Source organism: Kitasatospora sp. NPDC051853, from assembly GCF_044452665.1.
Taxonomy (GTDB): domain Bacteria; phylum Actinomycetota; class Actinomycetes; order Streptomycetales; family Streptomycetaceae; genus Kitasatospora.
The window spans coordinates 227,068-282,808 of record NZ_JBITBY010000005.1 but is presented as its reverse complement, the minus strand read 5'-3'; the positions used below and the strand labels follow the sequence as shown (position 1 = coordinate 282,808).

Annotated in this window: 51 protein-coding genes and 1 pseudogene (1 of these 52 cut by a window edge); 25 read left to right on the top strand and 27 right to left on the bottom strand. The window is 74.3% G+C overall.

The features are described from left to right. Nucleotides 1-195: 195 nt before the first annotated feature. The 3 genes from ACIA8O_RS16605 to ACIA8O_RS16595 form a co-directional block, all read right to left on the bottom strand. Nucleotides 196-1,023: a tyrosinase family protein gene (locus tag ACIA8O_RS16605; RefSeq protein ID WP_396294539.1), complete on the bottom strand. Its 828-nt coding sequence runs from the start codon at nucleotides 1,021-1,023 to the stop codon at nucleotides 196-198. Between the two features lie 48 nt (nucleotides 1,024-1,071). Then, entirely contained in the window at nucleotides 1,072-1,497 is a 426-nt protein-coding gene (locus ACIA8O_RS16600) for a tyrosinase cofactor (RefSeq protein WP_396294538.1), read from the bottom strand. Between the two features lie 390 nt (nucleotides 1,498-1,887). After that, nucleotides 1,888-4,299, bottom strand: coding sequence for an ATP-binding protein (locus tag ACIA8O_RS16595; RefSeq protein ID WP_396294537.1), 2,412 nt, complete (start codon nucleotides 4,297-4,299; stop codon nucleotides 1,888-1,890). A 148-nt stretch (nucleotides 4,300-4,447) separates the two neighbouring features. On the opposite strand from ACIA8O_RS16595, the gene ACIA8O_RS16590 reads away from it, so the two are divergent. The 3 genes from ACIA8O_RS16590 to ACIA8O_RS16580 all read left to right on the top strand — a co-directional run bounded on the left by ACIA8O_RS16590 (nucleotide 4,448) and on the right by ACIA8O_RS16580 (nucleotide 9,087). Continuing rightward, nucleotides 4,448-7,270, top strand: coding sequence for an AAA family ATPase (locus ACIA8O_RS16590; protein ID WP_396294536.1), 2,823 nt, complete (start codon nucleotides 4,448-4,450; stop codon nucleotides 7,268-7,270). A 103-nt stretch (nucleotides 7,271-7,373) separates the two neighbouring features. Next, the gene (locus tag ACIA8O_RS16585; RefSeq protein ID WP_396294535.1) at nucleotides 7,374-8,426 is read left to right on the top strand and encodes a helix-turn-helix domain-containing protein; all 1,053 of its coding nucleotides are present in this window, start codon (nucleotides 7,374-7,376) and stop codon (nucleotides 8,424-8,426) included. 160 nt (nucleotides 8,427-8,586) lie between these two features. Further along, nucleotides 8,587-9,087, top strand: coding sequence for a hypothetical protein (locus ACIA8O_RS16580; RefSeq protein ID WP_396294534.1), 501 nt, complete (start codon nucleotides 8,587-8,589; stop codon nucleotides 9,085-9,087). 63 nt (nucleotides 9,088-9,150) lie between these two features. On the opposite strand, the gene ACIA8O_RS16575 is transcribed toward ACIA8O_RS16580, so the two are convergent. Then, nucleotides 9,151-10,785, bottom strand: a complete 1,635-nt coding sequence (locus ACIA8O_RS16575; RefSeq protein ID WP_396294533.1) for an ABC-F family ATP-binding cassette domain-containing protein — start codon at nucleotides 10,783-10,785, stop codon at nucleotides 9,151-9,153. Between the two features lie 372 nt (nucleotides 10,786-11,157). On the opposite strand from ACIA8O_RS16575, the gene ACIA8O_RS16570 reads away from it, so the two are divergent. Then, nucleotides 11,158-12,786, top strand: a complete 1,629-nt coding sequence (locus ACIA8O_RS16570; protein ID WP_396294532.1) for a DUF6351 family protein — start codon at nucleotides 11,158-11,160, stop codon at nucleotides 12,784-12,786. 220 nt (nucleotides 12,787-13,006) lie between these two features. Beyond that, nucleotides 13,007-13,777, top strand: coding sequence for an alpha/beta hydrolase (locus ACIA8O_RS16565; RefSeq protein ID WP_396294531.1), 771 nt, complete (start codon nucleotides 13,007-13,009; stop codon nucleotides 13,775-13,777). A gap of 109 nt (nucleotides 13,778-13,886) precedes the next feature. Here ACIA8O_RS16565 and ACIA8O_RS16560 read toward each other — a convergent pair whose 3' ends face one another. The 5 genes from ACIA8O_RS16560 to ACIA8O_RS16540 all read right to left on the bottom strand — a co-directional run bounded on the left by ACIA8O_RS16560 (nucleotide 13,887) and on the right by ACIA8O_RS16540 (nucleotide 18,199). Continuing rightward, nucleotides 13,887-14,978 carry an alpha/beta fold hydrolase gene (locus ACIA8O_RS16560; RefSeq protein ID WP_396294530.1) on the bottom strand — a complete coding sequence of 364 codons (1,092 nt, stop codon included), beginning with the start codon at nucleotides 14,976-14,978 and terminating at the stop codon, nucleotides 13,887-13,889. A gap of 72 nt (nucleotides 14,979-15,050) precedes the next feature. Next, the gene (locus ACIA8O_RS16555; protein WP_396294529.1) at nucleotides 15,051-15,476 is read right to left on the bottom strand and encodes an Ohr family peroxiredoxin; all 426 of its coding nucleotides are present in this window, start codon (nucleotides 15,474-15,476) and stop codon (nucleotides 15,051-15,053) included. Nucleotides 15,477-15,513: 37 nt separating this feature from the next. Continuing rightward, complete coding sequence (locus ACIA8O_RS16550; RefSeq protein ID WP_396294528.1) at nucleotides 15,514-16,347, bottom strand: oxidoreductase; 834 nt, start codon at nucleotides 16,345-16,347, stop codon at nucleotides 15,514-15,516. Further along, the gene (locus ACIA8O_RS16545) at nucleotides 16,344-17,273 is read right to left on the bottom strand and encodes an alpha/beta fold hydrolase (protein ID WP_396294527.1); all 930 of its coding nucleotides are present in this window, start codon (nucleotides 17,271-17,273) and stop codon (nucleotides 16,344-16,346) included. The genes ACIA8O_RS16550 and ACIA8O_RS16545 overlap by 4 nt, the downstream gene beginning before the upstream one ends. Before the next feature lie 17 nt (nucleotides 17,274-17,290). Beyond that, nucleotides 17,291-18,199 (bottom strand): alpha/beta fold hydrolase, encoded by a 909-nt coding sequence (locus ACIA8O_RS16540; RefSeq protein ID WP_396294526.1) that lies wholly within the window; start codon nucleotides 18,197-18,199, stop codon nucleotides 17,291-17,293. 238 nt (nucleotides 18,200-18,437) lie between these two features. On the opposite strand from ACIA8O_RS16540, the gene ACIA8O_RS16535 reads away from it, so the two are divergent. From ACIA8O_RS16535 to ACIA8O_RS16515, 5 genes are all read left to right on the top strand, one after another. After that, nucleotides 18,438-18,866 (top strand): hypothetical protein, encoded by a 429-nt coding sequence (locus ACIA8O_RS16535; RefSeq protein WP_396294524.1) that lies wholly within the window; start codon nucleotides 18,438-18,440, stop codon nucleotides 18,864-18,866. 189 nt (nucleotides 18,867-19,055) lie between these two features. Continuing rightward, on the top strand, nucleotides 19,056-20,486 hold the full coding sequence (locus ACIA8O_RS16530; protein ID WP_396294523.1) for an NAD(P)/FAD-dependent oxidoreductase: 1,431 nt from the start codon (nucleotides 19,056-19,058) through the stop codon (nucleotides 20,484-20,486). 5 nt (nucleotides 20,487-20,491) lie between these two features. After that, nucleotides 20,492-20,986: a nuclear transport factor 2 family protein gene (locus ACIA8O_RS16525; RefSeq protein WP_396294522.1), complete on the top strand. Its 495-nt coding sequence runs from the start codon at nucleotides 20,492-20,494 to the stop codon at nucleotides 20,984-20,986. A gap of 207 nt (nucleotides 20,987-21,193) precedes the next feature. Then, nucleotides 21,194-21,589, top strand: coding sequence for an SsgA family sporulation/cell division regulator (locus ACIA8O_RS16520; protein ID WP_396294521.1), 396 nt, complete (start codon nucleotides 21,194-21,196; stop codon nucleotides 21,587-21,589). A gap of 126 nt (nucleotides 21,590-21,715) precedes the next feature. Beyond that, the gene (locus ACIA8O_RS16515) at nucleotides 21,716-22,930 is read left to right on the top strand and encodes a saccharopine dehydrogenase family protein (RefSeq protein WP_396294520.1); all 1,215 of its coding nucleotides are present in this window, start codon (nucleotides 21,716-21,718) and stop codon (nucleotides 22,928-22,930) included. A 75-nt stretch (nucleotides 22,931-23,005) separates the two neighbouring features. On the opposite strand, the gene ACIA8O_RS16510 is transcribed toward ACIA8O_RS16515, so the two are convergent. Further along, on the bottom strand, nucleotides 23,006-23,242 hold the full coding sequence (locus tag ACIA8O_RS16510) for a hypothetical protein (RefSeq protein ID WP_396294519.1): 237 nt from the start codon (nucleotides 23,240-23,242) through the stop codon (nucleotides 23,006-23,008). A gap of 161 nt (nucleotides 23,243-23,403) precedes the next feature. On the opposite strand from ACIA8O_RS16510, the gene ACIA8O_RS16505 reads away from it, so the two are divergent. The 5 genes from ACIA8O_RS16505 to ACIA8O_RS16485 all read left to right on the top strand — a co-directional run bounded on the left by ACIA8O_RS16505 (nucleotide 23,404) and on the right by ACIA8O_RS16485 (nucleotide 27,641). After that, on the top strand, nucleotides 23,404-23,973 hold the full coding sequence (locus ACIA8O_RS16505) for an RNA polymerase sigma factor (protein ID WP_396294518.1): 570 nt from the start codon (nucleotides 23,404-23,406) through the stop codon (nucleotides 23,971-23,973). Then, entirely contained in the window at nucleotides 23,970-24,800 is an 831-nt protein-coding gene (locus ACIA8O_RS16500; RefSeq protein WP_396294517.1) for a zf-HC2 domain-containing protein, read from the top strand. The genes ACIA8O_RS16505 and ACIA8O_RS16500 overlap by 4 nt, the downstream gene beginning before the upstream one ends. A gap of 68 nt (nucleotides 24,801-24,868) precedes the next feature. Next, a complete protein-coding gene (locus tag ACIA8O_RS16495; protein ID WP_396294516.1) occupies nucleotides 24,869-25,678 on the top strand; it encodes an ABC transporter ATP-binding protein in 810 nt (269 codons plus the stop codon). After that, nucleotides 25,675-27,072 carry a hypothetical protein gene (locus tag ACIA8O_RS16490; protein WP_396294515.1) on the top strand — a complete coding sequence of 466 codons (1,398 nt, stop codon included), beginning with the start codon at nucleotides 25,675-25,677 and terminating at the stop codon, nucleotides 27,070-27,072. The genes ACIA8O_RS16495 and ACIA8O_RS16490 overlap by 4 nt, the downstream gene beginning before the upstream one ends. Beyond that, nucleotides 27,069-27,641, top strand: a complete 573-nt coding sequence (locus ACIA8O_RS16485) for a hypothetical protein (RefSeq protein ID WP_396294514.1) — start codon at nucleotides 27,069-27,071, stop codon at nucleotides 27,639-27,641. Before ACIA8O_RS16490 ends, ACIA8O_RS16485 begins: the two co-directional genes overlap by 4 nt. Before the next feature lie 55 nt (nucleotides 27,642-27,696). Here the strand turns inward: ACIA8O_RS16485 and ACIA8O_RS16480 are convergent, their stop codons facing one another. From ACIA8O_RS16480 to ACIA8O_RS16465, 4 genes are all read right to left on the bottom strand, one after another. Next, entirely contained in the window at nucleotides 27,697-28,680 is a 984-nt protein-coding gene (locus tag ACIA8O_RS16480; RefSeq protein ID WP_396294512.1) for a tetratricopeptide repeat protein, read from the bottom strand. 118 nt (nucleotides 28,681-28,798) lie between these two features. Further along, a complete protein-coding gene (locus ACIA8O_RS16475; protein WP_396294511.1) occupies nucleotides 28,799-29,725 on the bottom strand; it encodes a hypothetical protein in 927 nt (308 codons plus the stop codon). Between the two features lie 58 nt (nucleotides 29,726-29,783). Then, the gene (locus tag ACIA8O_RS16470; protein ID WP_396294510.1) at nucleotides 29,784-30,281 is read right to left on the bottom strand and encodes a YfbM family protein; all 498 of its coding nucleotides are present in this window, start codon (nucleotides 30,279-30,281) and stop codon (nucleotides 29,784-29,786) included. 197 nt (nucleotides 30,282-30,478) lie between these two features. Then, nucleotides 30,479-31,189, bottom strand: coding sequence for a hypothetical protein (locus tag ACIA8O_RS16465; RefSeq protein ID WP_396294509.1), 711 nt, complete (start codon nucleotides 31,187-31,189; stop codon nucleotides 30,479-30,481). A 33-nt stretch (nucleotides 31,190-31,222) separates the two neighbouring features. Between ACIA8O_RS16465 and ACIA8O_RS16460 the strand changes: the two genes are divergently transcribed. The 3 genes and pseudogenes from ACIA8O_RS16460 (at nucleotide 31,223) to ACIA8O_RS16450 (ending at nucleotide 33,103) form a co-directional block, all read left to right on the top strand. Further along, nucleotides 31,223-31,750: a hypothetical protein gene (locus ACIA8O_RS16460; RefSeq protein ID WP_396294508.1), complete on the top strand. Its 528-nt coding sequence runs from the start codon at nucleotides 31,223-31,225 to the stop codon at nucleotides 31,748-31,750. Between the two features lie 192 nt (nucleotides 31,751-31,942). Beyond that, a pseudogene (locus ACIA8O_RS16455) lies at nucleotides 31,943-32,065 on the top strand (IS5/IS1182 family transposase); the annotation flags it as partial. Between the two features lie 168 nt (nucleotides 32,066-32,233). Beyond that, nucleotides 32,234-33,103 (top strand): hypothetical protein, encoded by an 870-nt coding sequence (locus tag ACIA8O_RS16450; RefSeq protein ID WP_396294507.1) that lies wholly within the window; start codon nucleotides 32,234-32,236, stop codon nucleotides 33,101-33,103. A 35-nt stretch (nucleotides 33,104-33,138) separates the two neighbouring features. Here ACIA8O_RS16450 and ACIA8O_RS16445 read toward each other — a convergent pair whose 3' ends face one another. Further along, nucleotides 33,139-34,014: an alkaline phosphatase family protein gene (locus ACIA8O_RS16445; RefSeq protein ID WP_396294506.1), complete on the bottom strand. Its 876-nt coding sequence runs from the start codon at nucleotides 34,012-34,014 to the stop codon at nucleotides 33,139-33,141. 48 nt (nucleotides 34,015-34,062) lie between these two features. Then, complete coding sequence (locus tag ACIA8O_RS16440; protein WP_396294505.1) at nucleotides 34,063-36,252, bottom strand: alpha-galactosidase; 2,190 nt, start codon at nucleotides 36,250-36,252, stop codon at nucleotides 34,063-34,065. Between the two features lie 199 nt (nucleotides 36,253-36,451). On the opposite strand from ACIA8O_RS16440, the gene ACIA8O_RS16435 reads away from it, so the two are divergent. From ACIA8O_RS16435 to ACIA8O_RS16425, 3 genes are all read left to right on the top strand, one after another. Continuing rightward, a complete protein-coding gene (locus tag ACIA8O_RS16435; protein ID WP_396294504.1) occupies nucleotides 36,452-37,612 on the top strand; it encodes an ROK family protein in 1,161 nt (386 codons plus the stop codon). 327 nt (nucleotides 37,613-37,939) lie between these two features. Continuing rightward, nucleotides 37,940-39,913: a glycoside hydrolase family 5 protein gene (locus ACIA8O_RS16430; RefSeq protein ID WP_396294503.1), complete on the top strand. Its 1,974-nt coding sequence runs from the start codon at nucleotides 37,940-37,942 to the stop codon at nucleotides 39,911-39,913. Nucleotides 39,914-40,237: 324 nt separating this feature from the next. After that, nucleotides 40,238-40,600: a YrdB family protein gene (locus tag ACIA8O_RS16425; protein ID WP_396294502.1), complete on the top strand. Its 363-nt coding sequence runs from the start codon at nucleotides 40,238-40,240 to the stop codon at nucleotides 40,598-40,600. A gap of 22 nt (nucleotides 40,601-40,622) precedes the next feature. Here ACIA8O_RS16425 and ACIA8O_RS16420 read toward each other — a convergent pair whose 3' ends face one another. Together ACIA8O_RS16420 and ACIA8O_RS16415 are read right to left on the bottom strand one after the other, a co-directional pair. Beyond that, complete coding sequence (locus tag ACIA8O_RS16420; RefSeq protein ID WP_396294501.1) at nucleotides 40,623-41,096, bottom strand: hypothetical protein; 474 nt, start codon at nucleotides 41,094-41,096, stop codon at nucleotides 40,623-40,625. 46 nt (nucleotides 41,097-41,142) lie between these two features. Continuing rightward, complete coding sequence (locus ACIA8O_RS16415; RefSeq protein ID WP_396294500.1) at nucleotides 41,143-42,354, bottom strand: hypothetical protein; 1,212 nt, start codon at nucleotides 42,352-42,354, stop codon at nucleotides 41,143-41,145. 392 nt (nucleotides 42,355-42,746) lie between these two features. Here ACIA8O_RS16415 and rho point away from each other — a divergent pair, with 392 nt between their 5' ends. After that, nucleotides 42,747-44,153, top strand: a complete 1,407-nt coding sequence (gene rho / locus ACIA8O_RS16410; protein WP_396294499.1) for a transcription termination factor Rho — start codon at nucleotides 42,747-42,749, stop codon at nucleotides 44,151-44,153. A gap of 24 nt (nucleotides 44,154-44,177) precedes the next feature. On the opposite strand, the gene ACIA8O_RS16405 is transcribed toward rho, so the two are convergent. From ACIA8O_RS16405 to ACIA8O_RS16380, 6 genes are all read right to left on the bottom strand, one after another. Beyond that, nucleotides 44,178-44,678, bottom strand: coding sequence for a hypothetical protein (locus ACIA8O_RS16405; protein ID WP_396294498.1), 501 nt, complete (start codon nucleotides 44,676-44,678; stop codon nucleotides 44,178-44,180). A gap of 61 nt (nucleotides 44,679-44,739) precedes the next feature. After that, a complete protein-coding gene (locus ACIA8O_RS16400; protein WP_396294497.1) occupies nucleotides 44,740-45,924 on the bottom strand; it encodes a Gfo/Idh/MocA family protein in 1,185 nt (394 codons plus the stop codon). 34 nt (nucleotides 45,925-45,958) lie between these two features. Then, complete coding sequence (locus ACIA8O_RS16395; protein WP_396294496.1) at nucleotides 45,959-48,124, bottom strand: family 20 glycosylhydrolase; 2,166 nt, start codon at nucleotides 48,122-48,124, stop codon at nucleotides 45,959-45,961. A 222-nt stretch (nucleotides 48,125-48,346) separates the two neighbouring features. Beyond that, nucleotides 48,347-48,877 carry a GNAT family N-acetyltransferase gene (locus ACIA8O_RS16390; protein WP_396294495.1) on the bottom strand — a complete coding sequence of 177 codons (531 nt, stop codon included), beginning with the start codon at nucleotides 48,875-48,877 and terminating at the stop codon, nucleotides 48,347-48,349. 76 nt (nucleotides 48,878-48,953) lie between these two features. Then, on the bottom strand, nucleotides 48,954-49,952 hold the full coding sequence (locus tag ACIA8O_RS16385; RefSeq protein WP_396294494.1) for a LacI family DNA-binding transcriptional regulator: 999 nt from the start codon (nucleotides 49,950-49,952) through the stop codon (nucleotides 48,954-48,956). A gap of 102 nt (nucleotides 49,953-50,054) precedes the next feature. Continuing rightward, complete coding sequence (locus ACIA8O_RS16380; protein ID WP_396294493.1) at nucleotides 50,055-50,636, bottom strand: DinB family protein; 582 nt, start codon at nucleotides 50,634-50,636, stop codon at nucleotides 50,055-50,057. Between the two features lie 170 nt (nucleotides 50,637-50,806). Between ACIA8O_RS16380 and ACIA8O_RS16375 the strand changes: the two genes are divergently transcribed. From ACIA8O_RS16375 to ACIA8O_RS16365, 3 genes are read left to right on the top strand one after another with little or no spacing between them, the layout of a single operon-like run. Then, on the top strand, nucleotides 50,807-51,931 hold the full coding sequence (locus tag ACIA8O_RS16375; RefSeq protein ID WP_396294492.1) for a DegT/DnrJ/EryC1/StrS family aminotransferase: 1,125 nt from the start codon (nucleotides 50,807-50,809) through the stop codon (nucleotides 51,929-51,931). 9 nt (nucleotides 51,932-51,940) lie between these two features. Continuing rightward, nucleotides 51,941-52,876, top strand: a complete 936-nt coding sequence (locus tag ACIA8O_RS16370) for an NAD-dependent epimerase/dehydratase family protein (RefSeq protein ID WP_396294491.1) — start codon at nucleotides 51,941-51,943, stop codon at nucleotides 52,874-52,876. 24 nt (nucleotides 52,877-52,900) lie between these two features. After that, a complete protein-coding gene (locus tag ACIA8O_RS16365) occupies nucleotides 52,901-54,001 on the top strand; it encodes a hypothetical protein (RefSeq protein WP_396294489.1) in 1,101 nt (366 codons plus the stop codon). Here the strand turns inward: ACIA8O_RS16365 and ACIA8O_RS16360 are convergent. The 3 genes from ACIA8O_RS16360 to ACIA8O_RS16350 form a co-directional block, all read right to left on the bottom strand. Further along, nucleotides 53,992-54,729 (bottom strand): polysaccharide deacetylase family protein, encoded by a 738-nt coding sequence (locus ACIA8O_RS16360; protein WP_396294488.1) that lies wholly within the window; start codon nucleotides 54,727-54,729, stop codon nucleotides 53,992-53,994. The two genes, ACIA8O_RS16365 and ACIA8O_RS16360, sit on opposite strands and share 10 nt — an antisense overlap. Then, nucleotides 54,729-55,505, bottom strand: a complete 777-nt coding sequence (locus ACIA8O_RS16355) for an SDR family NAD(P)-dependent oxidoreductase (RefSeq protein WP_396294487.1) — start codon at nucleotides 55,503-55,505, stop codon at nucleotides 54,729-54,731. The genes ACIA8O_RS16360 and ACIA8O_RS16355 overlap by 1 nt, the downstream gene beginning before the upstream one ends. Nucleotides 55,506-55,570: 65 nt before the next feature. Next, nucleotides 55,571-55,741, bottom strand: partial view of a hypothetical protein gene (locus tag ACIA8O_RS16350; RefSeq protein WP_396294486.1) — the 3' portion only. It continues 759 nt past the right edge of the window; 171 of the gene's 930 nt are visible here — the last part of the coding sequence; its start codon lies beyond the right edge, outside the window; the stop codon is at nucleotides 55,571-55,573.

Below are 55,741 nucleotides of genomic sequence, written 5' to 3'. Positions count from 1 at the left end.
GGATCGCCGCGGCCGGGACGCGGTCGACGCGTGGCTGAGCAGCCACTGGAAATGGATCTCTACGTGGGCTCTACGGCCCCCTGAATCTGATGGTCAGAGCGGCCCACCCGGTGGCGGAAGTGCCACGGGTGGGCCGCTCCTTCATTCAGCTGCGATTGATATTCATGCAGCTCAGGTGCCCTGGTTGACGTTAGGTCAGAAGCCGGTGTCGTAGGTGTAGAGGGCGGTGTGGTCGAGCATGTCGGCCGGGGTGACGTTGTTCCAGGGCTTCATGGTGTCGTTGAGGTCGACCACGTTGGTGGTGCCCGCGGCGGGGAGGTAGGGGGAGGAGGGGTGGAGCTTCTGCCACTCGGACCAGAGCTTGTCGATGAAGCAGTGGTGGAGCCAGAAGACCGGGTCGTTGGGCGACATGCCGGTGCTCATCATGCCGCCGACCCAGACGTGGACGCGGTTGTGGAGGTTGACGCCGCGCCAGCCCTCGAGGTTGTTGCGGAAGCCGGCCGAGGTGCTGTTCCACGGGGCGGCGTCGTACTCGGCGATGGCGAGGACGCCGGTGGCCTCGGTGCGGGTGGGGAGTTGGGCCACCGAGGTGCCGAGGGAGCGGCGCAGGTAGTTGCGGCTGTCAGGGCGGACGGTGAGGGTCCAGTTGCCGGTGGAGTAGGCGAAGGGGCCGGTGGTGACCTGGCCGTCGCTGCTGCGGCCGTTGCCGCCCATGAAGTCGGCGCCCCAGATGGTGGCGCCGGTGGTGCGGTCGGCGGTCCAGTCCCAGTAGGGGAGGGTGACGCTCGGGTCGATCGCCTGGAGCGCCTGCTCGAACTGGAGCAGGAAGCGGCGGTGCCAGGGCAGGAAGGACGGCGAGCGGTGGCCGACCCGCTCGCCGTTGTCGGTGTCGCTGACGATGAACTGGTTGTGGGTGCTGACGAAGGAGTCGTAGCCGCCGTTGGCCTTGAGTGCGAGCACGGCGTTGACGAAGGCGCGCTTCTCCTGGGCCGTCAGGGTCGCCTGGTTCTTGCGGACTGCCATGAGTCCCCCCTTGTACGAGAGTTGGTGGTGGTGGAGAGGGTGTGCGGGTCAGGCGACGGCGACCGGGACGAGCGTGGCGCCCTGGAGGTCGTTGACGGCGGCGCGGGCGAGCGCGCGGGGCGTCGCGAAGGTCTGGTAGTGGTTGACCACGCTGATCCAGCTGCCGTCGGCGTTGCGCATCATGTGCAGCTCCTCGCCGTCGATGCGCACCTCGTAGCCGGTGCCGCCGCCCTCGCCGCCGGTGGTGCCGTGGTGGTGGCCGCCGGTGTGGGCGACCGGGCGGCCCTGGATGCGGCGGCCGTGGAAGATCTCGTCGAAGGTGTCGGACGCGCCGGGGTCGGCGGCGGTCGCGGAGTCGCCGCCGGGGCCGACCAGGCCGAGCCCGAAGGCGCCGGCGGCGGCGGTCAGCGCGACGGCCGAGCCCTGCAGCATCCGACGGCGGGTCAGTTCCGAGGTGTGGGTGGTTTCGGACATCAGAGTTACCCCCTTGGGCGCACCGGTGGTGTTGGGGCGCCATTCATCAAGCAGTGCAGAAACGTTAATGCGAAGGAATCTCAAGATCACCCTCGCTGTTTCGATGCTTTCAAGCGGAGGTGGCCTGCGGAACTGCCGATCGGCGGGGGTCGATAGGAGGTGGCCTGATCGAGCCACCGGACCCGGGGCCACCCCTCGGGACGGGCCGTAAGATCTTCATGCTCTTCACTGAATGATCATCAGAAGAGGAATGATCTTCACTCTGTGTAGCCGGTGCGCCGAAGATCCTTCTGTGGCGCCCCCGGGGGCGTGACCTGCGGTGAGCTCGCTCACTGCCGAAGGATGGCGCGATGAGGAGCACTCACGATCATGAACCGGTCACGGAACGTGTCATGCCCCGGTCGGTTCGCCCGCAATCCGGTCGGCGGCGGCGCGCATGGCCCCGGCGCGGGGGTTGCCGAGGGCGGTGAGGAGCTCGGCTGCGCGGAGCCAGGAGGCCCGGGCGGCGGCGCTGTCGCCCAGGTCGTGCTGGGCCCGGGCCAGGTGGTCGAGCACCTCGGCCTGGTTGTAGTGGTTGAGGACCTCTCCGTAGAGCCGCAGCGAGACCTCGAAGTGCCGTACCGCCTCCGGGAGTTCACCGAGGCGGTGGAGGGCGTAGCCGATGCTGTCCCAGGTGGCGGCCTCGCTGAAGGTGTTGCCGGTCCGCTGGAGCAGCGGCAGGGCCTCGCGGCAGCTGGCGATGGCCTCGCGGTGCCGGCCGAGGAGGGTCGAGTACCAGCCCACGGCGTTGAGCTCGCGGGCGACGGGGTTGGGGTCGTCCAGGGTCCGGTAGATCGCCAGCGCGGCCCGGGCGTGGTCGAGGGCCTCCGCGTGCCGCTGCTGCCTGCCCCGGACCCAGCCGAGGCTGCGGAGCGCGTTGGCCCGTTCGAACGGGGCGAGTTGGCACAGGTGGCGCTCGATGTGGCCGAGGGCCAGATCGGCCTCCTCGCTCCGTCCCGCCTCGGAGAGGGCCCGGCCCAGGGCGGCCGCGGCCTGGCTGATGGCCACCGGGTCGTCCAGCAGGAGGGCGGCGTCCAGGGCCAGTTGCTGGATCTCGATCTCGTCGGCCCACTGGCCCAGCGCGGAGAAGTAGGGGACGCAGTCCTGGGCGAGGCTGCTCCGGAAGTGCAGCAGCCGGGGGTCGTCGTTCCGGCGCAGCGCGGCCAGGATGGTGCGCTCCTCCTGGCGGAACCAGGCGAGCGCCCCTTCGCGGTCGTCGAACGGCAGCAGGACGACGCCCGGCGCGGGCGTGTGGTCCAGCTCGTGGATGGTGCGGGTCTCCCAGGCCCGGACGGAGGCCCGCGCGTTGTGCCGCAGGTAGTCGAGCAGGCGCAGCTCGGCGGCGTACCGGTCGTCCCCCTCCTGGTGCAGCAGTTCGGCGGCGTGCTCGCGCACCAGGTCGTGCAGGACGAACTGCCCGGCCGCGTCCCGGCCGAGCAGACTGGTCGAGATCAGCGAGCGGAGCAACCGCCGTGCCCGGGAGGGCGGTTCGGCGGAGGCGGAGGCCGCCGCCTCGGTGGAGAACGAGGGGCCGGGCAGCACCGCGAGGTGGCGGAAGAAGCGGGCGGCCTCGGGGTCGAGGGCGCGGTAGGACCAGGAGAAGACCGCCCGGACGTCGGTGTGCGGGTCGTCGGTGGTGAACTCGTCCAGGCGGGTGCGGGCCCGGGTCAGTTCGCCGGCCACCGCCCGCAGGCCGAGGGCCGGCTCGGCGCCGAGGCGGGCCGCCAGGATGGCGACGGCCAGCGGCAGCCGCCCGCAGAGCTCCACCAGTTCGGCGGCGGGGGCGGGTTCGGCGGCCACCCGTCCGGTGCCGATCCGGGCGGCCAGCGCCGCCAGGCCCTCCTCGCCGTTCCACGGGGCCAGGTCGACCAGCACGGCGTCGTCGGTGGCCGCCAGCCCGGTGAGGTGGTGGCGGGAGGTGATGACGGTCAGACAGGTCGCGGACCTCGGGAGGAGGGGGCGGAGCTGCTGCGAGTCGCGGGCGTTGTCCAGCAGCAGGAGCATCCGGCGGCCCGCGATCCGCTCCCGGAAGGCGGCCGAGCGCCGCTCGACCCCCTCGGGGACCTCGGCGGCGGGGACGCCGAGGGCGCCGAGCAGGCCGGACAGGGCCTCGGCGGGGTCGAGGTGGTCGCCGGAGGGGTCGAAGCCGCGCAGGTTGAGGTACAGCAGGCCGTCCGGGAAACGGTCGGCGTGGCGGTGCGCCCAGTGCACGGCCAGGCTGGTCTTGCCCACTCCGGCGAGACCGCTCACCGCCACCAAGGGCGGGTGGCCGTCGGCGGTCAGCGCGGCAGCGGCGAGGCGGGCGAGGGGCTCCGCGCGGCCCCGGAACGACCGGAGGTCGGGCGGGAGTTGACGCGGCACGGGGAGGGGCGTCGGTTCGCCCGCGTCCCTCGCGTCCGCAGCCCCCGTCGCGCCCTCCTCTCCTGCCACGCCCTTCGTTCCCGCAGCCCCCGCCGTTCCTGCGGCTCCCGTTGTTCCCGTCGCACCCGCCGTCCCCGTCGCGGCGGCGGCAGGCGCGGTGGCCCCGGTGCGGGTGGTACGGGCGGTGCGGGCGGCCTCGGTGAGGGTGCGGCGCTCCTGCTCGTCCAGCGGCAGGGCGTCCAGCAGCTCGGCCAGGGTGCTGAGCCGGGGCACGCTGCGCCCGCGCTCCATGTCCCCGATCGCCCGCACGCTGACGCCCGACGCCGCCGCCAGCCCCTCCAACGTGAGCCGGGCCCGTTCGCGCGCCCCCCGCAACAGCCCGCCGAACTCCGTCCGCTCCACCTTCGTACCCCCTCGACCCGCCCCCGCACGGAGATCATCTCACCGACCGGCCCGGGAACTGCCCGCGAACCGCCTGCCGACTGCCTGGTCACCGGGGGGCCGGCCGGGGAGGCTGGGGGCGGCAGAGCCGGGGGAAGGAGTAGCAGCGGTGGAACACCTCACCACGTCCATGGTCGGCCGGGAGGGCGAACGGGCGGTGCTCGCGGCGTTCCTGACGGCTGCTCAGGGCCAGGCCCTGGTCCTCAAGGGGGAGACCGGCGTCGGCAAGAGCGCCCTGCTGGAGCACACCGCGCAGCGGGCGGCCGCCACCGGTCACCGGGTGGTCCGCGCGGTCGGCGTCGAGGCGGAGTCCGAACTGCCCTTCGCCGGCCTGCACCAGCTGCTCCACCCACTGCTCCCGTACGCCGAGGGGCTGGACGCCGCCCACCGGACCGCCTTCGACGTGGTCTTCGGCCGGAGCCGGGAGACGCCGCCGTCCGTGATGACCCTGGGGATCGCGGTGCTGGACCTGGTCGCCGTCGCGGCGGAGCGGGAGCGGCTGCTGCTGGTGCTGGACGACGGGCAGTGGCTGGACGCGGCCAGCACGGAGGTCTGCGGGTTCGTCGGGCGGCGGCTGGCCGGCACCACCGTGAAGCTGCTGGCCGCGCTGCGCCCGGAGAGCTCGGCGGGCTTCGACGCGGCGGCCCTGCCGCTGCTGCCGGTGCCGCCGTTGGACGGTGCCGCCGCGGAGCAGCTGCTCGACGGACGGCACCCGGCGGTGGACCCGCGGGTGCGCCGGCAGGTCCTGGACCAGGCCCGGGGCAATCCGCTCGCCCTGCTCGAACTCCCCGCCTACCTGGGCGGGTTGGCGGAGGGCGAGCTCGGCGCCGGGCAGTCGGCGGTGCCGCTGCCGGACCGGTTCCGGCAGGTGTACGGCGCGCGGATCGCCGGGCTCGGGGCGGCGGTGCGGGCGGAGTTGCTCCGGGGCGCCCTGGACGGCGTCAACGCCGTCGCGGTGCCGGCCGGCGAGGCCTCGGCCGGCGGTGTGGGGCCGGCCGTGCGGTACCGGATGCGGGACGTGGAGGCGGCCGCGGCCGCCGGGCTGCTGGACCAGGACCCGGTGAGCGGGGAGTTCGCCTTCCGGCACCCGCTGGTGCGGTCGACGGTCGTGCGCCTGGCCACCCCGAACGAGCGGCGGGCCGCGCACGCGGAGCTCGCCCGGGTGCACCGCGACGCGGTCGAACGGCGGGCCACCCACCTGGCGGCCGCGGCGGTCGACCCGGACGAGGAGGTCGCCGTCGCGCTGGAGGAGGCGGCGGCCTCGGCCACCCGGCGCGGGGGCGCCGCCGCCGCGGTGACCTGGCTGACCCGGGCGGCCGAGCTCAGCCCGCTGGCGGCGGACCGCACCCGCCGGCTCGGGGACGCGGCCTTCGTGGCCGGGCACGCCGGGCTGCTCGACCAGGCCCAGCGCCTGGTCGGCGCCGACCGGGTGCCGGGAGGGGCCGGGACCACGGCCTCGGCGCTGGCCTTCGCGTACGCGGTCCTCTACGAGGACGGGGACGTGCGTTCGGCCCACCGGCAGTTGGTCGCGGCCGCGGAGCGGGTGGGTGCGGCCAGTGCGGTGGATGCGGCCGGTACGGCGGGTGCGTCGGGTACGGCCGGTTCGTCGGAGGAGCTCGTCCGGGTGGTGAACCTGCTGCTGGGGGTCAGCCAGTACGCCGGCGACGCCGCCTCCTGGCAGCGGACGCACCAACTCGTCGACTCCCTGGGCGACCTGCTGCCCGCCCGTTCGCGGATCTACCAGGACGCGTGGTCCGACGTGGTGCGGCGGGGCACGGGCGTCGCCGAGCGGGTGGCCGTGGCGTACACCGCCTACCCGGACCTCGACCCGTGGGACATCACCCGGCTCGGCGTCGCCGCGTACCACGTCGACCACCTGAGCCACTACCGGACCTACCTGCTGCGCAGCGTCGAACGCGAGCTGCGGACGGGCGCGGTCGGCAACGGGATGACCATGCTCCACCTGATCCTGCTCGACCGGATGGCCTCCGGCGAGTGGGAGGCCGCCGAGCAGACCGGGCAGCAGGTGCTGGAGCTGACGCTGGCCCACGGGAACCTCCTCTTCGCCCAGCAGAGCCGCGCGTACCTGGCCCAACTCGCGGCGCTGCGCGGGGACGTGGAGCGGGCGCGGGAGCTCCAGGCGGTGGTCGACCGCTGGGCCCGGCCGCGGCGGATCGGCTTCCTGACGCAGATCACCGAGGCGGTGGCGACGACGGCGGCGCTGAGCGAGGGGGACTACGAGGCGGCCTACCTGTGCGCGATCGGCATCACCGCGCCGGGCACTTTCGAACCGTGCTCCCACCAGGCCCCGCGCACGCTGCTCGACCTGGTGGAGGCGGCGTTGCACACGGGGCGGGGCCCGCAGGCGCGCGCACACGCCCTGGCCGCCCGGGACGCCGGGCTCCCCCGGATCTCGCCCCGGCTCGCGCTCGCCACCCACGGCGCGCTGGCCATGACGGCGGAGGGCCCGGAGGAGGCCGCCGCCGCGTACCGGCGGGCGGAGGACCACCCGGCCGCCGCCGACTTCCCCTTCGAACTGGCCCGGGTGCGGCTCGCCCACGGCACCCACCTGCGCCGGCACGTCGGCCCGCGGGCCGCCCGCCCCGTGCTGGCGGCCGCCGCCGAGACCCTCGAACGCCTCGGTGCCCGTGCCTGGGCCGAACGCGCCCGGGCCGAACTCCGCACCTGCGGCGCCCCGGCCACGGCCGGCACCGCCCCGACGGCCCCCGACGCCTCGGCCCTCACCTGGCAGGAACGCCGCATCGCCGACCTCGCCGCCACCGGCCTGACCAACAAGGAGATCGGCGAACGCACCCACCTCTCCCCGCGCACCGTCAGCTCCCACCTCTACCGCGTCTTCCCCAAACTCGGCATCACCTCCCGAGCCGCCCTCCGCGACGCCCTCGCCTCCCTCCCGGCGGACCGGTCGTAGGACCGCGACGCCGTCCGACACCCCGTCACATGGACAATTCATTGATGTTCATCGGACAATCGGGCACCGTTCAGCCGGTGATCGTTCGAGGGGGAAGCACGACATGGGACGCCGAGAGGCTCCGCTGGATCCGGAGGGCGGGCCGCTCACCGGATTCGCCTTCGACCTGAGGGAGCTGCGCCGCACCGCCGGCTCGCCCTCCTACCAGGAACTGGCCCGGCTCACCCACTACGCCGCCTCCACCCTGGCCGCCGCCGCAGCCGGGCGGAAGGCGCCGAGCCGGGCGGTGCTGGCCGCGTACGTCGACGCCTGCGGCGGTGACGTCGAGGCCTGGGAACGGCGGCGGCTCGCGCTGGCGGCGGAGGTCCGGACCGACGAGGGGTCAGGTGCCGTCCCGGACGATCCGGTTGCGGGCCCTGGTTCTGACCCCGGGTCCGGGTCCGGGGCCGAGCCCGAAGCCGAAGCCGGGCCGGTCCCGGTAGCAGGCCCGGTCGGCACGGCCCGGCCGGCCGGTGGGCGGCGGGTGTCCGGGCTGCTGCGCCGGCTCGGCTCACTGGGTGCCGCGGCGGTGCTGCTGCTCACCTGCGCCGCTTCGCAGTCACCCGACGCGGACACCACCGACCACCGCCGCTGGCTGCGGCTGGGCACCGACGTGCCCGAGCGCTACCGGGGGCTGATCGTCCGGGCCGGCACGCTCTGCGCCGCCCCGCAGGTCTCGCCGGCCCTGGTCGCGGCGATCCTCAAGGCCGAGAGCGGCTTCGACCCGCACCTGCACGACCCGGCCCGTGACGAGTACGGCATCGCCCGCTGGACGCCCCGGGTGCTCCGCTACTACCTGCCGGAGGACGAGCAGCGCAGGGTGCCGGTGCCGCCGTTCGACGAGCGGACCTCGATCCTGGCGCTCGGCCGGATGCTCTGCACGCTCGCCCCGCAACTGGAGGGGGTGGCCGGCGACCCGGTGATGAACCTGGCGGCCGCGTACCGGACCGCCAGCTGGGTGGTGCAGCAGCAGAACGGGGTGCCCGACCGGCTGCGCCCGTACACCGACGTGGTCCGGGGGCACCTGCTGGCGTACGCGCCGGAGCGCGGCGCCTGCCTGCCGTACGCGGCCGGTGCCAGCTCCTACCCACGGGCGTGCGCGCCGTTCGCGCACTGACCGGAAGGAGGGCTCCGCGGATTGTCCGGTGATTGTCCGTCAATTGTCCGACGGGCCGCTGACCGGCCGAAACGCGGTCCGGCATGCGGTTGTCTGGTGCCCGGCGCCGAGCCGGTCCGGCCCGGCGTCACCGAACCGCGAACGAGGGGGAACCACACCCGTGTCCACGCACCGCATCCGCAAGGGCCTCACGGCCGCCGTCACCGGCCTGGCCGCGCTCGCCGCCGTCCTGGTCTCGGCGCCCGGCGCCGCCGCCTACGACGGCAGCCCCTGCCACAGCCCCACCCAGCGCAGCCTCACCAACCCCTACAACGGCCACACCTCGACCGAGACCGTGAGCTACTGCCCGCTCTGGCGCGGCAACGTCCCGGTGTACGCCACCCGTGACCTGAACAGCGGCATCGTCGGCTACCTGGTCTACGGCGGCTCCTCGAACTGGTTCGTGTTCGAGAAGCAGGGCGCCACCGTCAACCTGGGCGGCGCGGTCAACAACTGGTGGGCCAGCACCCTCGCCGACAACGGCAAGTGGGGCTGGGTCCCGGAGGTCTACTTCTCCGGCGGCGACAACTACGAGGACGACCGCGGCCTCTACATGCCCGGCGACGTGGCCTGCGTCTGGCCGTGCAGCGGCCAGTTCCCCACCGCCCCCTGGCGCGCCTGACACCACCCCGACAGCCGCAGGCCCCCGATCGCCCCACCGACCGGGGGCCTGCGGCTCCGTGGTTCACGCGCCGGGAGGTGCCGCCTCGGTGAGGGCGCCGTCGGCGAGGTGGAGGCGGCGGGTGGTGCCGATGGTGGTGAGGAAGCGCTCGTCGTGGGAGACGACGAGGAGGGCGCCCTGGTAGGAGGTGAGGGCGCTCTCCAGTTGGGCGAGGCTGACGAGGTCGAGGTTGTTGGTGGGTTCGTCGAGGAGCAGGAGGTGAGGGGCGGGGGAGGCGCAGAGGATGCAGGCGAGGGTGGCGCGGAGGCGTTCGCCGCCGGAGAGGGCGTGGACGGGGAGGTGGGCCTTGGGGCCGCGGAAGAGGAAGCGGGCCAGCAGGTTCATCCGCTCGGCGGCCGGGAGTTCGGGGGCGGCCAGGGCGAAGTTCTCCGCGACGGTGAGCCCGGGGTCGAGGAGGTCGAGGCGCTGGGAGAGGTAGGCGATCCGGCCGTCGGCGCGGCGGAGGTGGCCGTGCGAGGGGGCGAGGTCGCCGAGCAGCAGGCGCAGCAGGGTGGTCTTGCCGGCGCCGTTGGGCCCGGTCAGGGCGATCCGCTCGGGGCCGCGGACGGTCAGGTCGATGCCGCCGGGGGCGAAGAACGGGGCTCCGTCGCGGGTGAGTTGGAGGCCCTCGCCGACGAAGAGGTCACGGCCGGCGGGGACCTTGGTGTCGGGTAGTTCGAGGACCAGCCGCTGGTCGTCGCGCAGGGCGCGCTCCGCCTCGTCGAGCCGGGCCCGCGCCTCGCCGACCCGGCCCGCGTGGACCTGGCCGGCCCGGCCGGCCGACTCCTGGGCGCCGCGCTTCATGGTGCCGGCGAAGATCTTCGGCAGCCCGGCGCTCTTGAGGTTGCGCGCGGCGTTGCTCGCCCGCCGGTCGGCGCGTTCCCGGGCTTGCTGCAACTCCCGCTTCTCGCGCTTGAGTTCCTGCTCCGCGTTGCGGACGTTGCGCTCCGCCACCTCCTGCGCGGACCGGACGGCCTGCTCGTAGGAGGTGAAGTCGCCTCCGTACAGCTGGAGTTCGGAGCTGCCGAGTTCGGCGATCCGCTCCATCCGGTCCAGCAGGGCCCGGTCGTGACTGACCAGGAGCAGGCAGCCGGAGAAGCCGTCCAGGGCGTCGTACAGCCGGTGGCGGGCGGCCAGGTCGAGGTTGTTGGTGGGCTCGTCCAGCAGCAACACATCCGGCCGGGCGAGGAGTTGGGCGGCGAGGCCGAGCTGGACGGCCTGGCCGCCGCTGAGCGTCTCCAGCCGCCGGTCCAGGCCGATGCCGCCGAGGCCGAGGCGTTCGAGCTGGGCGGTGCAGCGCTCCTCCACGTCCCAGTCGTCGCCGATGGTGGTGAAGTGCTCCTCCGAGACGTCGCCGGACTCGACGGCGTCGATGGCGCGGATCACCTCGGCGACGCCGAGCACTTCGGCCACCGTCCGGCCGGCCGAGAGCGGCAGGTCCTGGGGGAGGTGGGCGGCGGTGCCGCTGATGGTCACCGTCCCCGCGGTGGGCGTGAGCCGGCCGGCCAGCAGGCGCAGCAGGGTGGACTTGCCGGAGCCGTTGGGCGCCACCAGACCGGTGCGGCCGGCGCCGAGGGAGAAGGAGAGGTCGTGGAAGACGGGGGTGTCGTCGGGCCAGGAGAAGGACAGGTGGGAGCAGACGACGGAGGCGTCGGACATGGGAGGACCCCGGGAGTGGGCAGGGCGGAGCGGACTCCGCCGGAGGGACGGGAGACTGGGGGAAAGAGGTACGACGAACCGGGCCGCTGCGCCGGGTGTCCACCACCCGCCGACGGCCTCAGGACCGGGTCTCACCCGGAGATGTCGTCGTCACCCGCCATGTCTGCCTCTGCTCGTGTTGCCGATGGGTCTGTCGTTCGTTCGCCAGCGTAACAGGACGGTTCGACGGTCCGTCGACTGCTTTTTCCCGGTGTGTCGAAGCAGCCGTCACCCGCCGTCATTTGACGGATCCTCAGCGGGGACGGTGCGCGGGAGCGTCGTCCCCGACCGCTCCGGGGCCTGCGCCGGGGCACCTGACGATGGGAACCCCAGATGAACCGACGACTCGTCGCGGCCCTCGCGGCCGCCGTCCCGCTGGCCGCGGTGGTGTACGCCCCCGGTGCCTCCGCGGCGGCACCGGGGGCGGTACCGGTGGCGGCACCGGCCACCGGCTGTGCGGCCCCGGTGGTGAAGGCCCCGGCCGGGACGGCGGTCGAGCGGACGGACGCCGTCGCCCGCGCCGCCGGGACCTTCGAGGTACCGGCCGTCTTCCCGCTGCCGGGCGCGCAGATCCCCGACGTCCCGGCCTTCTGCGACGTCACGGTGACCCTCACCCACCCCGGCCAGGGCGACCACGCCACCGTCCGGGTCTGGCTGCCGCAGCAGGGGTGGAACGGCAGGCTCCAGACGGTCGGCGGCAGCGCGTACGCCGCCGGGGACTACGGCACGGGCCTGGCCGCCGCGCTCAAGAGCGGCTACGCGGCCGCCACCACCGACGCGGGCGTCTCCAGCTACATCGACGCCGGCTGGGCCCTGACGGCCCGGGGCACGGTCAACCGGCCGCTGCTGGAGAACTTCGCCTCGCGCTCGCAGCACGAGGCGGCCGTGGTGGCGAAGGACGTGATCGCCGGGCACTACGGCCGCGGCGCCTCCTACGCCTACTTCAACGGCTGCTCCACCGGCGGACGGCAGGGCTACGCGGAGGCCCAGAAGTACCCCGAGGACTACGACGGCATCCTCGCCAACGCGCCCGCCGTGCACTGGGACGAGTTCGAGGTGGCCACGCTCTGGCCGCAGGTGGTGATGAACGAGGCCAGGACCTATCCGAGCGCCTGCGAGTTCAAGGCCTTCACCGATGCCGCCGTCCAGGCCTGCGACCGACTCGACGGAGTGAAGGACGGGTTGGTGACCGACCCGGGACGCTGCGACTACGACCCGGGCCGGCTGGTCGGCACCGTGGTGGAGTGCGAGGGCCGGCCGGTGACGGTCACGGCGGCGGACGCGGAGGTGGTGCGGCGGATCTGGGACGGGCCGCGCTCCGCCTCGGGGAAGCGGCTGTGGTCCGGCGTCCCGGTCGGCGCCGACCTGGGCGGCGGGCTGGCCGGCACCCGGGTCGACGAGGCGACGGGCGCACGGGTGGGCGCGCCGTTCCCGGTGCCGGCGGCGTGGGTGAACACGTGGGTCAGGAAGCAGCCGGGGGCCGACGTCTCGACGGTGGGCTCCGCGGAGCTCGCGCGGCTGTTCCGGCAGTCGCAGACCGAGTTCGACCGGGTGATCGGGACGGACGACCCGGACCTGTCCGGCTTCCGGAAGGCCGGGGGCAAGCTGCTCACCTGGCACGGCCTGGCGGACCAGTTCGTCCCGGCGGACGGGACGGTCCGGTACCGGGAGGCGGTCGAGCGGCGGATGGGCGGTGCGAAGCGGACCGACGAGTTCTACCGCCTCTTCCTGGCACCCGGCACCGCGCACTGCGCCCTGAACACGAGCGTCGGCGGCACCGACGCGCTCGGCGCGCTGACGGCCTGGGTCGAGCAGGGCAAGGCCCCGAAGACCCTCCCGGCCGCCCTGACCACCGCCGACGGACGGACCGTCAACCGGGACCTGTGCGCCTACCCGCAGCTCCCGCGCTACCGGGGCCACGGCGATCCGGCGGAGGCGGCGAGCTTCCGCTGCGCCGGCTGACACCGCGTCATACCGGCTGACCCCTTTTCCGGTCCGCACCTCGTTCCGGCCCGCACCTCGCTCCCCGAGGTGCGGGCCGTCGTCGTCAGGGGGTCGTCGGTGGACGATCACTTCAGTCATTCGACTGATCCTGGAGGGGGGTCGGGTACCGGAGGCTGGGACGGTCCCCCGATTCCTTCCTCTTCCTTCCTTTCCTTTCCTTCCTTCCGGAGGTCCCGTTGTGATCCGCACCCCCGTCCTGTTCATCCACGGCGTCTGGCTGCACGCGAGCTCCTGGGAGTGCTGGGCCGAGCACTTCACGGGCCACGGCTACCTAGCCCACGCCCCGGGCTGGCCCGGTGAGCCGGCCACGGCGCGGGAGGCGCGCGAAGTGCGGGGCGGCCCGGGGGGCGTGCCCGACCTGGGGCTGGACGAGCTGACGGGGCACTACGCCGGGATCGCCCGCTCCTTCGAGGTGCCGCCGGTGCTGGTCGGGCACTCGGTCGGCGGGCTGGTGGTGCAGCACCTGCTGGGGGACGGCGTGGGGCGTGCAGCGGTGGCGCTCGCGCCGGCGCCGATCAACGAGGTCGAGCTGCGGGGGCGGGAGTGCGCGCCGGAGGGCGCGGGTGGTGTCGTCGAGCTCTCCGCCCCGCGCTTCCGCGAGCTGATCGGGAACACCGTCGGCCCGGAGGAGGCCGAGCGCCTCCACGAGCGCTACGCCGTCCCGGCGCCCCGCCGCCTGGTCGAGGACGTGCTGCTCCACCGCAGCACCGCGGTGGACACCGCCAACCCCGCCCGCGGCCCGCTGCTGCTGGTCTCGGGGCAGGAGGACCGGCTGGTCCCCGACCGGGTGACGCGCACCGTCTACAAGCAGTACGGCGACTCCACCGCCCCGACCGACCTCAAGCAGTTCGCCGACCGCGGCCACTCGCTCACCATCGACAGCGGCTGGCGCCCCGTCGCCGACCACGTCCTGGGCTGGCTGACGGAGCGTGGCATCCGCCCGCGGTGAGCGCGGGCCGACGCGCCCGATACGTCCGACGTGCCCGACGCGCCGAGGGCCCCACCATCGGATGGTGGGGCCCTCGGCGCGTCGGGTGTGTGCGGTGCGGGGTCCGGGGTCAGAGGCGGGTGGCGTCGACCACGGCCTGGGCGAAGGCGGTCGGGGCCTCCTGGGGGAGGTTGTGGCCGGTGGTGGGGAGGGTGCGGTGGTCGTAGGGGCCGGTGAACATGGCGCGGTAGGAGGCGCCGTCGCCGGGGGCGGTGAAGGGGTCCAGCCCGGGGTCGAGGGTGATGGTCGGGACGGTGATGACGGGCCGTCGGGCGAGGCGGGCCTCGAACTGGTCGTAGCGGTGCTCGCCCTCGGCGATGCCCAGGCGCCAGCGGTAGTTGTGCACGACCACGGCGGCGTAGTCGGGGTTCTCGAACGCGGCGGCGGTGCGGGCGAAGGTGGCGTCGTCGAACTGCCAGGTGGGGGAGACCTGTTGCCAGACGAAGCGGGTCAACTCGCGGCGGCGGTCCGGGTTCTGCATCGCCCGCTCGCCGCGCTCGGTGGCGAAGTAGTACTGGTACCACCAGGTGTGCTCGGCGGCCGCCGCGATCGGGTTCAGCTGGGCGGCCCGGTCGGTGATCAGGTAACCGCTCACCGAGACCAGGGCCTTGACCCGCTCGGGCCAGAGCGCCGCCAGGATGTCGGCGGTCCGGGAACCCCAGTCGAAGCCGGCCAGCACGGCCCGGTCGATCCCGAGGGCGTTCATCAGGGCCAGCACGTCCAGGGCGACGGCGGACTGCTGGCCGTTGCGGAAGGTCCGGGAGGAGAGGAAGCGGGTGGTGCCGTGGCCCCGGAGGTAGGGGACGATCACCCGGTGGCCGAGGTCGGCGAGGAGCGGGGCGACGTCGGCGAAGCTGTGGATGTCGTACGGCCAGCCGTGCAGGCAGAGCACCACCGGGCCGTCGGACGGCCCGAGTTCGGCGTAGCCGACGTCGAGGAGCCCGGCCCGGACGTGCTTGAGGGCGGGGAAGGTGGTGTGGGTGCCCGGGGTGACGGTGGGGACGACGACCGGGGTACGGGCCGTACCGGATGCGGACGCGGACGCGGACGCGGGAGCGGAGGCGGCGTCGGAGGCGAAGGCGGCCGGGAGGCCGGCTCCGGTCAGGGAGGCGGCGGCCGCCCCGGTGCCGAGGGCCTTGGTGAAGGTGCGCCTGGTGAGCATGGGAAGCCTTTCGTGCGGGGCCCGGGCCGGTCTGCGGGAGGCCGGCCCGGGCGACGGTGTGGTGCGTGGGGGTCAGACCGCGACGGCCTTGACGGTGACCGGGATGTTGCCGCGGGTGGCCTTCGAGTACGGGCAGAGCTGGTGCGCGGCGGCGCCCAGCTCCTCGGCCGTGTGCTGCTCCACGCCGCCGAGTTCGAGGTTGAGCACGGCGCTCAGGCCGAAGGCGTCGTCCTCGCCGTGGGTCAGCGTCGCCTCGACCGTGACGCGGGTACTGGTGAGCCGGACCTTGCGGGTGGCGGCGGCCCGGCGCACCGCGCCGAGGAAGCAGGCGCCCCAGCCGGCCGCGAAGAGCTGCTCGGGGTTGGTGGCCCCGCCGGCCCCGCCGAACTCGGCGGGTACGGCGAGCGCGGTGGTGAGCAGGCCGTCGCTGGAGGCGACCTGGCCGCCGTTGCGGCCCTCGCCCGTCACGGTCACCGTGCCGGTGTAGCTGACTGCCATGGTGTTCTCCTTCAAGTGATGGGTCGTGAAAGGGGGTTCAGGAGGGGAAGTCGGCCGAGCGGCTGGCCTCGGCCCAGCGCTCCGTCTCGGCCTCGCGGGCCCGGCCCGCCGCCAGGGCGGCCGTCACGGCGTGGGCGCCCAGCAGGAGCCGGCGCGGCGGGTCCGGGCGGCCGACCACGTCGAGGACCACCCGGGCGGCGCGGTCCGGATCGCCGGGCTGGGTACCGTCGTTGGCGGCCCGGTAGGCGTTCATCGCGCCGACCGTCTCCCGGTAGTCCTCGCCCACGGCGTGCAGCTCCATCGAGGAGCCCTGCCAGTCGGTGCGGAAGGCGCCCGGTTCGACGATGACCACCGCGACGCCGAACGGTGCCACCTCGGCGGCCAGCACCTCGGAGAAGCCCTCCACGGCGAACTTGGCGCTCTGGTAGGCCCCCATCCCGGGCGTCCCGCCCACCCGGCCGCCCAGGGAGGAGAACTGCACGAAGGTGCCCGCGCGTTGGGCGCGCAGCACGGGCAGGGCGGCCCGGGTCACGTTCACCACGCCGAAGAAGTTGGTCTCCACCTGGGCCCGGAAGTCCTCTTCCGCCATCTCCTCGACGGGGGCGCTGTTGGCGTAGCCGGCGTTGTTCACCACCACGTCCAGCCGCCCGAAGGCCTCGACGCCGGCCCGCACCGCCTCGCGGGCGGCGGCCGCGTCCGTGACGTCCAGGGCCACCGCCCTGATCCGCCCGCCGTGACGCTCCACCAGCTCGTCGAGCGCCTCCGGCCGCCGGGCGGTGGCGACCACCTGCCCGCCCGCCGCGAGGACCGCCTCGGTGAGGCTCCGCCCGAAACCCCTGGACGCGCCGGTGACCAACCAGGTGCCGGTCACGGCCTGCCCCCTTCCGCCGGGTCGCGCGGTGCCCGCACGGGCACCGCACGGACGAACGCGCGCACCGCGTCGGCGAACACGGCGGGCTCCTCCAGATGGCCGAAGTGGCCGCTCTCCGGAAGCACCGTCAGCCGCGATCCCGGCACCAGGGCGTGGAGTTCGCGCGCCCACCGCGGCCCGCAGACGACGTCGTACCGGCCGACCACGACCAGGGTCGGCACGGTGAGGAAGGCCAGGGCCTCCCGGTCGTCGATCAGGTCGGGGGCGCCGTGCTCGTCCAGCGGCGAGATGTAGGTGCACCGCACCCGCTCGCGCAGTCCGCCGAACTCCTTCTCGCGGTCCCAGTAGTGGGCGAAGTAGACCGGCAGCAGCGCGCGCAGCGCCGCCGTGATCTCCTCGTCGTCGGTGACCGTGCCGGCCGCGTGCAGACCGGCCAGGGCGGCGGGGAGTTCGGGGTGCGCCGCGTTGCGGGCGACGAACTCCCCGACCCGGGTGGCGGCTTCGGCCTGGTGCTCCGGGCCGGTCACCGGCGCGCTCTCGTACAGCACCAGCCCGTGCAGCCGTTCGGGGTGGTGGAGGGCGAAGTGCTGGGCGACGAAGCCGCCGTGGGAGTGGCCGAGCAGGAACACCCGGTCCAGGGCCAGGCGGTCGAGCAGGGCGGTCAGGCTGCGGGTGATCCGGGCCCGGGTGTAGCCGTCGGGGTGGGAGGGCAGGCGCTGCGAGCCGCCGGTGCCCAGCGGCTCCACGTAGACCACGGTCAGGAACTCCTCCAGGGCCGGTGCCCTGAGGTACTCCCAGTCGGCGCCCGGTCCGCCGGGCACGGCCAGGCAGACCGGGCCGCTGCCGTGGACGTGGTAGCGCTGTGCCAGGCCGTCCACCGTGAGGAGGTGCGGGCCGGGGGAGAGGTGGTCGTGGTTCTCGTTCATTCTCCTTCTCCGGAAGGTCAGTTGGCGGAACGGGTGGTACGGGCGGCCTCCTCGACCACCCGGGCCACGGTGCCCGGGTGGGAGACGGCGACGGAGTGCGAGGCGGCCACCTCGGTGACGCGGGCGTGGGCGCGGCGGGCCATGAACAGCTGGGCGGCGCGCGGGATGTTGAGGTCCTCCGTGGTGACCACGTCCCAACTGGGCTTCTCCTTCCAGGCGGCCACGGTGGCCGCCTCGTTCAGCGCGGCCTCGGCGATCGGCCGCTGGGTGGCGGCCATCAGCGCGGCCTGGCCGGCCGGGACGTCCGCGGCGAACTGGTGGTGGAAGGCGTCGGGGCGGATCGAGAGGTCGGTGGTGGTGCCGCCGCCGGGGAGCGTGTAGGTGACGGAGTCGAGGGCCGACCCGAGGGTGGAGCCGGGGAACTTCCCGGACAGCCCGAGCGCGGTCTCCCCGGCCTCGGGCAGGAACGCGGCCACGTACACCAGCGCCTTGACCTCCGGGTCCCCCGCACCGGCGGCGCTGATCACCGAGCCGCCGTAGGAGTGGCCCACCAGGACCTTCGGCCCGGGGATGTGCCGGATCACGGCACGGACGGAGGCCGCGTCGGAGGCGGGCCCGCGCAGCGGGACGGCCGGGGCCACCACCGGGTAGCCGTCCGCCTGGAGGCGCTTGACGACGCCGGCCCAGCTGGAGGCGTCGGCGAACGCGCCGTGCACCAGCACGATGGTGGGCTTGGCGCCCGCCGTGACCGCGGTGGCGGCGGGGGCTGAGTCGGGGGCGCTCGCGCTGGCGGTGCCGCCGACCACGGCCGTGGCCAGCGCGGCGCTCGCGGTGGCCACCAGTACCGCCTTGGCCGTCTTGGCCGTCTTGGCCGCCTTGGCCGTCGCCGCCGGGCGGTGGGTGCGGGCGTTCTTCTCTGCTGCCATCGGAGTGTTCCTTTCGAGGGGCACCCGGGGTGCCGTGGATCTCGGGATGCCCACACCCTCGCCCCGCCGACGGCGCCCGGAGATCCGTCAGTTGACGGTCGGAGCCGACGCACCGTCATGACGTCGGCCGACGGTCGCGTCCGGCGTCAACTGACGGATGCGGGGGCGGGGGCGGCCGCACCAGGGTGGGAGCCGCCGGGCGGCCGCCCGGCGCACCACCCCGCTCACCGGAGGTCCCGTGACCGTCGTCAGCTTCCACCTCGTCTCCTCGCTCGGCCCCGCCGAAGTCCTGGACGTACTCACCGACTTCAGCCCGGCCAGGGCGGAGGCCTGGCCCTCCATCGACGCGGCGCACTTCGCGGTGCACGGCCTCGGGGAGGGCTGGGCCGAGGTCACCGAGGGCACTGCCGCGGCCTGGGAACGCGCCCGCTACGACTGGCGGCCCGGGGGCGACGAGGTCACCGTCACCACGCTCGACTCCAAGCTCTTCGGCCCGGGCGGGGGCTGGCACTTCCGGCTGACGCCCGAGGGCGGCGGCACCCGGGTCGACGTCCGGCTGACCAGGACGCCCGGCACCCTGAAGGGGAGGCTGCTGGCCTCGCTGCTGCCGGTGGTCGCACCGTCCGCCCTGCGGAAGTCCTTCGCCGGTCCGCTGAAGGCGATCTGACGGTCATTCGGCAGGCGGCCGGGCCGGCCACGGGGCGCGGGTCGGCGCAGGGGGCGGGCGCGTTCCCGGGGAGTGCGCCAACTGGTACGAGGACGCCACCGCTGGTGCTGTCCCCGTGCCCGGCGCGGCGGTAGCGTCGGCTCGACTTCCCGCAGGCGGCGGGCGATCGGCGGGCGATCGGAGGCGGCGGTGGACCCAGTGCGGAGCGGCAGCCGTTCGGGGACGGGGCACGCCGTGGTGCTCGGAGCGGGCATCGGCGGCCTGTGCGCGGCCCGGGCGCTCTCCGGGCACTTCGAGCGCGTCACCCTCGTCGAGCGGGACACCTTCCCGGGAGCCCCCGCCGTCCGGCGCGGCGTCCCGCAGGGCGCGCACGTGCACTCGCTGACGGCCGCCGGGGCGGAGGTGCTGGACGGCTTCTTCCCCGGCTTCGTCGCCGAACTGGTCGACGGGGGCGGCACGTTCGCGGGTGCGCTGGACGAACTCGACATCGTCTTCTTCGGCTCCCGGCTGCGGCAGGTGCCGCTCGGCAGGGTGCTCCAGGTGAGCCGGCCGTTCCTGGAGGACCGGCTGCGCGAGCGGGTCGCCGCCCTGCCCGACGTCAGCCTGCGGCAGGGCTTCGAGGCCGCCGGGCCGATCACCGCCGAGTCGGTCACCGCTGGGCCGGTCACCCCCGACGGTGCCCCGGCGAGCGCTGCCCGGGCGGGTGGCGTCCGGGTGAGCGGCGTACGGCTGGCGCGGGCCGGGACGGCCGGGTCCTTCGAGGACCTCGCGGCCGACCTCGTGGTGGACGCGATGGGGCGGGCCGGACGCGGCGCGGCCTGGCTCAGGTCGCTCGGCTACCCGGCGCCGGCCGAGAAGCGCCTGCACGTCGACGTCGGCTACGCCAGCCGCCGCTTCCGGGTGCCCCCGGGCGGGCTGGGCGCGGCGAAGGGCGTGCTGGTCGGCGCGACCCCGGCCCGCCCGCGCGGCCTGGTCCTCACCCAGCAGGAGGGCGACGCCTGGGTGCTCTCCCTCTACGGGTTCGGCCGGGGCAACCACCCTCCGGAGACGCCGGAGGAGTTCCTCGCCTTCGCCGGGGCCATGCTCCCCGCCGCCACCCGGGAGGCACTCGGGACGGCCGAGGCGATCACCGGGATCTCCTCCTTCAAGTACCCGGACTGCGTCCGCCGGGAGTACCACCGGCTGCGCCGGGTGCCCGAGGGCCTGGTCTCGGTCGGCGACGCGGTGTGCAGCCTCAACCCGATCTACGGGGCTGGCATGACGGTCGCCGCGCTGGAGGCGAGGGCCTTGCAGACCTGCCTGGCCGACGGCCCGGAGGGCCTGCCGCGGCGGTTCTACCGGGAGGCCGCCCGGGCGGTGCGGCTGCCATGGCTCTTCTCGACCATGGCGGACCGGGCCATGCCCCAGGTCCCGGGGACCCACCCCGCCGTGGCCCGTCTGCTGGGAAGGGCCTTCGGGGCGACGATGCGGGCCGCGGCCGCCGATGCCCGGGTCGCCACCAGCGTCTGGAACGCCGTCAGCCTGAGCGGTTCACCGGCCGGGCTCGCGCACCCCCTGGTGACGGCCTCGGTGGTCCGGCACTGGTCACCCGGGACGGCGACCGGCCCAGGGAAGGGATGAAGCCCGTGCAGCAGCAGTTCGACGAGGGTGAGCGGAAGGCGTTCGTGGAGCGCTGGGTGGTGATGTGGAACTCGCCCACGGCACCGAGCGACGCCATGGCCTACTACACCGAGGACGCGGTGATCGAGGACAAGGCCTTCGGCCACTCCTACCGCGGCCACCGGGAGTTGAACGAGTACTTCCGGCGGGCGGGGGACCTCTTCGCCGACATCCACGCCGTCCCGCTGGACGTGCTGGTCGGCCCCGCGCACGCGCTGGCCCACGTGCAGTACACCGCCACCCTCCGGGAGCCGTTCCTCTGCCTCCCGGAGTCCAGCCGGGGCAAGCGCTTCTCCCTCTACGTGATGAGCCTGCTCGAGTTCGCCGAGGACGGGCGGATCGCGCGCGGCGTGGACGCCTACGACCGCACCTCGGTCCTCCAGCAGCTCGGCGCGCTCCCCGCCACCCTCGTGCCGGACACCTCCGGCACCCCGTTCGCCGACACGGCGTCAGCCGGCTGACGGCGCCCGGCGGCCCGCCACCGCTCCTCCTCACGGGGGCGGGCCGCCGTCGGAGGCATGTTCCGCCGATGACGGGGCAGGCGCGCCCCGGCGGCCGGGACGGACGTCGGATGCCAGATGTCGTACATCGGACGTGCCGGATATGCCGGATGTACCGGGCATGCCGGACGTGCCGGGCCCGGTGCGGGGACGAGGGGAGAGCGGTGGATGACGGACTTGATCACGGCGCGGACGGCGATGCGCCACCACATCGGGCGGCGCGCGGACGTGCCGGTGGAGCTGTACTACAGCACGGGCGACCCGTGGGCGGTCCGCTGCTACTTCCCCAAGGAGCCGGTCCCGGTCTTCTGGGCCTTCGGCCGCGACCTGCTGGCCGAGGGTCTGGTCGGCCCGAGCGGCGACGGCGACGTGCACATCAGGCCGGTCGACGGACGGACCACCCTCCTCATGCTCCACGGCCCCGCCGGGGACGGCACGGCCGTGCTGCGGGCCCCGACCAGGGACCTCGCCGCCTTCCTCGCCCGCACCCACCGGGTGGTCCCGCCGGGGACCGAGAGCGGGCTGGTCGACTGGGACCGCTGCGTCGCGCGGCTGCTCCGCTGAGCCGCCGTCCGGTGGGCCCCCGACGGTGGACCGGGTGGCCGCGCGGGCGTGGTCGTTGACAGCGCCACGGCGGGCTCCTAGCGTGGCGCAGTCGATTACCCGCGAGTAGGTAGGCAGGGACCGTTGATGGCCGAACCGCGCCCGTACGACCTCGTCCTGTTCGGCGCCACCGGGTTCACCGGCGGACTCACCGCCGAGTACCTGGCCGCCGCCGCCCCCGAGGGCTGCCGCTGGGCCCTCGCCGGGCGCGACCGGGGCAGGCTCGCGGCCGTCCGCTCCCGGCTGGCCGAGATCGACCCGCGCTGCGCGGACCTGCCGCTGCTGGTCGCCGACGCGGCCGACCGCGAGGCACTGCGCGAAGTCGCCGCCTCCGCCCGGGTGGTGATCTCCACGGTCGGCCCGTACCTGCGCCACGGCGAGCCGCTGGTGGCCGCGTGCGCGGAGAGCGGCACCGACTACGTGGACCTCACCGGCGAGCCCGAGTTCGTCGACCGGATGTACCTGCGCCACCACGAACGGGCGGTGGCCAGCGGCGCCCGCCTGGTGCACGCCTGCGGCTTCGACTCCGTCCCGCACGACCTCGGCGTCCTCTTCACGGTGGACGAACTGCTGCGCCGTGGCGGCCCGTTGGGGCACCTGTCGGTGGAGGGCTACGTCCGGGTCGGCGGCACCGTCTCCGGCGGCACCTTCGCCTCGGCGCTGCTCGCCTTCTCCCGGCCGCGGGCGATGGCCGGTGCGGCGAAGGCGCGGCGCGCGGCGGAGCCCTGGCCGCAGGGGCGGCGGATCCACACCCCGATGGGCGGGGTGCGGCGGTCGGTGCCGGCCCGGGCCTGGGTGGTGCCGATGCCCGCGATCGACCCGCAGGTGGTCGCCCGGTCGGCGGCGGGGCTGGCCGAGTACGGCGAGGAGTTCGGCTACACGCACTACGCGGCGGTGAAGCGCCTGCCGATCGCCCTCGGCGGCATCGCGGCGGTCGCGGGCATCGCGGTCGCCGCCCAACTCCCCTCCCTGCGGCGGCTGCTGGGCAGTCTGCGCAAGCCCGGCGAAGGCCCGAACGAGCAGCAGCGGGCCCGGAACTGGTTCACCGTCCGCTTCGCGGCCCGTACGGACGACGGCCGTGCCGTCCTCGCCGAGGTCTCCGGCGGCGACCCCGGCTACCAGGAGACCGCCAAGATGCTCGCCGAATCCGCCCTCTGCCTCGCCTACGACGAACTCCCGCCCACCTCAGGCCAGTTGACCACGGCGGTCGCCATGGGCCGCCCCCTGATCGACCGCCTGCTCAAGACCGGCATCACCTTCCGCGTCCTCGACGGCTTGCCGTCCGCCGCCCCGGGCCGCTGACGGCCGACGCCGCGCACGAGCCGGGGCCGCGCACGGGCCGGAGCCGACCGGGGCCCCTGCGGCGGCACGGCGGGGTCAGTCGTTGTCGTAGGAGTGGTCCCAGGGGATCGTGCGCGCGGGGGCGTCGTCGGTCGGCGCCGAGCGGGTGGAGCCCGGGTGCCAGCTGGCGGTGTCGCCGGGGCCCAGCTCCAGGACCAGGCCCTCACCGTCCAAGTGCGGTGAGCCGTCCGGCCGTTCGAGCCCGAGGAACTCATGGCCACCGGGGCCGATCCGGTACCAGCCTGCCTGCTCTGCGGTCCATGCGTCGTCCATCTCCGGAGCGTAGGTGCACGCACCGTCCCCGGCCGGGATGCAACGCCGAGGTGTCGGCCAGGTCCACCCGAAGGGGTCAGGGCGCCGTTCGCGGCCGGGGTGGTGTGGCGCAGGTCACCTGATTTCGAGAACCCGGGGGCGGTTCCCGCCGTCTGGCAGGTGTGAGATCACGCAGGAGGGCGCCCGAGGCGCTGGAGACGGTGGACGAGGAACGCCTCGTCCGGCTGGTGGCGCGCGGTGAGCGGGCCGCCTTCGACGAGCTGTACCGGCGGACCGCGCCGTGGCTGGCGGTGCGGCTGCGGCGGCGCTGTGCCGACGAGCAGATCGTCGCCGAGGTGATGCAGGAGACGTACCTCGCGGTGTGGCGCGCGGCCGGGGCGTTCACCGGGAGTGCGGTGGGCGGGTCGGCGGTGGGGTGGCTGTGGACCATCGCCGCGCGGCGGCTGGTGGACGCCTTCCGCCGCCGGGCGCACCACGCCGAGCCGCCGGTGGCGGCCGCGGAGCGGACACCGGCGCCGGGCGCGGAGGAGGAGGCCCTCGCGGGGACGGTCGGCGGTGACGTCGGCGACGCCCTGCGGCGGCTGGCGCCGGAGCTGCGCGAGGTGCTGCAGGCCACGGTGCTCGATGGGCTGACGGTCCGGGAGACGGCGGTGCTGCTCAGACTGCCCGAAGGCACGGTCAAGACCCGTGCCCGCCGGGCCCGGATCGCGATGCGGAAGGCACTGACATGAGGGCGGACCGCAAGGGTGCGCAGGTGGAGCACGCCTCCGAGCAGTTGATCGGCGACTACGCGCGGGGCGGTACGGAGCTGCCCGCCGACACGGTCTGGGCGCTGGAGGCGCACCTCGAAGGGTGTGCGCCGTGCCGGGGCCGGTTGGCGGCGTCGGTGAGCACCGGGGCACCGGAGCTCACCGCGCTGCTGGACACCGTACGGGCCGGTCTGGAACCGGAGTTGGTGACGGCACCGGCCCCCCTCCGCCGGAGGCCGGGCCGGGCCTCGGCCTGGCTCACCCCGGCGATGGCCCCGTGGCTGGCGATGACCTTCGCCGTCACCGCGCTCGCCCTGGTGCTGGACCGGGCCGGGCCGCCGGGCCTGTTCGGCGGGGTGTCGCCGCTGCTGCTGCTCGCGCCCGTGCTACCGCTCGGCGCGGTCGCGGCCTCCTGGTCGAGCGCCCTCGACCCGGCGCACGAGCTCACGGCCACCACCGCCCGGGCCGGACTGCCCCTGCTGCTGCGCCGCACCACGGCGGTGCTGGCCCTCGTCCTGCCGCTGCTCCTGCTGGAGGGGTGGCTGACCGGGGCCATGGCGGCCGCTCAGTGGCTGCTGCCCTCCCTGGCGTTCACCTCCGCCGCCCTGGGCCTGGGCACCTTCGTCGGCGTGACCCGCGCCGCCGCCGCCCTGGCGGGCGGCTGGGCACTCGCCGTGCTGGCGCCCGCCGCGGCCGTCGGCCACCCCCTCCTGGTCCCCGGGACGGACCAACTCCCGCTCTGGGTCGCCCTGCTGGCCCTCGGGGCCGCGGTGATCACCCTGCGCCGGAACGCGTACTCGACGCGGTGAAGACCCACCCGAACCCGAACCCGACCCCAAACCTGACCCCGACTCCGACCTCGAAAGGCACGCAGCACATGAAACCCCCGACGAGCGCGGCCGAGATCGCGCCGAAGACCTACGCCTGGGAGATCCGGGCCACCGGCCTCAGGGTCAGGGCCGGGCGCACGAAGATGGCCGTCGACGGCCTCGACCTCTCCCTCGGCACCGGCGCCCACGGCCTGCTCGGTCCCAACGGCGCCGGCAAGACCACCCTGATCCGAGCCCTCGCCACCGCGCTGCGCCCCGCCGGGGGCGAACTGGAGCTGCTCGGCAGCCCGGTCGGCGGGCGGACCGACCACCGGGCGCTGCGCCGCCGGATCGGCTACCTGCCGCAGGAGTTCGGCTACTACAAGCGCTTCACGGTGCGTGAGTTCGTCGAGTACATGGCCTGGTTGAAGGAGGTGCCGCCCGCCGAGATCCCCGGTGCCGCCCAGCGGGCCGTGGAACGGGTCGGCCTGGCGGACCGCGCCGACCACCGGATGAAGACCCTCTCCGGCGGCATGGTGCGCCGGGCGGGCATCGCCCAGGCGATCGTCAACGACCCGGACGTGCTGCTGCTGGACGAGCCGACGGCCGGGCTGGACCCGGCGCAGCGGCTGCGGTTCCGGGAACTGCTCCAGGAGTTGGGCCGGGAGTCCTGCGTGGTGGTCTCCACCCACTTGGTGGAGGACGTCGCGGCCGCCTGCTCGGACGTGGTGCTCTTCGCGGCCGGCCGCCTGGTGTTCCAGGGCACGCCGGACCAGCTGGCGGCGGCGGGTGGGCCCGACCATCCGGGGGACAGCCCCTTGGAGCGCGGCTACTCGGCCCTGCTCATTAACTCCGAGCAGCGCGGGGGTAGTTGGTGAACGGGCGGATGCTGCGGATCGAGCTGCGGCGGTCGGCCGCACCCTGGCCCGGCCTGCTGGTGCTGGCCGGGAGCCTGGCGGTCTTCTTCCTGATCGACGGGGTGTGGTGGCGGGGCACCGCCGGGTGGACGGCCCAGTGGACCTCGATGGCGATGTGGACCAGGTACCTGCTGGGCTTCTGGTGGCCGTTGGTGGTGGGCCTGGGTGCGCTCCACGGGCTGCGGGACTCCCGCTCCCGGATGACCGAACTGCTGGCCACCACGCCGCGAACTCCCTGGCAACGGGCGGCGGTTCCGGCCGGGGCGGTGGTGCTGTCCCTGGTCGCCTGCTTCGGAGTGCTGGTGCTGGTCGGCGCCGTCCAGGTGGCGGCGGGTGAGAGCCGGTACCCGACCTTCGGATGGGTGCCGATCTCGCTGGTGGCGGCACTGGCACTGGCGGCCGGCGCCGTGTTCGGGATGGGGGTCGCCCGGGCACTGCCCTCCGTGCTCACCCCGCCCGCCGTGACGGTGCTCGCCCTGCTGGCGGTGAACCTACTGCGGCACACCGGCGACCACGAGGTCCCGGAGGGCCTGGTGTCGAACCGGCTCGCCCTGCTCTCCCCGGCGGTCGTGGAGCCGAGGGAGATGCTCCTGACCCTCTCCGGCCCCGTCCACCTCGGCCAGGCGCTCTGGCTGCTCGGCCTGCTCGCCACGGGCTTCGCGCTGCTGGCCGCGGCCTCCCGCCGCGCCCGGCTGCTGGCGCTGGCACCGGTGGTGGCGGGGGCGTCGCTGGCGCTGGCCGTCCTCCCGGCACAGGCGCGGGACAGCTACGTGGTGGACCGGGTCGCGGCGGGTCCGGTCTGTGACGGCCCGGTCTGTGTGACCAGGGCGAACGGCGCCCGGCTGCCCGAGGTGGCCCGGCGCGGCCGGGAGGCGCTGGAGGTGCTGCGCGGGGTGCTCGGGGAACGGGCGCCGAGCGCGGTGACGGAGGACAACCGGCTGCGCGGGCTCGGCGAGCAGCGCGCCCTCTCGGCCGGGGTGGTGCTGGTCGACTTCGACGAGCGGCTGCTCGCCGGCGCCACCGGCCGCGAGCTGACCCGCGCCCTGGTCGGCCAGGGCCTGGCGCCGAACTGCCACGGCTACAACGACCGTGAGGGCGGCGGGACGGAGAACGTGGCCCTGCAGAGCGTCCTCGCCTCCTGGGCCCTCGGGGACACCCGCCTCGTCCCGCTGGAGCGGCCCGGCGCGGACGCCTACACGCGGCAGGTCTGGGACCGGGCGGAGGCGGGGCGGGCGAGGCTCGCGACGCTGCCCCCGGAGCAGCAGCGGGCGCTGGTCGCGGAGGTACGCGCCAACTCCCTCACCTGCGAACCCGGTTCGCCGCTGTCACTGCTGGCGGGGGAGGCGGGCTCGTGAACTGGCTCGCCCTGTACGCCCGTTCCCGTCAGGTGCCGCTCTCGGCCGCGCTGCTCTGCCTCCTCGCGGCGGCGGTGTCGGTGCTGTCGCGCGGGGGCGACGGCCCGCCGAACCTCCCGGTCGCCGCCCTGGTCCTCACCGCGTGCGTGGCAGCCGGCAGCGTCGGACTGGCGGGCCAGGACGCCGAGTTGGACCGCACCGCCGCCATCCGCTGGGCACCCCGCCGGGCGGCACACGTCCTGCTGATCGCCGCCGCCACCGCCGCCGCCCTGCTCACCGCCCGGGCGGCCGGCGCGGACCTCGCCCCGCCCTCCCTGGTGCTCCGCGACAGCGCCGGCCTGGCCGGCCTCGCCGCCCTCGGCGCGGTCCTCGGCGGCGCCGCCTACGCCTGGACCCTCCCCACCGCCTGGCTCGCCGTCACCCTCTGCACACCCGTCGCCCCCGGCACCACGGGCGAGGTCCTGAGCTGGCTGGTGCTCGACCCGGCCCCCACCGCCTCCGCCTGGACGGCCTGGACCCTCTTCACGGCCGGCACCCTCGTGTACGCCACGGCGGGCCCACGACGCTGACCTCACCCGGAGCCGCGACCGGGCCGCAACCGCGTCCGACCGCCGGAACCCGGCCTCAGCCGCTCCGGAAGCGGCGGACCTCGGCGATCAGCCCGGCGGGCAGCGCGGGGCCGGCACAGGCGTGGTCGATGAGGACGTCCCGGTACGGGGTCTTCGGTAGGTCCGGGGCCAGGGCGATGAGTTCGCGCAGGTCGTCGGGTGAACCCGTGGCCCGGGCGCTGTAGGCGGCCCGGGCCGCGCGGAGGGTGACCTCGGCCGGCTCGTGGGCGAGCCCCCGGAGCACGAGGTCGGCCGCGGCGGGGAAGTCGCCCTGCTCGGCGCGGAGATCGGCCAGGTCGAGGTGGAGCGACCAGTTGGTGGGGTCGAGGGTGAGGGCGCGTCCGAACGCCGCCGCGGCGCGCTCCGGGTCTCCGAGTCGGCGCCAGGTACCGGCCCGCACGACCTCCGTCAGCATGGTCCGCTCGACGGAGTCGGCGCGGTCGCACAGGTCGAGCGACGCGTCGGTGAGCCCGCAGGACCGGAGGAAGATCGCCATTCTGGCCATCGCCTCGGCCACCGGCTCACGGGCACAGACGGCGTCGATCGCGCCGAACCACGGACGGAGCTTGTCCCGGGTGCCGGGTGCGTCCAAGGCATGACCGTGGTCCGTCGTCCGCATCACGGCCTCGGCGAGTGCGTCGGCGCTCACCGTGCCCAGGAAGCGCGGGTCGGTGAACCACGGCGCATCCGCCCAGGCGATGGTGGGCTGCGCGCCCGTGACCGAGCCGAGTGACATCACAGCGTTGTCCATGTCCGCCTCGAGGAAGCTGACGTAGGAGTGGGCCAGCACCGTCCGCAGGGAGCCGCCGCCGCGGAGGAGTTCGGCCAGATCCGCACGCCGCTCCTCCCGGAGCTCGGCGAGCGCCGCGTACGCCTCGGGCGCCCCGGGGGCGGCGGCGATGGCGCCGGCCAGGTGGTGCACGGCCGCGGCCAGGTCCCCGCCGCAGTGGGCCAGTACCCGCGCGAGCCCGATTCCGGCCGTGGCCGCTCGATTCGACATGGTCGCAGGATAGTGGCGGGCGCTGTCGGGCACCGTGGCAGGTCAGCCGGCAGGTGTGGGCGCGGGAGTGGGCCCGGTGGGCTGGAGGATTGACGACCGGTCAGGCCGGTCAGGCCGGTCAAGGGGGCCAGGGGCGGCCGGCGGTGGCTCGGGTGGCGAGTTCGGTCCAGCGCGGGGTGCCGCCGGGGAGGGGCCAGGACCAGGTGGGGCGTTCGGCGGTGTCGAGGGTGTGGAGGCGGCGGGCGAGTTCGGCTCCGGCCGGGGTGGCGCCGTCGGGGACGGCGGGGCCGTGGAGGGTGCGGAGGTTGGCGAAGCGGGTGAGGGTGTCCTGGTAGGCGGTGACGGCTTCCTCGGTGCGGGCGGCTCGGTCGTCGGGCGGGGTGGTGCGGTGGAGTTGGAGCAGCGGGGGCTCGACGGACTCGGCGACGGCGGCGGCCAGGCGGGCGTGGCCGTCGAGGACGAGGTGGCTGTCCAGGCCGCTGACCCACCAGAGGAGGACGGGCGGGAGGGTCCCCTCGCGGGCCTGCTTGCGGTAGGCCTTGACCCGGCTGTCGTCGGCGCCGGGCATCGGGCGGAGCGGGACGACCTCCCAGGAGCCCGAGTGGGCGTACCAGTCCAGGTAACCGTCCGGGTGGCCCTCGGCGAGCAGGTCGGACCAGTACTCGCGGTGGGAGAGGACGGCGGGACGCCGGCGCGGGAGCGGGCAGTCGGGGGTGAGCAGCCAGCGGCCGTCGTGCAGCGGGCTCTCCGACGGGTCGGCGAGGTGGTGCGCGAAGCGGTGGGCCCAGCGCGCGGGGTCGCCGGCCACGGCGCGGGCGGTGTCGGCGCGCAGGGGTGGCAGGACGGAGCGGTAGGCGTCGGTGCGCCAGAAGTCGACGCCTTCGAGTCCCTCGACGGCGGCGAACAGGACGGGGCGGGAGGCCTGGGTGAGGAGGATCCGGGAGTCGGCGCTGAAGACGCACAGCCCCGGGGCCGGGCGGTCCCGCACGTCGAGGGACAGCCCGGCCCAGGTGCCGTCGGCGTCGGTGAAGTCGGTGCGCTGCACCCGGTGAGGGTAGTCGACCCTCCGTCAGCTTGCCGTTTGACGTCCCCGTTGTGGGAGGTCAGTCGAGCCAGATCACCATGGCGTGCTCGGCGGAGGCTGCGGCCTGGAAGAACTCGGTCAGAGGTACAAGCAGGTCGCGGGCCCATTCCAGGGAGGTCGGCGAGTCCCAGATCTGGGGATAGACCTCGGCTGCGGTGAGTTCGTTGTGGTCGACGCCGTGGATCAGATCGTCGTAGGTCATCCGGTTCAGGCTGTCGGCGGCCAGCCGCACCCGGTCAACGGTGAGGTACCGCGGCGGCTCGTAGCCCCAGTCGTCGGCCTCGGGGATGAGTTCCTCACCGAAGACGATGTCGACCGGGAAGTCCGACCGCTTGAGCAAGAACCCCAGCAGGTTCCAGGTCTGGTGCGTGGTGAAGTGCCGCGCATCGGCGGGTGCCGTCTCCTCGTCCTCCTGGTCCTGAACGTCGGAGGCGAAGTCCAGGGCCCACTCGGGGTCCTCCAGGGCTCGGGCCAACTCTCCAGGTGTGACGCGCAGGTACTCGCCGTTCATGCTCATGGGCGGCAGCATACGGAGCGGCTCCGACAAGAGTTTCGGCTGGTCAACCTGCCCGGCGTGGCTTGGTGCCGACCTTGTGCTGGGCCGGTCTGCGGTAGGACTCGCCGGTGGCCAGGAACAGGCCCACGTCGTAGTGGGGGCGGGTCCGTTGTCCTGGAAATCCTCGTGTGAGTGACCTGTGCTCGCCGGCGGACCCACTACCGCGGCAGGCAAGCATCCCCGAGCGTCGGCCTTCTCCGCTCGCCCTCGGGGGTGAAGGTCAACGATGCGCGGAACGGTCCGCCGCCGAAACGCACTGCGAGGAGCAACGGTTGCGCATGCTCGGGTGGCCACGGCTCGGCCCCCGGTTCGCTGCCGTTCCACAGGTGGAAGACCACCATCGGCTGCTGCGGATCCGCCGGAAGGTACCCGAGTGTCTTCCCGTACAGAGGGTTGTTCCCTCCGAACAGCACAGAGGGAGAGCCGAACTCCGCCGTCACGTCGGCCCAGGTGCGGTCAACCGCGGCCCATCCCCGGACTCGGCCCGTGAGGGCTTCGTACTCCTCACCAGTGAGAACCCGATCGGGCTTGAGCCAGCCGCGCCGGTGCGCGAACTCCCCGTACACCGAGGCGACTTCGTAGCAGTCGGCCTGCGTGGGGAAGACATCCTGGAAGGCCCCGCTGGGGCCGATGGGGGTCCAGAGCCCCTGCTCTTCCCAACCCTGCTTCAGCTGGTTCCACGCCTCGGGCTGGCGCTCGACGAACAGCACGTGGTCAATCAGGATCCGGAGAGCCACCTCGCCCCCGAACATCCCGGGTCGGCGCAGGGCGAGGTTGAGTTGATCAATGAGGTGATCGTAGATCTCTTCAACAGCGGCAAGCGGAGTAGGAAGCGTCACGCACACAGTCTTCCGCATGATGATCACCACGGATCACCTGCTCCGTGGTGATAGGAACTGGCAGTGACGTTCTACGAGGACATGAGTCCCTATTCGTACTGGAGTCGCGGGGATTCCTTCACCGACAAGACCACGGGCTACCGGTTCCTGACGTTCGAGCCTGCGTACGAGCGCCTGAACGTCGGCTGGCTGTCGGGCGATCAGCCGTGGATCGGTGGTCCTGTTCCGTCAGCGTTCCTGGAGAGCCTCACGGCGGTGCTCGACGTTCAGGCCGTCAACGAGATGATGGGCCTCCACGAGTGCGAGTTCTGCCCATCCCTGGACATGAGCTCCTACGAGCCGCTGCCAGGTCATCAGCGAAGCAGCGTGGGCACCGGCGAGATCCGCATCCCTTTCAAACCGGGAAGCGCCTTCGCCGCGCCAACGCTGATCGGCCACTACGTCATCGACCACGGGTACCGGCCGCCCACGCCGTTCATCGACGCGGTGCTCGCGTTCGATCCGGGTGACGCCTCGTCCGCCAGGTATCCGTGGGTCCACTTCCCATGGGTCCCGGAGGAAGCGGTCCTCTACGACGCCTCGGTGGAGTGACCGGTGCCCGACGGGCTCATGCAGCGGCCGTGACGGCCAGGTCGAGGCGCGACTGCTGTCGGGCGAGCCGACGGGTCATCAGGGTGATCGCGGCCCATTCGTCCCAAGGCGCCGGTTGTGTGCCCCGTCCGCCTCGAGCGCTGGTCCGCGTGCCCGGCCTGGCCGGGTAGTTCGTCATCGTGCCTGAACGTCGCCACCACCTTCGGCATCGACATGCACATCGTCCGCCGCGACCCCATTGCCAGGGGATTCGCTGTTCTCCCATGTCGATGGACGGTCGAGAGAACGCTTGGCCGACTCATGAACCACCGTCAACCTGGCGAATCGGGATTGAGCGACAGGATGGACGCCCTCTGAGCGCAGTGAACTCCCTTTGAAGGAAAGGTGTTTGGGAGGTGTTGGTTCCGGATATCGCAGGGGCATGTCCCTCCGTTCGGAGGGCGGACTCGTGGGGGGTTCGGTATGCGAAGAGGTGTGGCGACCGTGGCGTTGGCGCTCGCGATGGTCACGACCGGGTGCGCGGGGATCGAGGCGAATCCGGTGGTGCAGAAGGTGGCGCAGAGTCCTGTGACGCCGGTCGTGCTGCAGATCGTGAAGGGCGCGTTGGTGAAGCTGGCCACCCAGCAGGGGGCGCAGAACCCGCCGGTGGGGGTGGTCGCGTTGGCCGGGGTGTGGGGCGTGGACCAGCTCGAGAAGAAGGTGGCGGAGATCCGCAAGGCGTCGCAGGGGAAGAAGGAGGAGGAGAGCGCCACCCTGCTGTTGGTCAATCAGGTCATCGACGGGGTGCAGCGGACCAGCGTCTTCAGGATCACCACGAATCGCAAGATCGTCGTTGCGATGAACGGCAAGTTCGTCCAGGAGATCGAGGAGCGGAAGATCACCATCACCGCCGAGCCGGGGACGGACTCGACGATCGTGGTCAGCGACGCCCAGGCGGGCCAGGTGCCGTTTATCACGGGCGCCGTCGCGTTGTCGCCGTCGAATCTGTTCACCAAGGACCACACGCGCGCCGACCTGGACGGAGGCCGGGACGAGGAGGTCGCGGACGGTGACAAGGCGGCGGACCTGCGGGTCGAGGGCGGTAAGTACGGTCTCACGGCCGTCAACGGGGCCAGGGCCGCACGGTGGACCTCCTCGGACGACCCCTCGCTCGCCGGGTGCGGTTCACTGCCCGGGGACTCCTGGGGGACCAGGCTCTACGAGGAGTTCCCGGGGGCCGGTGTGGCCAAGGACGTCTGGTGCGTGCAGACCGGGGACGGACGGTACGGGACGCTCGCCTGGAGCGGGACCGGCGCGATGCACATGCACGTCTGGAACTTCAGGTACGTGCTCTGGAAGAAGCCCGGGGAGTAGCACGACCTGGTGGCGCGGCGGTTCCTGAGGACGTCTCAGACCGCCTCTCGGGCGGGAACGGCGGCGGGGGTGGTGAAGGGCCGTCCGTCGAGGGACCAGTGCGGGTCGATCGGGATGCCCAGGGCGGTGTATGCGTGCGCGGCGACGTCCGCGTGGCGGAGTCCGGACGGGGCCGGGGCGCCGGGCGGGATGCCGGGGCCGCGGGCGGCGATCCAGGCGGTGGTCTCCAGGGCGGAGCGGCCGCCGTGGCCGCCCTCGTCGCGGTGGCCGTGGTCGGTGACGACGATGACGGTCCACTCCTCGGCGGCGTGGCCGGGGCGGCTGCGGAGGGCGTCGAGGAGGCTGCCGAGGTGGCGGTCGGCGGTCTCGATCGAGGCGCGGTACTCGGGGCCGCAGCCGAGGAAGTGCGCGGTCTCGTCCACCGCGCCCAAGTAGACGAAGGCGGCGTCGAGTTCGGCCGTCTCGGCGAGGGTGCGGGCGGCGTCGGCGGCCACCTCGCGGTCGCACTGCTCCCAGGCGGCGGGCGTGTCGGCGCTGGGCCCGATGTAGGTGAGACGGCTGGGGGCGAGGAAGAGCGGGCCGCCGTCGCGGGCCAGGAAGAGCGGGGTCCAGCCGCCGGCGGCCAGGGTGCGCAGGCCGTGGCCGACGGCGAGGCGGGTGGTGAAGTCGGGGAAGACGTCGAGCCGGTTGCCGTCGAGGCGGTTGCCCCAGACGCCGTGCTTGGCCACCGAGACGCCGGTGACGATGGTGGTCCAGCAGGGGCCGGACATGGTCGGGGTGGTGGCGTCGATCTCCACCCGGCCGAGGAAGCCGGCGGAGGCCACCTCGTCGAGGCGGGGGGTGTGCAGGTCGGGCAGCAGGTCGAGGCGGACGCCGTCGATGCCGACGACCAGGAGCTTGCGGGTGTTCATGTGCGGTCTTCCGGGTGGGAGTGTCGAGTTGGCTGAGGGCAGGGGTGTTCAGGAGGGGAGGCGGGTGAGCCGGGTCAGCCGGCTGGCGTGGTCGCCGTCGGGGAGGCGGAGGTCGAGGCCGTGCCGTCGCAGGGTCGAGCCGTGGTGCACCTGGCCGGTGTCCAGGTCACGGTAGCGGGCGTCGGGGGCCAGGGCGGGCAGGGGGAGGGGTGCGGGCCGGTGGCCGAAGCGGGCGTTCGGGCGCCAGGCCAGCAGGGCGTGATCACGGCCGTCCGGCGAGGTGTGGTGGACGGCGGAGAGGCCGCCGGGGCCGGTCAGGCGGTACTGGTGGCCGTGCTGGACCAGGGCGCGGATCTCCTTGTACTGCGTCACCAGCCCGGCGGCCTCGGCCAGTTCGGCGTCGGTCCAGCGGGTGAGGTCGCCGCCGAGGCCGAGGGCGCCGGCCATCGCGACGTGGAAGCGGAAGCGCAGCGGGGTGGTGCGGCCGGTGGTGACGTTCGGGCTGTCGGTGACCCAGGCGGCCATGGCCCGGGCGGGGAGCAGCTGGCTGAAGCCGTGCTGGATGGTGATCCGGTCGACCGGGTCGGTGTTGTCGGAGGTCCAGGCCTGGTCGGTGCGGGCCAGCACGGCGAGGTCGACCCGACCGCCACCACCCGCGCAGGCCTCGATCCGCAGGCCGGGGCGGTCGGCGCGCAGGCGGTCCATGATGCGGTGGACGGCGCGGGTGTGCTCGATCCAGAGCCGGTCGGGGTCGAGGGCGGGGGCGGGACCGGGGGTGCCGACCCGGCCGGCCTCGGTGAAGGGGCGGTTGGCGTCCCACTTGAACCAGTCGACGCCGTGCTCGGTGACCAGCCCGTCCAGGGTGCGGTGGACCCAGGCCTCGACCTCGGGGCGGGAGAGGTCGAGGACGAGCTGGTGGCGGAGTTCGGTGGCCTCGCGGGTGGGGGAGTGGAGCACCCAGTCGGGGTGGGCGCGGTAGAGGTCGCTGTCGGTGTTGACCATCTCCGGCTCGACCCAGAGGCCGAACTCCATGCCGAGGCCGCGGACGTGGTCGGAGAGCGGGCGCAGGCCGTGGGGGAAGGCGGCGGGGCGGGGCGTCCAGTCGCCGAGGCCGGAGCGGTCGTCGGTGCGGGAGCCGAACCAGCCGTCGTCCAGGACGAACAGCTCGGCACCGAGCCGGGCGGCGAGCTCGGCCAGCCGGAACTGGCCCTTCTCCTCGACCTCGAAGCCGGTCGCCTCCCAGGAGTTGTAGAGGACGGGGAGGTCGCGGTCGGGGGTGGGAAGGACGTGGGCGCGGACGTGGGCGTGCCAGGCGCGGCTGGCACCGCCGAAGCCGCCGGTGGAGTGGAGGCCGGCGAAGACGGGGGAGTGCAGGGTCTCACCGGGGCGCAGGGTCCAGCTCAGGCCCTCGTGGCCGAAGCCGCCGGTCCAGGTGGTGCGGCCGACCGGGTCGCGGTGCACGGTGATCCGCCAACTCCCGCTCCAGGCCAGGGCGGTGCTCCAGACCTCGCCGTACTCCTCGGTGGCGGTGCCGTCGTCGAGGGCCAGCCAGGGGGCGGCGTGGTGGCCGGTGAGGCCGCGGCGGCTGGTGAGGACGGTCTCGGCGACGGGGAGGCGGTCGCGTTGGAGCTGGAACTCGCTGTTCCAGCCGCCGACCAGGTGGCTGAGGCGGTAGTCGGCGAGCGGGGGCGCGGTCCAGGAGGCGGAGTCGAGGCGGGTGACGGTGATGGGGCCGGTGGCGGCGGAGGCGGAGGCGGAAGCGGGGGCGGTGTCGGCGGGGGAGGTGTCCACCGGGGCGGGGGTGCCGGTGTGGGTGAGCTCGGTCCAGCGTTCGATGACGTCGCTGCCGGGGCGGACGCGGTAGCAGAGCTCGGCGGCCAGCGGGTAGTGACGGTCGGTCAGGCGCAGGCGGAGCTCGTCGTCGGTGAGGGTGTGGCCGGCGAAGTGCCACTGGGCGCCCTGGACACCGTCGGCGAAGCGGACCTGGAGGCCGGCCGGGCCGAAGCGGGCGCCGGTCTGCGGGGCGAGTTCGTCGGCGGCCGCGTCGGCCTCGAAGCTGCTGTCCGCGGGGGAGACCGGGAGCGGCAGGTCGGCGGAGAAGCCCTCCGCGGGGCCCCAGTAGAGGTGGCGCGGGCTGCCGTCGGTGCCGATCCGGACGGCGTAGCGGGTGGTGGGGGTGGTGAGGACGGCGAGGCCGGCGGCGGGGTCGAAGGAGACGGCGGACGGCGGCGCAGGCACGGTGGTTCTCCCCGAGGGCGGCGGTGGGCGCGGTGCCCCGAGCGTAGGGAGGAGCCGAGAGGGAATCAATACATGAAGAAGTTATTTATTTGCCTGAGTTGATGATGCGTCAACTATCGCAAGCACCGGGGAAGGTAGGGGCGGGGTGGCCTGAAATCAATACTGGACGAAGTTATTTATTCGTCGCTACATTGCTCCCGTGTTCCCCACCCACACCCAGCCGTTGGTCACCGCGCCGGCCGAAACCGCCATCCTCGCCCTGCTGTTGGCCGAAGGGCCGCTCAGCCGGGTCGAGCTGGCCCGTCGCGTCGGGCTGTCGGGAACCGCGATCACCAAGGCGGCCCGGCCCCTGATCGACGACGGCTACCTGCACGAACTCCCCCCGGAGCGCACCGCCCCCGGGGCCGGCCGCCCGGTCAACCCGCTCGCCGTCACCGTCGACCGGGAGTTCTTCCTCGGCGTCAAGGTCAGCGCCGACGCGCTCTACGCCGTGGTCTGCGACCTGCGGGCCGGCGTCCGGGCCACCACCGGCCGCCGCCTCGGCGCGGACCGCAGCCCGGCCGCCGTCTGCGCGCTGATCTGCGACTCCGTCGAGCTGCTGCTCAGCCGCGACCCCGGCCTCCGCAAGCGCATCCGCCACCTCGGCATCGCGGTCTCCGGCGACGTGGACCGACCCGCCGGCCGGGTCCGCTACTCCGTGCTGCCGGGCTGGCAGGACGTCCCGCTCGCCGACCTGGTGGCGGAACGGACCGGCTTCAACGTCATCGTGGAGAACGACGTCAAGGCGATCACCTCCGCCGAGCACTGGTTCGGCGAGGGCATCGGCACCGAGCACTTCGCGCTGGTCACCATCGGCGCGGGCATCGGTTCCGGACTGGTCGTCAACGGCCGCCTGATCGCCGGGGCCTACGGCGTGGCCGGGGAGGTGGGCCACATCAGCATCGACCCGAACGGCCCGCGCTGCCACTGCGGCCAGACCGGCTGCGTGGAGGCGGCCGCCTCCAGCAGCGCGATCCTGGCCCGGGTCCGCCACGCCACCGGCCTCGCGGAGCTGGACTTCGACGGCGCCGTCGACCTCGCGCGCGGCGGCGACCCCGCCGCCCGCGAGGCCTTCGCCCGCGCCGGACGGGCGATCGGCACCGGCATCGCCACCCTGGTCAACCTGTTCGGCCCCGAGCGCGTCGTGGTCACCGGCGAGGGCCTCGACGCCTACGACCTGCTCGGCGCCCACATCAAGGAGGCCTACGCCGCGCACACCTTCAAGGCCGCGGCGAACTGCCCCCTGACCCTGCGTCCGCTCCCCTGGGAGGACTGGGCGCGCGGAGCCGCCGTCCTGGGCATCCAGGCGCTGTTCCCGTAAGCGGAACCACCCGCACCACCTGCACCATCCGCACCACCGGCCCGCCCGCGCGGCGGAGCCGACGCACCGCCACGCCCCTCACCGATGCACCCCGTACCCCCACCCTCAAGGATGCGAGATGAGTGCACACGGAGCGCAGCCCGGCCGACGGGGTCTCCTTCCTGACCTCCCGGACCGTCGACCTGCCCGGCCGCCGGTGGTGATGTTCCCCATCGTGTCCGGTGGTCCCGAGGGCTGAGGCCCTCCCCGTTCTCCCGGGGCCGCGCGTGGGCGGCGGTCCCCGGGGCAGCACCACTCCAACTCACCCCACCCTCCTGGAGATTCGCCATGCGATCCACCAGAACCCTCCGCGGCGCACGCGGCCTGCCGGCCGCGCTCGCCACCGCCTCCCTGCTGCTGGTCACCGTCCCGGGCGCGGCCTCGGCAGCCGTCCCGGCGGCCGCCCCGGCAGCGGCCCCGGCGACGGCCCCCGCCGTGCTGACGGGGCCCCAGCTCGCCGCCTCCTGGACCGGCCCGCTGAGCACCCGGGGCCGGTACGTGGTCGACGCCGGGGGCAACCGCTTCAAGCTCAAGTCGGGCAACTGGGCCGGGGCCCAGGGCACGTACGAGGGCAGCGGCGACGTCAACGACGTGACCAACCACCAGGCCGACCAGAAGTCGGACAACATCCCGCTCGGCCTGGACCGCACCCCGATCAGCCGGATCCTGGCCGACTTCCACGAGCTCGGCATCAACAGCATCCGGCTGCCGTTCGCCAACGCGATGCTCCACGACTCCGTCCCCGTCCCGGACGCGGCGGTCGCCGCCAACCCCGAACTCCGGGGCCGCACACCGCTCCAGGTGTACGACGCGGTGGTCGCCGCGCTCACCGCGGACGGGTTCGCGGTGGTCCTCAACAACCACACCACCAGCTACCGGTTCTGCTGCGGCCTGGACGGCAGCGAGCGCTGGAACAGCGGCCAGTCCACCCAGCAGTGGATCGACGACTGGGTGTTCCTGGTCGACCGGTACAAGAACGACAAGCGGGTGGTCGGCGCCGACCTGCGCAACGAGGTCCGCCGCGACACCTGGGACGACCCCAACTGGGGCTGGGGCAACGACCACGACCTCTACAAGGCGCTGGAGGAGGCGGGCAACCGGATCCTCCAGACGGCCCCGGACATGCTGATCGTGATGGAGGGCATCAACTGGCAGGGCATCCCGCAGGGGATGTTCAGCCACGGCCGCCCGACCCTCACCCCGGTCCGCACCCTCTCCAACACCCTGATCGACTCCGGGAAGCTGGTCTACTCCGCGCACTTCTACGGCTTCACCGGCCCCAACCACACCGGAGCGACCGGCGGTTGGCAGAACGGCGAGACCAACGACCCCCGGTACCGCGACCTCACGCCCGAGCAGCTGGTCCAGGTGGTCAACGACCAGGCGCTGTTCGTCACCACGGCCGGCCAGCACTTCACCGCCCCGGTCTGGATCAGCGAGTTCGGTGCCGGCAGCCGCTCCACCGACCCCAAGGACCGGGCCTGGTGGCGCAACTTCACCGACATCCTGGTCCGCAACGACACCGACTTCGCCCAGTGGCCGCTGGTCGGCTGGACCAGGCCGAACGGCGAGGTCAACGACGACTGGGCGCTGGTCAACTACGACGCCACCGGCCGCCGCACCACCACCGTCAACGACCCCGCCGACTGGCGCGGTGCCGACTGGAACAAGCTGGTCAACGCCCCGGGCCGGACCGGCGCCGTCCCCCAGGTCGACCACTGGAACATGCTCAACCTGGACTTCGGCGACCAGAACCGCTCCCGGACCATGCTCGCCCGCGGCGACTGGAGCAGCGGCAACCGCAAGGGCACCTGCCCCGACGGCCGCCGCCTGACCGGGCTGGGCCGCAGCGACTCCCGGGGCCTGTGCACGGACGCCGGGCAGCCCGGCACCGCGGCCGGGGCCGGGTGGACCGTCGTCACCGACGAACGGTTCGTCAACCACGGTGACTGGGCCTCCGGTTACAACAAGCTCCAGTGCCCCGACAACACCTTCGCCACCGGGTACGCCGTCAACGGCAACGCGATGGCCGCCCTGCTCTGCGCCCCCGCCTCGCGGGCACTGCCGCTCAACGGCCGCAACGTCTGGTTCGACCGCGGCGACAACCGGCCCGCCACCGGCGGTTCCACCGGCAGCGACTGGGCGCCCGGCTACTACAAGGGCCAGTGCGGCGACGGCGAGTACCTGGCCGGGGTCGGCTACACCTGGCGCTGGAGCCACGGCGGGGTGCCCGACGTGCTGCTCTGCCGTCCGCTGAGCTGACGTTCCGGGCAGCGATCCGGCCGAGGATGAACGGGCATGCCTCCGGAGGTCGCCGCAGACGGCTTCCGGGGGCACGCCTGCTGGGATGTGACACAGTCGGGACCCCGTCCTCGGAACCTCCGGCGGGGGAGCGGGGGCGGGGTCTTCGGCGGGCCGGGGGCACCGGCGGGTGTGGTGGCGGCGGGTGGAGTCGCCGGAAAGTGGACCCGGTGTGAAAGTCGGGGACGGCAGGGCGCCGAAGTGCTTCCATGGGCCCGCACACCCGCACACCCGCACACCCGCACACCTGCGCTCCCGCACGCGATCCGATCCGAAGGGCCCCCGATGAAGCTTCCCGTTCCGCTCCGCCTGGTGAACGAGACCCTGGCCTTCCTGCTGGAGCTGGCCGCCCTCGTGCTGCTGGGCTGGTGGGGATGGCACGTGGCGCCGAACGCGGTGGTCGGGGTGCTCGCGGCCGTCCTGCTGCCCGGTGCGGCGGCGGTGCTGTGGGGGCTGTTCGCCGCTCCGAAGGCCCGGATAGCCCTGCCGGTGGCGGGGGTGCTGGCCGTCAAGGCCGTGGTGTTCGGCGCTGCCGCGGCGGCGTACTACGCGGTGGGTTCGGCGCGGTGCGCCACCGCCTTCGCGGTACTGGTGGTCGCCAACACGGCGCTCGCCACCCTGGACCGCCGGGCGCGGGTGGCCTCCTGACGCCGGGTCGGCCGCCGCTCCGTCAGGAGAGGTGCTCGCGGGCCTCGGTGAGGGCCGCCTCGAATCCGGCCGCCACCTCGACGGGGTCGGTGCCCTGGGCCTCGACCTCGAAGCGGCCGCCGGGCTGCCGCTCCACCCGGTAGCGGCAGGGCTGGGTGGTGTAGGCGCCCGGCTCGAACTCCCAGCGCAGGGCCTGCGTGGTCCGCTCGCCCTTGAGCGAACCGTCCGGCTCGACGGTGGCCCGGCGGGAGTGGACCGTCCGGCAGTCCGGGACGCGATCCCAGACCGGGCCGGGATCCGTCCAGCGGTCGACCTGTTGCACGACGCGGGCGTACGCGCGGGCCGGGGCGCCCTCGCCGACCTGGCTGTTCCAGAGGGCGGTGATCTCGTCGGCGATGGCGCGGTCGGCCACCGGGACGGTCCGGGCGCCCACGCGCACGACGTGGACGGGGCCCGGGGCGGCGGCGGAGGGGGTGTCGGCGGGAGTGTCGGTCACACCACCGATCTTCCTCCGAGGGGGTGCCCGGTGGCCGCCCGGGGCGTCAGTCCTGCCAGTGGAAGAGCAGCGTGCCGAGGGCGAGCGGCCCGCGCGCCCCGAAGTAGTAGACGTGCAGGCCGGTGACCATGATCGAGGCGGTCTCCCGGTCGATCCACCGCAGCCCCGCCGCCTCCAGCGGCGGGCGGGCCGCGCAGTCGTCGTCCTCGCCGGTGACGAACCGGCCGAGGGTGCTGACCAGCACCTGGTCCTGCCCCTTTCCGTACCGGATCACGTGGTAGGTGCCGTCGCCCTGCTGGTTGTCCTCGCCGCAGTGCACCGGCGCCCCCGGCGCCAGCCCGGCGGCGTCGAGGGCGGCCACCGCCCGGGCCAACTGGCCCTCCTGGTCCACCGGTTCGGGCGCGGGTGCGCACAGGGCCTCCACCCGCCACCGCGGATCGGTGGCCACCTGGCACCACGGGACGTGCTCGTGCGCCACGGCCCGCCGCAGCTCCTCGTCCAGCCCCGGAACCTCCACCCGAGGGCTCCCCAACTCCGCGTAACGGGACCGGAGTTCGTCCAGGTCGTCGGTCAGGCCGTACAGCGTGTACGCCGCCCAGAGCGCGGCCTCCGCGGTCGGTGCCGCGTCCGCGTAGGCGCGCAGCCGGTCCGGATCGGACTGCAGCCGGTGGGAGCGGAACGCCACCGAGTGGTCGGGGTCGCCCAGCGCGTCGGTCACGTCCCGGTCGGCCCGGTAGCGGGTGAGGATCGCGAAGTACCGGTCCTCCGGCCGCTCCTCGCCGAGCTCGGCCAGTACGGCCCCGGCCCCCACCCGTTCGACCAGTCCGGCCAGCCCCGCCTCGCCGACGGCCTCGTGGTGCTGCCACGGCGAGAACGCCAAGGTCGCCAACTCCCGTGCCGCCGTCAGGTCGCCGAGCCGTCCGCGGGCCCCGAGCACCGCCTCGCGGAGACCGTACGCGCCGTCCTCGCGCCGGTCCTCGTGGCGCAGCCACGGCAGCAGTTCGGCACGGTCGCCGAGCAGGTCGAGCAGGGCGATCCGCACCTCGACGGACTCCTGCGGATCCCGGACCAGGGCCAGCAGATCCGGCACCCGGCGCTCCGGCACCCGGCCGGCCAGGGCCGCGGCGCAGGCCTTCCGCCGCCACCACGCGTGGCGCCTCCCGGCCACGTACCGGCCCAGCTCCTCCGGGTCCCGCGCCCGCAGGCCGTCCTCGTCGGCGCGGCCCACGTCCGGCAGCAGGGCATCGATCGTCCGCATCCGCCGATGCTACGGCCCTGACCAGCCGTCAGGTCGCGCGGGGGCGCCGGGAGCGGGCGGGGCCGGGGCGGGGCCGGGGCGGCGCGTTCCGGGAAATCCTTGGCGATCGGCATCCGGAGGGGTTACAGTGCCCACAGGTGGACCTCCGACGCCGCTGCTTCCGAGCGCGGGTACCGGATCCACCGTTCACCGCGTCAGCGGGCCCGATCGGCCGCGACGCCACCCGGCTCCTTCCACGGAGCCGCAGCACACGGCACCAATGCCGGAACCCGCCCGATGCTCCGCGACCCCTCGCGGCCGGGCTGCCCGTCCCTGCCCCGCCCACGGCCGTCGAGCCGTCGCGGGCCGCCGGGGCGTGCCACCACCACGACGCCCGCTCCAGAGGAGTACCCATGACCACCGCCACCGCCACCATGACCGAACCGAGCACCACCGCGCCCCTGGACGGCCTGCTGAAGGCCGACCTCCACCAACTCGCCACCGCCCTCGGCATCCCGGCCAACGCCAAGCTGCGCAAGAGCGAACTGGTCGAGGCGATCACCGCCAAGCGCTCCGCCGCCGTGCGGCCCGCCCCGCCTGTCGCCCGGGTGCCTGCACAGCCGCCCGAGCCCGACCGGGACGGTCTGCTCCCGGCCGCCGGCGTGCTGGACCTCCGCGACGGCAAGGCCTTCCTGCGCACCTCCGGCTACCTGCCCGGCCCCACCGACCTGCACGTCTCGCCCGGCCAGGTGCGGGCCCTCGGCCTGCGCAGCGGCGACGTCCTGACCGGCGCCACCCAGCCGCCCACCGGCTCCAACCGCCGACCGGCCGGGGGTGACCGCGCAGGGGGCGACCGCGCCGTGGGTGACCGCCGGCCGCTGCTGGCCCGGATCGACACGGTCAACGGCCGCAGCACCGACGACGGACCCCAGCAGCGCCCCGCCTTCCACGAGTTGACGCCGCTGTACCCGCAGGAGCAGCTGCGACTGGAGACCGGACCGCGCGAACTCACCGGCCGCGTCGTCGACCTGGTCGCCCCGATCGGCAAGGGCCAGCGCGGCCTGATCGTCGCGCCGCCGAAGGCCGGCAAGACCATGGTCCTGCAGTCCGTCGCGGCGGCCGTCGCCCGCAACCACCCCGAGGCGCACCTGATGGTCGTCCTGGTCGACGAGCGCCCCGAGGAGGTCACCGAGATGCGGCGCACCGTCCGCGGCGAGGTCATCGCCTCCACCTTCGACCGGCCCGCCCGCGAGCACATCGCCCTCGCCGAGCTCGCCGTCGAGCGCGCCAAGCGGCTGGTCGAACTCGGCCACGACGTCGTGGTGCTGCTCGACTCCATCACCCGGCTGGCCCGCGCCCACAACACCGCCGCCCCCGCCAACGGCCGCACCCTGAGCGGCGGTCTGGACGCCGGCGCCCTCCAGCAGCCGAAGAAGCTCTTCGGCGCGGCCCGCAACACCGAGAACGGCGGCTCCCTCACCATCCTGGCCACCGCCCTGGTCGACACCGGCTCCCGGCTGGACGACCTGGTCTTCGAGGAGTTCAAGAGCACCGGCAACATGGAGCTGCGCCTGGACCGCCGCCTCGCCGACAAGCGCCTCTTCCCCGCCGTCGACGTCCGCGCCTCCGGCACCCGCCGCGAGGAGCTCCTCCTCGGCCCGGCCCGCACCACCGCGGCCTGGACCCTGCGCCGCGTCCTCAACGCCCAGGACCCCCAGCAGGCCACCGAACTCCTCCTGGACCGCCTCAAGCGCACCACCACCAACGACGACTTCCTCCGCCAGGTGGCCACCACCGCCCCGGCGCACCAAGCATCTTGACCGCCGGGCCAGCCCGCGCCGCGCTCACGACCGGTTCCAGGGACGTGTGGTGAGCGGACTGTCCTCGGCCGCTGCCAGGGCGACGGCGGCGGCTCGCAGCGCGTCCTCCCAGGCGCGGAACGCCTCGGGCCGGTCGGTCTCCAGGGCGTCGAGGTGGTCCTCCTCGACAGCAGCCCTGGCGAACCGCACCTCCAGCTCGGTCCCGGTGTCCGCGACGCCGTACCAGAGGGTGGCGGCAACGTCCTTGGGGTCGATGTCCCCGGCGGCCAGCCGGGCCGCGAGGTGGTGCAGCAGGCACCGTTCGGCCGTTTCGCCGTCCGGGACCGGGACGCGGAGTTCGGCCAGGGCCTCCTGGAGCAGGCCCTCCAGTTCGGCGGTGTCCTCGTGGCGGCTCCGTCCGGCCAGGTCCCGCAGGGCCGGGGAGTCGGGGCCCTCGGCCAGCAGTCCGGCGGCGGCCGTCGGCAGCCCCTCGGGAAAGACGAGACCGACGGAGTGCTGCCAGGCGAGGGTGAATACGGCGTCCATGACGGCATCCTGTCGTGCCCGGCCGCCCGGTGGCCAGCGGTTTCGTCCGCCTGAGGACGCGTCAGCTGCCGGCCGCCGGCTCCTGGCCGGTGTCGAAGTAGGCGGCCAGTGCCGGGTCCAACGGCGGGACGTCGTAGGGGCGGCCGCCGTCGCGGAGGGAGAGGGTGGCCGCGTGGCCGGCGGCGACGGCCATCCGGGCGGCGACGGGGGAGGTGTCGGTGGGGCCGCCGTCGCGGACGAAGCGGGCGAACTCCTGGATGATGGCGACGTCGCTGCCGCCGTGGGTGCCGTCGGTGTCGGGGACGCGGTGGGTGGCGTCGCCCTCGGGGCGGTGGCCGGTGGGGCCGGTGTTCCAGACGCGGACCAGGGAGCCGGGCTCGTCGCCGAAGTTCTCGAGGCGGCCCTCGGTGCCGATGACGGTGTAGTTGCGGTGGTAGTCGGGGGTGAAGTGGCACTGCTGGTAGGCGGCGATCACGCCGTTGTCGAGCCGCATGTTCATCACCGAGACGTCCTCGACGTCGACCACGTGGTTGAGGTCGCGGCGCTCGGTCGGCGGCCAGTCGAACTCCCGCAGCCAGCCCTCGGGCCGGGGCGTGCCGGGCGCGCGGCGCGGGAGGCCGCCGTACAGCATGAGGTCGCCGAAGGCGTTGACCCGCTCGCTCCAGCCGTCGGCCAGCCAGTGGACCACGTCGAGGTCGTGGGCGGCCTTCTGGAGCAACAGGCCGGTGGTGCGGGCCCGTTCGGCGTGCCAGTCCTTGAAGTAGTAGTCGCCGCCGTAGCCGACGAAGTGCCGGACCCAGACCGTCTTGGGTTCGCCGATGTCGCCGCGCACGATGAGCTCCCGCATCGTGCGGACCACCCCCATGTGCCGCATGTTGTGACCGACGTAGAGCCGGGTGCCGGTCTCGCGGGCGGTGCGCAGGATCGCGTCGCAGCCCTCCACCGTGATGTGCATGGGCTTCTCCAGGTACACCGCCTTCCCGGCCCGCAGGCAGTCCACGGCGACGGTCTCGTGGGTGTCGTCGGGCGTGACCACCAGGATCGCGTCCAGGTCGGTGCGGCCGAGGAGTTGGCGGTGGTCCTGGACGCAGTCGTCCACGCCGAGCCGTTCGGACCCGCGCTTCAGCGCCGCCGGGTCGGTGTCGCAGAGCGCGGCCACCACGGTGCCGTGGCCGGGCCGGTGGGCGGCGACGGCGAGGGAGAGCCGCAGGCCGAGCCCGATGACGCCGAGGCGCAGGTCTTCCACGGGAGGGTTCCTTTCAGGGAGTCGGCTCAGGGAGTCAGCTCAGGGTCCAAGTCTGCAAGGGGGAAGCGGAGTTGGGCTGCTGGGTGACGAGCGCGCCGTCGGCGGTGGAGGCGGTGGTGAGCAGGAGGCCGCTCTTGGCGGAGGCGATGGTGTGGCCGCCGCTGACGGAAGTGACGGTCCAGCGCTGGTTGGTGGTGCCGCCGCAGGTCCACTGGATGACGGCGGCGCCGGGGGAGGTGGAGCCGGCGTTGACGTCGGCGCAGAGCTGGGAGGCCTGGTTGACCAGGGTGTAGGTGCCGTCGGACTGGCGGGTGAACTTCCACTGCTGGTTGGTGCCGCCGTGGCCGGCCCAGGTGACCAGCTGGGTGCCGGGGGTGGTCGAACTGCCGGGCACGTCCAGGGACTTGCCGCCGGCGGTGAGGGTGTGGACGCCGTCCAGGGTGCCGGGGGTGGCGGGCCAGGTGAGGTCGGCGGCGGCGTGGTAGCCGATCCCGGCGTTGGTCCAGCGCGGGCCCTGGGCGGTGAGGCGGTCGCGGAAGGAGGCCCAGTCGTGGGTGGACTTGGGGGACCAGCCGATCTCGGCGATCGCGGGCAGGCGGGGGAAGGTCATGTACTCGGCGTAGACCGGGGGCGCCGGGAACTGGCTGGTGGAGGTCGGCAGGCTGGTGGAGCCGCGGTAGGCGCGGTCGGCCCAGAGGGCGGCCTCGACGCCGAGCACGTCGGCGGCCGCGACCACGGGGGAGCTGCCGTCGGTCTTGGCGGTGGCGGTGGTCGGGTCCCAGTCGTAGGCCTTCTGGGCGTTCACGTAGCCGGCCCAACTCAGGCCGTAGGGAACGGTGGAGTCGTACTTCATGTCGAGGTAGGCGTGGTCGCTGGGCGACATCACGAACTTGGCGCCCTGGGCGACGGCGTGGCGCAGCTGCTTGACGCCGGCGGACTCGTTCGCGGTGCCGACGCTGGCGCGGTCGCTCGCGTCGCCCCAGAACTGCATGACGCTGCCGGCCGGGAGGGTGGACTGCCCGAGCTGGTGCCAGCCCATCACGGTCTTGCCGCGGGCGGTGACGGCCCGGGTGGCGGCGTCGGCGTAGGCGTCGTACTCGGCGGTGGTGGCCTGCGGGGTCTCGTCGCCGCCGAGGTGGACGTACGGGCCGGGGGTGAGCTGGGCGACGGCGTCGACGACGGTGGTGAGGAAGGAGGAGACGTTGGCGATGTGCCGGGTGTCCTTGAGGCAGTACAGGCTGATGCCGACCTCGAAGCCCGAGTAGGGCGCCTTGGCCCGGTCGTCGCAGTTGAGGCCGGGTACGGAGGCGAGGGCGGCGGTGGTGTGGCCGGGGCCGTCGATCTCGGGGACGACGGTCATGAAGCGGGACTTCGCGTACGCCACGATGTCCTGGTACTGGGCGGTGGTGTAGTACCAGGAGGTGCCGCCGGTGAAACCGCTCTGGGTGGAGGCGCCGGTGGTGGTGAGGGCGGGGAGCGCGCCGACGGCGATGCGCCAGCCCTGGTCGTCCGTCAGGTGGAGGTGGAGCGTGTTGATCTTGTACGTCGCCGACTGGTCGATGTAGCGCTTGACGTCCTCGACGGAGAAGAAGCGGCGCGCCACGTCCAGCATCACGCCCCGGTAGGCGTAGCGCGGCGCGTCGGATATCTGGACGGGCGCGACGGTCCACGGGCCGGGGCGGAGGGTGGTGGACTCGACGGCGGCGGGCAGGAGTTGGCGCAGCGTCTGGACACCGCGGAAGAGCCCCTCGGCGGAGTGCGCGGTCACGGTGGCGCCGGTGGCGGAGGAGGAGAGGGTGTAGCCCTCCTGGCCGAGGGTGGCCGGGCCGGTGGGGTCGAGAACCAGGGCTCCGGAGGCCGGGGCGGTGGCGGCGGTGGAGACCGGGAGGGTGTAGCCGGTGGCGGGGGCCAGCAGGGCGGAGAGGTAACTGCCGACGCCGAGGGCGTCCGGGGCGGTGGAGACCACCGCGATCGGGGTCTGCGCGGTGAGGGTGAAGCCACTGCCGGCCACGGCGGTCTGGCTGACGGGCTGCGGCACCACCGGGGGGAGGGTGGCCGCGGCGGCGGCCTGCGGGGCGACGGCGAGGGAGAGGGCGGAGGGCAGCAGGGCGAGGCCGAGCAGGGCGGAGCCGAACCGCGCGGGGCGTCTGCGGTGAGGACGGCGGGGGTGACTGAGGGGGTGGCGGGCGGAGGCGCTCACGGGGGCTCCAAGGTCGGCCGGTTCGGGGAGGGCGCACCGTGCCGTCACGCGGAACGGGGGACGGAGGGGCGCCGCTGCGATCCACGGTGATCGATATTGCTCGGAACGGGGTCGTTCGTCGCGCGTGTGAGCAAAGATGGCGGAGGTGTCGAGCCGCCGTCAAGGGCCGGCCGCCGCGGGCCCGGGACGGGTCGGCGGCGGCCGGCAACGGTTGACGGTGCGTCAGGGCCTCAGCAGACCGCCCACCCACCAGTCGTGCGGCTCCCCGTCGTTGGCGATGCTCCGGTTGCGCAGCGTCCCCTCGACCGTGAAGCCGAGCCTCTCGGCGACGGCCCGCGAGCCGGTGTTCCCGACCATGGCCCACCACTCGATGCGGTGGACGTCGATCGTGGCCCAGCCCCAGTCGCACAGGGCCCGCGCCGCCTCCACCGAGTACCCGCGCCCGCGCTGCTCCTTGACCGCCCAGTAGCCGAGCTCCCAGACGCCGCGGCTGATCAGGGTCAGGCAGTACGAGCCGACCAGGGCGCCGGTGTCCTTGCGGAACGCACCGAGGGTGTAGTCCTTGTCCTCGGCCCACTGGGCGGGCAGGTCCTCCAGCACCAGCTTCTCGGCGTCCGCGCGCCGGTACGGCACCGGTACGGGGGTGTAGAACTGGATGTCCCGGTCCTGGCAGGCTTCGTGCACCGCGTCCACGTCGGCGGGGGCGAAGGCCCGCAGTACCAGGCGGTCGGTCTCAAGGGTCACTGGATCCATCGCGGCAGTATGACCACCGACGATCACGGGCGACCAGCGAATAACCGCCGGAGGGTGGACGGATCCTGAAGCGCCGTCAGGTGGTGGGGGCGGGCCCGGTGGTGGAGCGGACGACCAGTTCGGGGTCGAAGAGGAGTTCGCCGGCGGGGACCTCGCGGCCGCCGACCAGGTCGAGCAGGCTGCGGGAGACGCCGTGGGCCAGGCGTTCGGTGGGCTGGCGGACGGTGGTGAGCGGCGGGTCGGTGAACTCGGTGATCAGGGTGCCGTCGTAGCCGACCACCGAGACCTCCTCCGGGACGGAGCGCCCGAGCCGCCGCACGCCGCGGATGACGCCCAGCGCCATGAAGTCGCTCGCCGCCACGATCGCGGTGGCGCCCAGGCCGAGCAGGGTGCCGGCCGCCGCCTGCCCGCCCTCCACGGTGTAGGACTGACGGATCACCAGGCGCTCGGCGTCGGTGAGGCCGTGACGCGCCATCGCGTCCACGAAACCGCGCACCCGCTGGTCGGCGGGGCGGTTGCCGGTCGGGCCCGAGACCATGCCGATGGCGCGGTGGCCGAGGCGGTGCAGGTGCTCCACGGCCAGCTCGGCCGCCAGGCGGTCGTCGGTGGAGAAGACCGGCACCGGCACGCCGTCGGCGAACTCGCCGTTCACGCCGACGTACGGGATGCGGCGGGTGCGGAGGATCTCGTAGACCTCGGTGTCCGCGTCGTCCAGGGTGTTGGAGGCGGAGAGGAAGACCACGGCGGCGATGCCCTTGTCGATGATCGCCGAGATGTAGTCCCGCTCCTGGACCCCGCCGGGGAAGACCGGGCAGAGCACGGTCTTCAGCCCGTGCGGGGCCAGCGCGGACTCGATCCGCTCGGCGACGTCGGTGAAGAACGGGTTGGACACGTGCTCGGTGAACACGGCCACCAGCTGGCCCTGGACGGCCCGTTCGTAGCCGAGCTCGGCCATCGCCCGCTCGACCGCGTCCCGGGTCCGCTCCGCCACGCCCTGACGGCGGTTGATCACCCGGCTGACCGTCGCCTCGCTGACGCCCGCGCGCCCGGCGATCTCGGTGATCCCGACCTTCATGGGTGGTGCCCCTTCCGGGCCGGGGCCGCCCTGGTGGTGCGGCCGAGATGACTCACGACCTGCAGTACTACCACGGAAGGGCCGCCGGGCGGAGCGGGCGGGTCAGTCCCCGGCGGCCGGCGCGGGCTCCCAGGGCCGGAACCAGGGGTCGGGCCACCGCTCGGCCGCGGCGAGCAGCGGGTACTGGGTGGCGCCGTCGATGCCCTCGCGGATGAGGTCGGCGTGGCCGCCGTGGCGCGCCATCTCCTCGATCAGGTGGAGCAGCACCCAGCGCACCGACCACTCCTCGACCTCGGCGGGGATCCACCGGGTGCCCCGCGGCGCCGGGACGGCGTACCCGAGATCGGGGATCGCGGCGATCACGGCGTCGGTCCGGGCGGCCGCCTCGGCGTGCTCGGCCAGCACCCCGGCCAGGGTCTCGCCGGGGAGGAGGCGGAACTCCTCCGACTCGTCCGCGGGCTGCTCCGGCGCCGGCTCGCGCAGGACCAGGCGGGTCCAGCCGGCCTCGCACCGGGCGGCGTGCTTGATCAGCCCACCGATCGTCAGGTCACCGGCGGAGGACGCCGTGCGGGCCTGATCGTCGGTCAGGCCGTGGGCGGTGACGCGCAGCAGCCGCCGCTGGTGGGCGAGGTAGGTCATCAGTGCGCTGCGCTCGTCGGCGACGGGTGGGGCGATGCCCGACATGGCGGGGTCCTCTCGGTGAATGAAAAGGCTTGCAGCAATTTGCAGCAAGCCTGCGGACGTGGCAAGAGGGTGAACTGGCGTAGCGGTCGCGCGGATCGGGGCGGGTCGGCCGTAGCCTGAGGGCTTATGACCGGTTCGTCCTGTTCGGTCCTGGGCGTCGGAGGTACCGCATGGCCGTGTTCCCCGCCCGCGTGGTGTTCAGCGAGGGTGACCGTGCGGCGGTCGCCGCCGCCGTGACGGAGAGTCTGACCACCGGGGCGCTCACCCTCGGCCCGCACACCGCGCGCTTCGAGGCGGCCTTCGCCGCCGTCCACGAGGCCTCGCACGCCGTCGCGGTGGCCAGCGGCACCGCCGCGCTGGAGATCGCGCTGCGCTGCGTCGGCGTGGCGGGCCGCGAGGTGGTGGTCCCGGCCAACACCTTCTATGCGACCGCCGCCGCCGTGGTGCACGCGGGCGGCACCCCCGTCTTCGCCGACGTCGAGGCCGCGACCTTCGCGCTCGGCCCGGAGAGCGTCGAGGCGGCGCTCTCCGCGGACACCGCCGCCGTGGTGCTGGTCCACATCGGCGGTCTGATCACCCCCCGGGTGGACGAGCTGCGGCAGCTCTGCGAGTCCCGCGGCATCGCCCTGGTCGAGGACGCGGCGCACGCGCACGGCTGCAGCTACCGGGGCCGGCCCGCCGGGTCCTTCGGGGTGGCCGGCGCGTTCTCCTTCTACCCGACCAAGGTGGTCACCAGCGGCGAGGGCGGCATGATCCTCACCGAGTCGGAGGAGCTGCGCGACGAGGCACGGATCCACCGGGACCAGGGCAAGGGCACCTTCGGCGCCAACCTGCACGTGCGGCACGGCTCCTCCTGGCGGCTGAGCGAGCCGAACGCCGCCGTCGGCGAGGTGCACCTGCGCCGGCTCAAGGAGTTCGTCGAGGTCCGCCGCTCGGTGGCGCAGCGCTACACCGCCGCGCTCGCCGGGCTCGACGGACTGGAACCGCTCGCCGAGCCGCCCGGCTGCCGGAGCAACTTCTACAAGTACGTGCTCCTGCTCCCGCCCGGGGTGGACCGCGCCCGCTTCAAGGGCACGCTGCGCGAGCGCTTCGACGTCCGGCTGGCCGGCGAGGTCTACGAGCTGCCGCTGCACCGCCAGCCGGTCTTCGCCGGCCTGGCGCACGGCCCGCTGCCGGTCGCCGAGGACGTCTGCGCCCGGCACGTCTGCCTGCCGGTGCACTCCGACATGACCGACGACGAGGTCGACCAGGTGATCACCGCCGTCACGGCGGTCCACGCCGAGCTGGTGGGGTGAGGGAGCGTCATGCGGGTAGCGGTCACCGGGGGTTGCGGATTCATCGGCGCGCACGTGGTCGAGCGGCTGCTGTCGGCCGGCCACCAGGTCCTGGTGGTGGACACGGTCGCCCGCGGCCTCCCGCCCGCGGCCGAGTTCGCCCGGGTCGACATCCTGGACCAGGACGGCCTGACGGCGGCGTTCGAGGGCAGCGAGGTGGTCTTCCACCTGGCCGCGATGGCCGACGTCGGCCAGGTCGAGGCCGACCCGGTGCGCTCGGTGCGGCTCAACGTCGAGGGCACCACCAGCGTCCTGGAGGCCGCCCGGCGCAGCGGCCTGGCCCGCACCGTGCTGGCCAGCACGGTCTGGGTCTACGGCGCGGCGGCCGGCGAACAGGACGCCGGAGCACCGGAGTTGGAGGAGGACACCCCGATCGACCTGGCCCGCAGCGGCCACCTGTACGTGGCCGGCAAGCTGGCGGCGGAGCTGGTCGCCCACAGCTACCGCGAGCTCTACGGGCAGCACTTCACCGTGCTCCGCTACGGCATCCCGTACGGCCCGCGGATGCGCGACGAGCTGGTGATCGCCCGCTTCGTGCAGGCGGCACTGGCCGGCCGCCCGATCACCATCGCCGGGACGGGCGCGCAGACCCGCAACTTCGTCTACGTCGAGGACCTCGCGGACGCCCACGTCCGGGCCCTCGACTCCGCCGCGCAGGACCAGACCATCGCGCTGGAGGGCAGCACCCCGGTCTCGATCCGGGAGATCGCCGACACCGTCGACCGGCTGCTCGGCCCGGTCACCGTCGAGCGGGTGCCGGCCCGGGCCGCCGACTACGCCTCGCGCCGGATCTCCAACGCCAAGGCCGCGCGCCTGCTGGGCTGGAAGCCCAGCACGCCCTTCGACGAGGGCGTGCGCCGCTACGTCGACTGGTACCGGGCCACCGCCCCGGCCCGGCCCGCATGACCGCCTGACACCGGGAGTCCGCCGTTGCCGCACGCACTGCTCGTCTCCGGATCGCTCGGCCAGGGCCACGACGTGATGGCCCAGGCCTGCGCCGACTCGCTGCACGAACGCGGCTGGACCACCCGCACGGTCGACGCGATGGCCCTGCTCGGCCGCCACGGCTCGGCCGTCGGCGAACGGGTCTTCCGGCGGCTGCTCGACCTGCCCGGCGCCTACGACGCCTTCCACTTCGCGGCACTGCGCCCCGGCGCCAGGATCGCCCTGCTGGCCGAGGCGGCGGCCCGCGCCCGGCTGGTCCCCCGGCTGCGCGAGCTGCTGGACGAGCGGCCGGCCGACCTGGTGGTCTCGGTCTTCGCGACCGCCACCGCCGCCGTCAACGCGCTGCGCCCGAGCCTGCCCGGCACCGTCCACCTGGTGCTCTGCACCGACGTGACGCCGCACCGGCTCTGGGTGCAGGAGGGCACCGACCTGTTCCTGGTCACCTCCGAGGTGGCCGCCTGCGCCGTCCGCCGCTACCGCCCGGAGGCCGCCGTCGCGGTGGTGGCCGCGCCGCTGCGCCCCGGCTTCTACCGGCCGCCGGGGCAGCGGGAGGCACGGGCCGGGCTCGGCGTCCCGGCCGGGGAGCGGTGCGTGCTGCTGATGTCCGGTGCCTGGGGGCTGGGCCCGATCGCCCGCACCGCCCGGGCGCTGGCCGAGGCCGGACCGCACGTGCTCGCGGTGGCCGGGCACAACCGGGAGCTGGAGGCCCGGCTGCGCTCCCTGGCCCGGCGGCAGCCGCGGCTGCACGCCTTCGGCCACACCGACCGCGTCCCGGCCCTGATGGCCGCCGCCGACCTGGTCGTCACCAGTTCCGGCGACACCTGCAGCGAGGCCCGGGCGCTGGGCCGCCGCCTGCTGCTGCTCGACGTGGTGCAGGGCCACGGCCGCGACAACCTCCAGCACGAGCTGGAGCTCGGCCACGCCGACGTCACCTCGGCCGGCCCGCGGGAGGTGGTCCGCAACGCGCTGGCGGCGCTCGGCCGTCCGCTGCCACCGCCCTCGGCCGGGGCCGATCCCGAGGTCTGGCGGGCCGGGTTCGCCGCCGCCCTGGCACGGGTCGGCCTCGCCGACCCCGTTCAGTCGTAAGGGTAGTGACGCTTGATCAGGCCGTGCTCGCGCAGCGGGCCGAGCTCCAGCCCGAGCCGGGAGCAGCGCTCCGCCACCAGCGGCAGGGCGTCCAGGGCGGAGCGCCAGGAGCCGGGCGCGGAGGTGCAGTCCGAGTCGTGCAGCAGCACGGTGGCGCCGCCGTGCAGGCCGGGCCGGAGCGTCCGGTAGACCGAGGCCGGGGTGGCCGCGGCGGTCCAGTCCCGTCCCCAGGCCGTCCAGAGCACCGGGCGGAGCTCCACCTGCCGTGCGGCGAGCAGCAGTCCGGTGGTGAGCACGCCGTACGGGGGCCGGTACCAGAGCGGGCGGCGGCCGCAGAGCTCGGTCACCGCCTCGACGGTGCGCCGGAGTTCACGCGCGTCGCGCGCGGGGGAGGGCCACCACTGCGGGTCGTGGTACCAGCCGTGCACCGCGACCTCGTGGCCGCGGGCGGTCAACTCCCGCCCCAGCGAAGGCCACTGCTCCAGCATGCTGCCGAGGAGGAAGAAGGTGGCGGTGGCCCCCAGCTCGTCCAGCCGGTCCAGGAAGAGCGGGGTGGAGGCCGGGTCGGGGCCGTCGTCGAAGGTGAGCGCCACGTGCCCGGCGGCCCCGTGCCCGGCCAGGCGGCGCAGGAGCAGCCCGCGCACCGGGGCGAGCCGGACGGCCGCCGGTGCCAGGTGCACGGCCTCGGCGGAGGTGGCGGCCAGCAGCGCGGCCCGGCCGGCGCCCATCAGCCGAACCGCGAGTTGAGCCGCTGGAACAGGTGCGGCGCCGTCCCGTGCACCCGGCCGGGCACCCGGAACCAGCCGGGGACGAACAGCTCGTCGCGCCGCCCGACCACCGCGCGGTAGACGGTCTCGGCGACCCGCTCGGGCGGGCTCGGCTTCGGGTGCTCGCGCTGGTACGGGGTGCCCCGGCGGGCGAAGAACGGCGTGTCCACCGGCCCGGGGACCACCACCCGGACGGCCACCCCGCTGCCGCGCAGCTCGTACCGCAGGCTCTCCGCGAACAGGCCCAGGGCCGCCTTGGTGGCGGAGTAGACGGCTTCGTCGCGGACGCCGACCGCGCCCGCGATCGAACCCACCAGGACGATCCGGCCCCGCCCGCGCTCCAGCATGCCGGGGAGCAGCAGGCGGGCGAGGCGGAGCGGGGCCACCAGGTTGAGCTCGACCATGCCGGCCAGCACGTCGACCGGCATCCGGGCGAAGGGGCCGCGCCAGCCGATGCCGGCGTTGGCGACCAGGACGTCGACCCGGCCGTCCACCGCGAGGGCGCGCGCCGCCAGTTGGTCGGGGCCGCCCGGGGCGGTGAGGTCGGCCGGGAGGGCCAGCCCGCCGGTGGCGGCGGCGACCGCGTCGAGGCGGGCGTGGTCCCGGCCGGAGAGCAGCAGACGCCAGCCGGCCGCTGCCAGGCGGGTGGCCGTGGCGGCGCCGAGACCGGACGAAGCGCCGGTCACCAGCGCGACGGCCGGGTCGGAGCGCGGGGCGGGGTGCGGGGAGTCAGCCATGGATCACCGTCCACCGTGTCGGCGGGTGGGGCGGCCGGGGCCGCCGTGCCGGAACCACCACCGTCTCACCGGACCGGCCGCCGCGCCTTTCCGTCGGCCCGCGGCGCCCGCCCGCCGGGCCGGCCGGAGGCGGGGGCGGACGAGGCGGGAGCCGGGGTGGTGGGCGGGTCGTCGGTGCCGACCTCGCCGAAGCGGGCCAGGGCGACGACCCCGGCGACGGAGACCAGGAACCCGGC

Coding starts and splice junctions, on each gene's coding strand:
- ACIA8O_RS16605 (WP_396294539.1), bottom strand. CDS start 1,023: ATGGCAGTCCGCAAGAACCAGGCGACCCTGACGGCCCAGGAGAAGCGC.
- ACIA8O_RS16600 (WP_396294538.1), bottom strand. CDS start 1,497: ATGTCCGAAACCACCCACACCTCGGAACTGACCCGCCGTCGGATGCTG.
- ACIA8O_RS16585 (WP_396294535.1), top strand. CDS start 7,374: ATGGGACGCCGAGAGGCTCCGCTGGATCCGGAGGGCGGGCCGCTCACC.
- ACIA8O_RS16575 (WP_396294533.1), bottom strand. CDS start 10,785: ATGTCCGACGCCTCCGTCGTCTGCTCCCACCTGTCCTTCTCCTGGCCC.
- ACIA8O_RS16570 (WP_396294532.1), top strand. CDS start 11,158: ATGAACCGACGACTCGTCGCGGCCCTCGCGGCCGCCGTCCCGCTGGCC.
- ACIA8O_RS16560 (WP_396294530.1), bottom strand. CDS start 14,978: ATGCTCACCAGGCGCACCTTCACCAAGGCCCTCGGCACCGGGGCGGCC.
- ACIA8O_RS16555 (WP_396294529.1), bottom strand. CDS start 15,476: ATGGCAGTCAGCTACACCGGCACGGTGACCGTGACGGGCGAGGGCCGC.
- ACIA8O_RS16545 (WP_396294527.1), bottom strand. CDS start 17,273: ATGAACGAGAACCACGACCACCTCTCCCCCGGCCCGCACCTCCTCACG.
- ACIA8O_RS16540 (WP_396294526.1), bottom strand. CDS start 18,199: ATGGCAGCAGAGAAGAACGCCCGCACCCACCGCCCGGCGGCGACGGCC.
- ACIA8O_RS16520 (WP_396294521.1), top strand. CDS start 21,194: ATGACGGACTTGATCACGGCGCGGACGGCGATGCGCCACCACATCGGG.
- ACIA8O_RS16515 (WP_396294520.1), top strand. CDS start 21,716: ATGGCCGAACCGCGCCCGTACGACCTCGTCCTGTTCGGCGCCACCGGG.
- ACIA8O_RS16510 (WP_396294519.1), bottom strand. CDS start 23,242: ATGGACGACGCATGGACCGCAGAGCAGGCAGGCTGGTACCGGATCGGC.
- ACIA8O_RS16500 (WP_396294517.1), top strand. CDS start 23,970: ATGAGGGCGGACCGCAAGGGTGCGCAGGTGGAGCACGCCTCCGAGCAG.
- ACIA8O_RS16495 (WP_396294516.1), top strand. CDS start 24,869: ATGAAACCCCCGACGAGCGCGGCCGAGATCGCGCCGAAGACCTACGCC.
- ACIA8O_RS16480 (WP_396294512.1), bottom strand. CDS start 28,680: ATGTCGAATCGAGCGGCCACGGCCGGAATCGGGCTCGCGCGGGTACTG.
- ACIA8O_RS16470 (WP_396294510.1), bottom strand. CDS start 30,281: ATGAGCATGAACGGCGAGTACCTGCGCGTCACACCTGGAGAGTTGGCC.
- ACIA8O_RS16445 (WP_396294506.1), bottom strand. CDS start 34,014: ATGAACACCCGCAAGCTCCTGGTCGTCGGCATCGACGGCGTCCGCCTC.
- ACIA8O_RS16430 (WP_396294503.1), top strand. CDS start 37,940: ATGCGATCCACCAGAACCCTCCGCGGCGCACGCGGCCTGCCGGCCGCG.
- ACIA8O_RS16425 (WP_396294502.1), top strand. CDS start 40,238: ATGAAGCTTCCCGTTCCGCTCCGCCTGGTGAACGAGACCCTGGCCTTC.
- ACIA8O_RS16415 (WP_396294500.1), bottom strand. CDS start 42,354: ATGCGGACGATCGATGCCCTGCTGCCGGACGTGGGCCGCGCCGACGAG.
- rho (WP_396294499.1), top strand. CDS start 42,747: ATGACCACCGCCACCGCCACCATGACCGAACCGAGCACCACCGCGCCC.
- ACIA8O_RS16405 (WP_396294498.1), bottom strand. CDS start 44,678: ATGGACGCCGTATTCACCCTCGCCTGGCAGCACTCCGTCGGTCTCGTC.
- ACIA8O_RS16390 (WP_396294495.1), bottom strand. CDS start 48,877: ATGGATCCAGTGACCCTTGAGACCGACCGCCTGGTACTGCGGGCCTTC.
- ACIA8O_RS16385 (WP_396294494.1), bottom strand. CDS start 49,952: ATGAAGGTCGGGATCACCGAGATCGCCGGGCGCGCGGGCGTCAGCGAG.
- ACIA8O_RS16380 (WP_396294493.1), bottom strand. CDS start 50,636: ATGTCGGGCATCGCCCCACCCGTCGCCGACGAGCGCAGCGCACTGATG.
- ACIA8O_RS16375 (WP_396294492.1), top strand. CDS start 50,807: ATGGCCGTGTTCCCCGCCCGCGTGGTGTTCAGCGAGGGTGACCGTGCG.
- ACIA8O_RS16370 (WP_396294491.1), top strand. CDS start 51,941: ATGCGGGTAGCGGTCACCGGGGGTTGCGGATTCATCGGCGCGCACGTG.
- ACIA8O_RS16360 (WP_396294488.1), bottom strand. CDS start 54,729: ATGGGCGCCGGCCGGGCCGCGCTGCTGGCCGCCACCTCCGCCGAGGCC.
- ACIA8O_RS16355 (WP_396294487.1), bottom strand. CDS start 55,505: ATGGCTGACTCCCCGCACCCCGCCCCGCGCTCCGACCCGGCCGTCGCG.